Consider the following 48,525-nt stretch of genomic DNA (forward strand, 5'->3'; position numbering starts at 1 on the left):
TATTGAAGGCGGTTGAAACCGCTGCCGACTTATCCCCGTGTCTAAAGCCAGGGGCTTGCGTCTCGTTCTTCGGTCAAAACTTCACTGTCGTTGCACTGATAGTAACGATTGATATGAGCGCGAAACAGTTCCCATAGGGATAATTTGCAGCTAAACGAAATTTCATCCTGAAGATAGATACCTCATAAAATAAAACCTTTTTTCGCTACAAACACCAAGCTAGACAACACCCTCGGTTCAACATAACATCATTTACTAACGCAGAGATAGGCATATACGGTAAACCGTATATCATCCAAGTTTGAATGGGGAGATAAAGGTAGCATTAGCAACAATATTCAGTAGAGTGACATAGCCTTTGGCAAAAAAATATACTCATTAAAGAAGGTAATTCTTACCTTGAAAATGTTGATTGCCCATCCCTATAACAGAGCTAAACATCGAGCGGTGGCTTGGATTTTTTGATAACTGTCCTGTCGGTATGGCGGGACACAATATCCTATTTTGTCAAGATTATGAGATGGTGGTTTTCTCAGATACCTGCTGGGGCGCGATCGCGCGAATCACTGTCGTGGACGTGCGAATGAGCAGAGAAAGCCGATTTTTCAAGCGCTCTCCCTTGCCATCAGTTGTCGTATGTTCCTAAAAAAACCTGGTTGATGCGTCCACTATTTGAAAAAATAAGTTTCCCAATCGTGCTACAAAAGATAGAGTTTCACCGATATAAATTTAATTAGCTGCGTCAGTTTTAAATTTGTTAATAAAAGGCGATCGCATGAAAAAGTTCCCAAAAGAGACTGCCACTGCGGGGCAGAGTATATGTAGCGTTCCGCTCCAATTCCGGTCTAAGTAATTACCGTAACACAACTTCAGCAGCAAATTATCAAATGACCCTATAAAGATCAAAGGAATACTCAAGATTGAGCGGTCTATATCGTGCAAACCTTGACTCCTAAGCAGTAGCAGCAACTTCGTGGTATGTATCAAACGATTTCGCGTACAAAAAATTTCATGTTATGAAACCATCATTTTTCCTAAGTTTGCAATTGCGGATGACAATCGGTGTGCTATTGGGGGTTGTGCCGCCGATGCTTGCAGCGATATGTTGGCCAGTTTTCATGCAGCTAAAATTATGCGATCGCAAGCAAAACAAAACCTAGAATTAAAGTCAGATGCCTGACAGAAAGCATCTGCCGGTGGGAAGATATGAACGTTCGATTCTTGCACAGCATCAGTCAAGCACCCTGTACAATCAGCAGGAATGCCAGCAAACACTTGTCGCTGCTAGTTGGCATCAACCGCAGCTACAGCCACATATACCTTGCCGAAGCTGACAATTTAGAAAGGTACGTTGTCGCCCGCGGCAGCGGCACACCGGGCGATCGCATCAACCGCAGCGATCGGTATTGCTTTAAAAGTAGAGTTGCTGGCACTGAAATTACCCGCGAAGCTTTGACATATCGCTTAACTGGAAAACCCGCAGTTATTTTCTCAACACCCAGTCGGGAATTTGCTATTTTAAGTTTGGGCGATCGAGGAAATTCAGTCAGCCAATTGCAGCCGCAACTCAAACAACTTGGGTACTACAAAAACGAAATTACGGGAACTTACGGAAACCCCAACGCCGACGCCGTTGAGCAATTTCCAAAAAAATATTTAGGCTTGCCAGTTGGTGGCAGCGTCGATTTTACAACCAAGCACCTTCTCAAACTAGCAACTAATTTTAAACAACAATTTTTTCACACACATCAATTAAATTCAACTGATAAATCTGCCGACCAAGTGGGAAAAAATCAAGGAGTAGCTATTATAGGTATATTATTAAGCGACCTCGCTCGCTCGGCAAAGTCCGCCTCTAGAAAATATGCTTCGCTTTTTGGGTAGACAAAAAAGCTCAATTAATCGATCATCGCAACCCAAACTTACTTGAGCGAAAGCAACTAATAAACCTCAGCAAATATCCGGCAGTCAAAACCCTATTAGCAGGCAAAAGCGGACGAGTCTACTACTCGCAGGTACGGCGGTACGGGTTTGGGACTGGCAATCGCCCAGAAATTATGTCAGATGATGGGGGGAGATATTAGTCAGGAGAGCGAGTTGGGAAAAAGGTCAATTTTTACTGTAGAATGGTCGGCGATAGTCGCTGAAACAGCAGCTAGTTAAAGAGGATTTGCCAACCAAGAGTTGCTAGGGCTAAATCTGCGATCGCGTGGCTGATATAACTCGACCAAAGCGAACCGTAAGTCAGATAAGAGTGCGACCAAATTATCCCAGCGGCGAAGACAGCTAAGGAGCCTAAGATCACAGCCTGCCAGTCGCTGTAAGCGGCTATTACAAAAATGTGGTGGAGCGTGAAAAATAGCGAACTCAGAAATATTGCTTTTGTTCCCGGTATGAGAATCTGGCACTTGTTGCAGACAAACCACCGCCAAGTAAATTCTTCGATCAAGGAGTTAACTAGCACAAAATATGCTTCAACAATCAAGTAAATATTAGCGCTGCTAATACCTAATTGGTGCGATTTTTCTTTAGCAACTACAGGATCGATCCAGTGCTGGCCGAAAAGCCGATAGATACCCAGAATTACCGCAAACATGAATATTCCCCAAATAGCTCCAGCCAGCAATTCTTGGCGCTTGGGCAGGGATAAACTGAGCTTTTTGGGATCGACAAAAACAGACCACGCGATCGGAAAAACTAGCAACCAAAGTTGACACAAGACTGAGAGTGTTTGTCCCCAGCGTCCCGGGGCAATATACAAGGCTGCTATGATACCAATACTAGCGGCAGGGACAAGCAGTGTTAGAGCCAATAGTGCTGATTTGCGATCGCCCATGTCCAGCATTTTTCACGCTTCCTTTGAACATAGGATTGATATCAAAGGTAAAAGCTTGGCGGCGGCGCACAGGTGATACCACTTAAAAAAAATGAACTGTAGATCCGTACTCCAAACCCTTATGCAGTCACTTATTCCAAAGCTTTTAAGCTAAAATCTAAAATGGTATGAGTTTTGTAACTATTATAAAAGTGGCGCTTATTTGTTGCAACGAAAAATATGCAGTTGCACAAAATGGAAGACTCCGCCACTAAAGCAGTTTTGGTTGCAACAAAGTATTTATCCAAGCTGAATTTGAGCGTCTATTTGCATTTGGGGCTCCAAATACCATAATATGATTTAATCCCTCGTAGCTGTGTATTTTGGCTGAATGGCGATCGCAATTGATTTTGGAACTAGCAACACCGTCGTCGCTCGCTGGAATCAAGTCCTCCAGCAGCCCGAAACTTTGAAATTACCGGGATTGTCGGCAATCTCGGTTCAAAACCCACCCCTAATTCCCAGTTTACTCTACGTTGAGGACGCTGTGGCAAATAAAGTAATACTCGGTCAGCAAGTTCGCGACAGAGGCCTTGATTTGAGTGGAGATTCTCGGTTTTTCCGCAATTTTAAGCGGGGAATTGGCACTTCTGTTCAGGGTTTTGTGCCGGAACTTGACGGGCAACTTATTACTTTTGAACAAGTAGGTGAGTGGTATTTGAGCCAAATTGTGGACTCAATTCGCGAACTGCCTTTGCCGATCGATTCTTTGATTTTTACTGTACCGGTAGATAGTTTTGAAGCTTACCGCCATTGGTTGGGCAAAGTGTCACAATCTCTGCAAGTAGAACAGGTGCGGATGTTGGACGAACCTACGGCGGCTGCTTTGGGTTACGGTTTGGCCGATCGCGAAAATCTGTTAGTCATTGATTTCGGCGGCGGAACTCTCGACCTTTCTTTGGTGCGTTTGGACGCTTCCTCCGACAAAAAGCCCCTCGGTTTTATTCTGAAGTGGGGCGAAAAGCTATTAGCTGAATCTTCAGCGCAAAAAACAAAAGTTGCCCGGGTTTTGGCTAAAGCCGGACAAAATTTAGGCGGTTCTGATATTGATAATTGGCTGGTTGACTATTTTGTTCAAACAAAAGGGCTGGCAAAATCTCCGATTACAACGAGATTGGCAGAACGGTTAAAGATTCAGTTGTCTTTAGTGAATCAGGCAGTTGAGGTTTATTTTGATGACGAAAATTTTGAGAGTTACGAATTAGAATTAGGCCGAACTCGTTTTGAATCTATCCTCGCTGAACATAAGTTTTTTGACAAACTCGACGAGTGCATGAATCAAGTATTGCAGCAAGCGCGGCGTCAAGGCTTAGAAATTGGGGATATCGATGCAGTTTTGCTAGTTGGCGGTACTGTACAAATTCCCGCTGTCGGGCGTTGGGTGCAGCAATATTTCGATCCCGCAAAAATTCGCTGCGACAAACCCTTTGAGGCGATCGCCCAAGGTGCTCTGCAACTGAGTCAAGGGCTAGAAATCAAAGATTTTCTCTATCACAGTTACGGCATTCGCTACTGGAACCGCCGCGACAATTGCCACAGTTGGCACAGTTTAATTAAATCCGGCCAGTCTTATCCGATGAGCGAACCGGTAGAATTAGTCTTGGGAGCTTCTTTAGAAAATCAGCCGAGTATAGAATTAATTATCGGCGAATTGGGAGCGGAAACTGGCGGCACGGAGATATATTTTGACGGCGACAGGCTAATTACTCGCCAACTCGCGGGTCAAACATCGGTACAGCCCTTAAATGATAAAGAAGGAGCACGCAGCATCGCTCAATTGACGCCGCCTGGGTATCCGGGTAGCGATCGCATAAAAGTTTTGTTCCGCGTTGACGAACAGCGCTTTTTGCGAATTACCGTGGAAGATTTGTTGACAAATGCAACTTTGTTAGAGGATAAACCTGTGGTGCAGTTAAGTTAAGGATAGACTTTAGATAATTTGGTTGATAATTCGGAACTTGAAATCCCTGCATAGAGTCAAACTTTCGTCCGAGCAGAGGGGGACTAAGAAATTACTGGTTCCCAGGCTCTTCCTAGGAACCAGTTAGTTTTTGGAGATGTCTATTGGAGACGACAACCTATGCAGATAGTTAGGTTTATGGCTGCGTAGGATTGACAGGGGGACAATTTTCTGCTACATTTTTATTGAAAATACTCTTCAATCAGAACCGTCAGCCTTTCATTGTACTATCAAGATTTTCATTAACCCAAATCCTAGGAGATTAACAGGTATGAGTACAACTCCCGGCTTACCCCTCTGGGTGCAAGATAGAGAAGAAGTTCTGAAACAGGATGATGGAGTAGAATGGCGGGACGGAAATCGTCCAGACTATTCTCGCACTAATGCTTTCTTGGAAAAGGAAAGGAAACACAATCATGCCGAAGGGTCTTTGAATGCGATCGCCTATAATTTGGTGAGAACATTTGAAATGGAAGCATCCTTCAAAACCAATCCCCAACAATGGATATCTGTAGTTACGGATAAATTCCGTATGAGCACGAATGGAGGAAAAGAATACACAGCCCAAGAAGTTGTAGATCAGGGAACCTATAATCTCTTTCTAGAAAACTCAGAGCACTACCGCGCCTCTGATGAAACCTTTCAATCCTCCTACAACCTCTTTCACACAGCTTTTCCCGATGGCTTTCTCTGGGAATTAGTCGAAGTCGTTGCAGGGCCTCCTAACGTTGTGTTTAAGTGGAGACACTGGGGTACTTTTAAGGGATCTTACAAAGATCATCAAGCGACAGGAGAAACCATTGAAATTATTGGTCTTAGCATTGCTAAAGTCACAGAGGATTTAAAGATTGAGTCTGTAGAACATTTCTTTGACACGAATAATTTCTTAACAGGGTTAACGACAGGAGGATGTCCCGTAAGTCATTAATCAAACGAAGAGGTCATCTCGTTGCCGCTGGAATCGGAATCATAAATAATTGTTCGAGTTGCAGTGCAAGCGTCTCCGTCGCTATAAGTAGCAAAAGCGAGGGAGACGCTCGTTTTCGCTTGACGCCGGCTGGGTATCCGGGGAGCGATCGCATAAAAGTTTTATTCCGCGTTGACGAACAGCGCTTTTTGCGAATTACCGTGGAAGATTTACTGACAAATGAAACTTTGTTAGAGGATAAACCCGTGGTGCAGCTAAGTTAAGAATAGACTTTACAGGTAAGGTGCGCTTCGGCGCACCCTACTGATTGGGTTCAAAACAAATTGTTAAAAGCAGATGAACTACAAACTAGAATGTCCACTCTCTCAAGAACTAGAAAAGTATCGCGACAGAATCGAAGCTACCATTAAACCTTACATCGAAATTCAAACCCAGAATAATGATGACGTTAATTGGTGGCAGAGTAAATTTGGGGGATTTCCTTATTTACCTAAAGGCTTTGAGTATCCCAAAACTTGTGACGGTAAATATTTATTTTTGCTAGCGCAACTCAACTTTGATGAAATACCGCCTTTAGATGGTTTTCCCGATCTGGGCATCTTACAGTTCTATATAGCCGACGATGACCTATATGGTTTAGATTTCGGCAATTACGCCAATGTAGATAATCCCGCAGTCGAGCAAAAATTCAAAATAATCTATTTTCCTCAGCCAGACTTCAAAGTTGAAAACATGATTACCAATTATGATTTTTTGCCGAAACCCGAAGCTTTTCCTGTTGATGGCTGTTGCAGCTTGCAATTTACTAAAAAATATGCGCCGATTAGTACCAGTGACTACCAATTTACCGAACTTTTAGGCGAGGAATTTAAGGAGTTATTTACGAACCCTGAAATTGAGGATGAGTACCTACACATATCGCCTTCCTTTGGTCATAAAATAGGTGGTTATCCTGATTTTACACAAGCCGATGTCAGAGAATATGCTACTAACGGCGAGGGAGAAATCATGCGAAAAATTCTTTTATTCCAAATGGATATTGACAGCAATGATACAGTAAATATTATGTGGGGAGACACTGGTATAGGTAATTTTTTTATTGATGAAACAGCCCTCAGAAAATTAGATTTTAGTAAGGTGTTATACAATTGGGATTGTTATTAAAAGCAGCAGTTAAGCAAGCACGCCTAAGCAAACAAGGACTTATGCACTCCGAATAAAGAAACCGGGTTTTTTACCGAATCTGCGGGCTGTAACCTCTGTATTTCGCCAAAAAACCCGGTTTCTGACTGTCCTGCGTCCAAGACTGATAGTGTTCGACTATTCCCAATTCCCAATTCCCTAAACCTGAGATTTGTGTACCACCACTGGCGTCCCCACCGAGGCCCATTCAAATAGCCATTTAGCGTGATTGACAGCTACATTTGTGCAGCCGTGAGTAACGGGATTGCCAAACAAATTGTGCCAGTAAGCGCCGTGAATTGCCATGCCTCCGTCGTAATACATTGTATAGGGAACGTCGGGCACGTCGTAGTCCGGCCCAGTCATTCTAGTAACGCGGTGTTTGGTTTCAACGGCAAAGGTTCCCGTGCGGGTGGGAGTCGATGATTTGCCGCTGGAAATAATCACCGCGTAAACGGGTGTATTTCCTTCCCAAGCTATTAACCTTTGTCTTGACAAATCTATTTCAATCCAGCGTTCGCTGGATTGCTGCAACAACATAATTTTATTGGCAATTATGTTGTGCTGTTCGCTGGCAAATGCGGTCATTGAACCGCCGCAGAATGTAGCAAAAGTGAGGGTCCAGGCGGCACAGAAAGTTCCAGCGCGGCGGAAGTAAGTTGAGTTGATAATGCTGTTCATTTCTCACACCTCGTACTATTTTAGATTTTAGATTTTAGATTTTAGATTGGCTTGTCCTATTTTAGATTGTAGATTTGAAATGTTGAATTGGGAAACAGCGCTTAACAAGTTGTTAAGTTTTGGGTAAGATCTCGTGCAATTTGGACGATCGCGCGCCAATCGCGATTTTCCACTAAGTGTTTAGGAAATAAGTCTCCGGCTAAACCAACGGCGATCGCCCCGGCGTCAATAAATACTTTCGCATTTTCCAGCGTCACCCCGCCCGTGGGAATTAAAGGAATGTTTCCCAGGGGGCCTTGCAGGCTTTTCAGGTAAGCCGCGCCTCCCAAAGCCGATATCGGAAACACTTTAACGCAGGTAGCGCCTGCTTGCCACGCGGTCACAATTTCCGTAGGAGAAAAAGCACCGGGGACGATCGGCACTCCGGCGTCAACTGCTGTTTTAATCATAGTTAAATCAGTGTGCGGAGTAAACAGAAACTGAGCGCCGCAGTCTATTGCTTGTTGCAACTCTTCTAAGTTTAATAAAGTGCCAGTGCCAATACTAAAACTAGGGAATTCCGAGCGCAGTTCGGCAATTACTTCAGCGGCTTTGTGGGTATTCCAAGTAATTTCAATAAACTGAATTCCTCCGGCTGCTACCGCTGATGCCATCTGCCAAGCAAGTTCCTTTTCTGATGAACGGATGACTGCGATCGCACGGTGTTTTTTGAGTAGTGTCAACCAAGATTGATGATTCATGCTAACTGATTTTGCCTCCAGATAATTCAATACAGTTCATATCGGAAGACCGAGCGGTTGAAACCGCGTATATACAAGCAAAACCAACCTCCGTCGGTTTCCGAGGGGGGGTTAAAATTGCGTTATTTTCTTTACACAACAGGCGAGTGGACTGCGTTTGACTCGCTAGCGAGAGTAAGTAAAGCCTCAGCATCGCTCGGTTGTGCCATCCATATTACCGCCATTTGCATAACCTCGCTCTACCCGTTGTAATGAGCAACAACTTTAGTCACTTTTCCGGTTGAACTGACTTCCATACACTCACCTGCCTTCGTGCCTTTTTGGTTGATGTAGTAAAGGACAACACTGGAAACTCCCCACATCACATCAAGCAACTCAAACTTGAGGTCAGGATAAACTTCCAGCCCCTTTTTGAAGTAGTTTCGTAGCGCTTCTTTGCCTGTCACTGTCCCAGATGGTTCGTTTAGCAGTTGCGCTGCGACAGGCGATATCAGAATTACATCTTCTGCGTAATGGGACATGATTCGATCGAGGTTATGAGTATTCCAAGCTTCTACCCAATCAAGTGCAAGTTCACGCGCTATATCTTCAGTGACGATCATGGTTTGCTACTCCAATGCTTTTTTTCGCTGCTTCCTGTGTGCCCACAAAAAAATCGGGGCGATTCCCGACAATCCAAGAATCACCCCAATTATTGATTTCAAACTTTAGATTTAATCTAAAATCCAAAATCCAAAATCCAAAATTGACTAGGCGATCGTCGCCATTTTCACATCGCTATTAGCTAATAAATTTTGCAATTCATCAGCATCCACAGTTTCCTTTTCAACTAGCATATCTGCCAAAGCATTAAGGACGTGGCGGTTGCCGACGAGTACATCTTTAGCGCGGCGGTAAGCTTGCTCTACCAACAAACGCACTTCATCGTCGATCGTCGCTGCGGTTTCTTCGGAGAAATCGCGTTCAGCCATGATATCGCGACCCATGAACATATTGCCTTGTTGGCGACCCAGAGCTACAGGGCCTAGCCGATCGCTCATTCCGAAGCGAGTCACCATTTGGCGCGCTACTCTTGCCACTTGCTGCAAGTCGTTCGAGGCACCGGTTGTTACTTCTTCTTCGCCGAAGACAATCTCTTCAGCAATGCGGCCGCCCAAAGCTACCGCCATTTGATTTTGCAAGTAAGAGCGAGAATACAAGCCAGAATCCATCCGATCTTCGCTAGGTGTGAACCAAGTCAAACCGCCAGCGCGGCCGCGGGGGATAATGCTAATTTTCTGCACGGGGTCATAATCGGGCATCAGCGCGCCGACTAAAGCGTGACCGGCTTCATGGTAAGCTACTAAGGTTTTGCGCTTTTCGCTCATCACGCGGTCTTTCTTTTCCGGGCCAGCGAGCACGCGGTCGATCGCATCGTTGACTTCATCCATCGAGACTTCGGTCAAGTTGCGGCGGGCGGCTAAAATTGCTGCTTCGTTGAGTAGGTTGGACAAATCCGCACCGGTGAAACCGGGTGTCCGGCGGGCGATTTTTTCCAAGTCCACGTCTTTCGACAAAGTTTTGCCGCGGGCGTGAACGTTGAGAATTTCTAGGCGGCCTCCGAAGTCGGGGCGATCGACTACAACTTGGCGATCGAAGCGACCCGGACGCAGCAGCGCCGCATCGAGTACATCGGGGCGGTTCGTGGCAGCAATCAAAATGATGCCAGTATTGCCCTCAAAGCCGTCCATTTCCGTCAGCAACTGGTTCAGGGTTTGTTCCCGTTCGTCGTTACCACCGCCCAAACCAGCGCCCCGCTGGCGACCTACGGCGTCAATTTCATCGATAAATACGATGCAAGGAGCGTTAGATTTAGCTTGTTCAAACAAGTCGCGGACGCGGGAAGCACCGACACCCACGAACATTTCCACAAATTCTGAACCGGAAATCGAGAAGAACGGAACGCCTGCTTCTCCCGCCACTGCTTTTGCCAGCAGGGTTTTGCCCGTTCCGGGAGGGCCGACCAGCAGCACGCCTTTGGGGATTTTTGCTCCGACTGCGGTGAAGCGGTCTGCATTTTTGAGAAAGTCCACGACTTCTGCGAGCTCTAGCTTGGCTTGTTCGATGCCGGCCACGTCGCCGAAAGTCACCTGAGTTTGTGGCTCCATTTGGACTCTAGCTTTGGATTTGCCGAAGTTCATGGCTTGGTTGCCTGGACCGTTTTGCGCGCGCCGCACCAGGAAAAACAGTCCGACCAAAAGCAGAATCGGGAAGAACAGGCTGCTGAGGGCTTTTACCCAGAAGCCTTCGTCGCTTTGTGGCAGAACTGAAATATCTACGTTATTTTTGGTCAGGATGTTGATCAGTTCGGGGTCGTTCGGCAGGTTAACGAGTACCTTGTTGCCGTCCTGGGCTGTGACCAGGGCTTTGCTGCGATCGGAACTGATATTTATTTTGTCTACTCTCTTGCCTTCGACTTCCTGAATGAATTGACTGTACTTCCAAACTTCGCGGCTTGGGGGCTGTTTGTCAAAAAAAGCCGTTGCTAAGGCAATGACTACAATAGCCAGCAGTGCGTACAGGCCAGCGTTTCTCCACCGTTTATTCACCGAGGTCGATCCTCCTAATTTTTAGTCCCTGTGATTTGGGAATTTTTATTTATGTTCATCAATCTTAACGTAATTATAACTTGTTTTTGGGTGGTGAGGAATCCCGGCCATGCTGTGGCGGTCTGAGGTCGCGGGAACGGAACAGCCCTGGGCTGCGTCAGAAGATTCGGGTGCTGTACTCAACAGTTACATATACCAGAAATAAAAAATTGTCAAGCCTTTAGTCACAGTAATCTTGAGGGGGCTGACTCCCGATCGGATATCTGAGTCTGGGCTGCATTGGTGTAGGATGTTTCTGTTGATTGACCAGTTGTATACATAACGGTAAACCCTTGAGGAACCGTCCGAAGAGTTCAATCGTCAGCATAAAAACAGTCTAGCCGATCGCACTGCAATCACTTAGGACTATTAGAAAATTAGTTAAGTCTCAGAAATATTCGGCATTCCAATACAGGCAGTTACTTGAATAATTTTGTAAGTTTAAATAATCAAAATGAAGTGCAATATCTGTGATTGTCCAACCAACACCTTTGCGACAGCTAGGGTACTAAAAAAATATAACGTCGAGTATTTTCAATGCTCAAATTGTGGTTTTGTTCAAACAGAAGAACCCTACTGGCTTGCTCAGGCTTATTCAGAAGCCATAGCTAGCAGCGACGTGGGAATGTTATCGAGAAGTACGATGTTCTCAAACGCCGCCAATAATATTATTTTTAATTTATTTAATCACAACGCTAATTTTTTAGACTATGGGGGTGGCTACGGTGTATTTGTTCGGATGATGAGAGATTTGGGATTTAATTTTTTTTGGTATGATAAATTTTGTAAAAATATATTTTCTCAAGGATTTGAGGCAGACGAAAAAAGCAACTACAGCTACGAATTAGTGACAGCTTTTGAAGTATTTGAGCATTTTGTTAAGCCTCTGGTGGAAATCGAAAAAATCTTCAAATTTTCCCGCAATATTTTATTCAGTACCAAACTGCTGCCAGCCAACAACCCCAAGCCCAACGACTGGTGGTACTATGCCCTAGATGAAGGTCAGCACATTTCTATTTATACCAGCAAAGCCCTCTCGATAATTGCCGACAAATTTAATTTAAACTTTTACTCTAACGGCGATTCATTGCATATTTTTTCCGACAAGGAAATTAACCCTCAACTTTTTCAAAGCTTATCATCTTACAAAGAGCCGGAATTGAAAAAACCTTCATTACTCCAACAGGATTACGAGGAAGCCCTGAGAAAAATTGAAAACAGAGAGAACCACAAATCAATGACAACTCCCGCAGTCATACCTCCTGAAAAAAGTAGAAAAATTGTAATTGACGGCGTATTTTATCAGCTCAACAGCACCGGCATTGGTCGCGTCTGGAAATCGCTGCTACAAAACTGGGCAGAAAATGGTTTTGCCCAAAACATTATAGTTCTTGACAGAGCGGGAACCGCCCCCAAAGTTCCCGGCATTCAGTACCGGAAGGTAGCCCCCTACGACTACAACAAAACCGATGCAGACCGCCAAATGCTCCAACAAATCTGCGATGAAGAAAAAGCCGATTTATTTATTTCTACTTATTATACAACGCCTTTGTCAACGCCATCGGTATTCATGGCCTATGACATGATCCCAGAGTTGATGGGACAAAATATTGGTCATTCCGAGTGGAGAGAAAAGCATTGCGGTATCCGCCACGCCTCTGCTTACATCACCATTTCCGAAAACACAGCCCGCGATTTAGTAAAGGTTTTTCCGCAGATTTCTTCAAATTCTATCGCTGTAGCGCACTGTGGCATTGATGCCAATTTTTCGCCAGCCGATAGAGAAGAAGTTTCAGGCTTTAAGTCAAAATACAGCATTACCAAGCCCTATTTTCTTTTGGTAGGCGAAAGGGTAGGCTGGCATGGTTACAAGAACGGGATATTATTCTTCAAAGCCTTTTTTCAACTTGCCAACAAGTTTGACTTTGATATAGTCTGTGCAGGTGGCAAACCTGTATTAGAACCAGAGTTGAAATTGTACTGTTCTGGGAATACTGTCCACACGCTGCAACTAAGCGACACGGAACTGAGAGCTGCTTATTCTGGTGCTTCAGTGTTAGTTTATCCGTCGAAATATGAAGGCTTTGGGTTGCCAGTCCTTGAGGCAATGGCTTGCGGTTGTCCAGTCATCACCTGTCCAAACGGTTCGATTCCAGAAGTAGCAGGACAAGCAGCGGTTTATGTAAACGGGGATGATGTTATTGGGCTTGTCAATGCTTTGCAGGAAATACAGCAGCCCGCTGTCCGCAACTCATTAATTGCGGCGGGGTTAGAGCAAGCTAAGAAGTTTTCTTGGTCGAAAATGGCTGCAACTGTTAGCTCACTTTTGCTTCAAGTAGCTGAGCGCGCACATTCGGAGAATCCTTCCGTTCAACAGCCAACTGATGCAGGCTTGCAGGGGGAATTAGGGAATGGTGAGAACTCCCAGCCTGTCCCGTCGGCTTTTAAAGTATCTGCGATCGTTTCTACTTACAATTCCGAAAAATTTATCCGCGGCTGCTTGCAGGACTTGGTAGAGCAAACGCTGTACAAACAAGGTCAACTCGAAATCATAGTAATTGACAGCGGTTCCCAAGAAAATGAACAGTCTGTTGTGCGGGAATTTCAAGCGAAATATGCGAATATTGTGTACGATCGCACTTTGGACCGCGAGACATTATATGCAGCCTGGAATCGAGGCATTAAGATGTCGCGCGGAGCTTACATGACTAATGCTAATACCGATGACAGACACCGCCCCGATGCCCTAGAAATCATGGCGAAATACTTGGATGAAAACGCCGAAGTAAGTCTGGTTTATGCAGATCAATTAATCACCAGCACAGCCAACGATATCTTTGCCAAAACCCAAGCCGAACAGGGCTGGAATTGGCCAGCCTTTGACTACAGCGAACTCGAACGGCGCTGCATTATTGGCCCCCAGCCGATGTGGAAAAAATTGCTGCACGAAAAATACGGCTATTTCCGAAGCGAATTTACGGCGGCTGGCGATTACGAATTTTGGCTGCGGATTGGCAAAAGCGAAAACATTGTGCACTTGCCAGAAATTCTCGGCTTGTACTACGAAAATCAACAAGGTTTGCAACATTCATCGCCCATATCGTACCAAGAAACTCGGCAAATATGGGATGAATATGGGATCACTCGCCGAGGTGTAAAACCAGCCACTACAGTACCTGTTTCACTCTCTCCATCACAGCTAAATGCCATGCCCTACCGCACCTCCGCAGAAACACTCGTCAGCGTCATCATTCCCTGCTACAATCACGCAACTTTACTCAGAGAAGCTGTTGAAAGTGTTGTCAGTCAAACTTATCCAAACTGGGAGTGCATAATTGTCAATGATGGCAGCACTGATGATACCAGCAACTTGGGAAAATATTTAATTAAACTGTATCCTCAAAAATCGCTTCGCCTCATAGATAAACCCAACACGGGGCCCGCTGATTCGAGAAATGTTGGCGTTCAGCACTCGTCAGGAAAGTTTATTTTATTCCTAGATGCTGATGATAAACTTCATCCCAAATTTATCGAGGAGTGCGTGGAAATTTTATTAGCAAAACCGAAGGTTGGTTTTGTCTATACAGATGTGCAGCACTTCGGAGCAAACTGCGATTTAGTTGTTCACGGTGACTTTGATGCCAATCGGTTTTTGAGAGACAATCAAGCCCCTGCTACTTCCCTATTTAGAAGGGAGATTTACGAGCAAGTAGGCGGCTTGAAAAAAGTGATGAAGCTGGGATGCGAAGATTGGGAATTTTGGGTGTCTGCCTATGAAAAAGGCTGGTTAGGCGATCGATTACCTAAGCCTTATCTCTATTACAGGCAGCACGGCGACGGATCTAGCAGAACCCAAAAAATGGCTGGCGATCGCCCAAAACTAGACTTAATGAGAGCCACAATTATTCACCTCCACTCTCAACTTTACAAACCAGAAGAAGTGCGTTGGTCACAGCAGATTTGGCAGCAACACGGCAATTTAATAGCTAATGAATTAGTTGAATTTAACAAACCCGAACAATTTTTAACTTTGCTGTCCCAATATGTGGGAGAGTACCAAAAAGACCAAGCTAATGAAGTAAACCTCGCTAACATCCGCCAATCCCGGCACCAACTTGCCAATTATTGGCTGAATCTGCCCGCAGAACAACTGGCAAATGCCTATGGCGGTGATGCAGGTAAGGCGCATCAGCTATTGCTCAACAGTAACATCAAAGATGAAGCGCTGACAGATGCCGAAAAGACTGTTATCGATCGACTAGCATCGCATCTCTCCCAGGGAGTTAAAAATCCCAAAGATATTAACTACCTACTAGCAGCCGCCCTCTACCGTCGTGCAGATCAGTTACTGCTGAACTATGAAAATGCAGTTATACCTAATTGGTTTGTGAACGACTACCTCAAATTTATGTTTGCTGCGCCTACTCTCTTTCAACAAATAGGAGAGGCTGACAATTATTGCCGGTATGTGCAGGGATGGGTCAGTTATTTGCATAGCAATATCTTCAAGAACCAAAACTCACAAGTCTGGCAGGAAATCGCCTCGTTCTTCACCCAAAGCGCTAACTTTATTCCTCTGTACTTTAATAGTGAAAATCTCAAGGAGATATACACAAAGCGGGCAGATATTATTGAATATGCCATGAAAAATCGTGGCGCTGCGCTTGATTGCATTTTTCCGGCTAGACCTGCGAACAGACCGAAAATTCGCCTTGGTGTCCTGACTAAACATTTCGGGGCGATGACGGAAACTTTCGCTACCTTGCCAGCTTTTGAATATCTGAATCGAGAGCAATTTGAAATTATTTTGTACGCTCTAAATCTAGACGGGAATAAACTAGAGCAGTATTGTCAGAGTCGCGCTGACAGACTGGTTAAACTGTCTAACGACTTGCAAAGTCAAGTTCAGACAATCCGCGCTGATGACTTAGATATTCTGCTGATTGCTACCAATATTACTGCGGTTACTCATCCGATTAGTTTACTGGCGCTGCATCGATTGGCGCGGGTACAAACTACCTGTTTTAATTCTCCCGTTACCACAGGAATGCGACACATTGACTATTACATTGCTGGTAAGTTGATGGAACCTGCACCTGAAGGACAGGAGCATTATCGCGAGGAATTAGCCACTATTGACGGGGCTGGCTGCTGTTTTAGCTATACCCTCGAACCTTACACTCCTAACATTAATTTCACCAGAAATAGTATCGGCATTTCCGAGGAATCGGTGGTCTTTATTTCGAGTGCTAATTTGTATAAGCTAGTGCCGGAGTTAAGGGAAACATGGGCAAAAATTATGGCGGCTGTTCCTAATTCGGTGCTGTTTTTAATGCCCTTCGGTCCTAGCTGGACTAATCATTATCCTGGAGGGGCTTTTGTGAATAATATGAAAGCCGTTTTTGCTAAGTATGGCATTGAGAGTAATCGTTTGCGGGTGTTGAAGAGTTTTCCTAACCGTGCGGATGTTAAAGAAGTTTTGAAGTTGGGGGATGTTTATTTGGATTCCTATCCCTATGCGGGGACTACTTCCCTTGTAGATCCGTTAGAGGTGGGACTTCCAACGGTGGTTAGGGATGGCGATACTTTGCGATCGAGAATGGGGGCGGCGGTGGTACGATCGCTCTCTATGCCTGATTTAATTGCCAATAGCGAAGCATCTTACATTCAACTAGCAGTTACTCTCGGCACTAATCCTGAACTTCGGCAACGCTATCGCCAGGAAATTCAGCAAAAAATGCAAGCTAATCCGGCTTGTTTTGACAGTGTTGCATACTCGGGGGCGATCGGCAAATTATTCCAAGAACTCTTTGGTAAATGGCAAACCAGCCACCTGGAAGCATCCCGCAGCTTACAGGATAGCATTCCCAAACAGGCAGATGTGGGCGATCTTCTCTCGAATGCCATCAACCTTTACCAAAGAAACTCTTCAAACATCTCAGCAATATCCGAACTGCGTCAAATCCGCAAACAAATCGCTGATTTTTGGCTAAACGTTCCCGCCGAAAACCTCGAAACCGCCTACAGAAGCGCTTCAGGTAACAGCTATCAAATCCTGCTCAAGAGCGGTTTCCAACGTCAACCGATGATCGAAAGCGAACAAATATTTTTGCAGCAATTAACGCAGATTAGCAAAGGATTAGTGCATCCCAAAGCTGTCAACGCCTTGCTTGCCGCGATGCTGTATTTCCCGCCGGAAACCATGCGAATTCCCGACGCTCGCAACCGTTTGCCACACTGGTTAATTGAGGATTACGAACAAGTTTTTGAGACTGAAGCCGCCGTCAAGTCTGATTCAAGTTCTGACTTGCTAGCTCAATACATTCAATCGCCACAATTTGCGAATCAACTGTTAGGATGCGTCAATCTTTACCGCATCGATCCGTCGGACGAATCGGTAGTTTTGGAACTCCGCCAAATCAGAAAACAAATGGCTGATTTTTGGCTGACTGTTCCTTCAGAAAAACTCGAAAGTTTTTACCGAGGAGAAGTTCGCAAGGGATATCAAGCAATACTTAGCTGCGGCTTGCAAGCAGAATCGATGACTGAAGCCGAACAGCAGTTTTTGCAGAAATTGACTGAAATTAGCCAAGGGTTGGTGCAGCCTCAAGCAATCAATGCTCTGCTGGGTGCGATGCTGTATTTTGTTCCGGGAAAAATGCGGGTTCCCGATGCTCGCACCCGCTTGCCGCAGTGGTTGCTTGAAGATTACGAAAAGGTGTTTGAAAGCGTATTCGCGACAACAGAACCAACACTTGTCAAACAAGATTATCTGCCCCCGTTTCTCAATCAATTAACTGCTGCCGTCAATCTCTATGAAATAGACCCGACGGCTGAATTGGCAATAGCAGATCTGCGGCATATTCGCAAGCAAATGGCTGATTTGTGGCTGAGCGTTTCCGAGGAACAACTGGAACTTTTGTACCGGAGCGATTTTGGCAAGGGTTACAAAGCAATGTTGGGCAGCGGGTTTATTAACGAGCCGCTGAATGAGAGCGATCGCGAGTTTTTTAACTCGTTGGTTGTTGAGTTGAGTAAAGGGTTTGGAGCGCCTAAAGCTGTAAATAATTTGTTGGCGGCGATGCTGTATTGTCGCGCTGGACAGTTGCGGGTTCAGGATGCGAATACTTGTTTGCCTGCGTGGTTGTTGGCGGATTACGAGCAGTTTGTTGGGGGTGCGATCGAGCTTGCCGTGAAGTAAACTTATATAACCTAGGGTGGGCCGCGGCCCGCCCGACAAGATATCGAAATGGGATTCAAGAGCGATGGAGCTTGCTGTTGCTTGAAAAAGTGCGTTCGCGCCGCTGTTTGTATCGGGTTTACTGGTAAAATATCTCTAATTAATGATTAACGGTGGCAAGGGTGTAGCGACTACAGTGCGAACCAGCACTTATCGATCGAGTAATGATGTCCGTATTTATGGCGATCGCCTGCTCAAGGCAACGCTGGTAATTCTACTCCTCTGGGGTATCGTCAGTTGGCTCCACTGGCCACCCCAAATGCAATGGTTGATGGCGGGATTAACGGCACTCCTCAGCGCTCAAACAGTAAGGATGCTAATCGTAAAACATACTTTTTCAAGTATTGTATATTTTTTTTTAAGAGAGAGCTGATTTTTATACTTGTTATAATAAAATATTTTGTAAATTCATTCCCTAGAATTATGCGGATTACTGAACTAACTAGACGAAATATTATTGCAGCTCTCTTAGGAAAGAACATCTATGGTAGGCTTGAACTTTTTGATTTTTTAAACCTGACTTGGAACTTGTCAGAAATGCCCTCTACAGATAGTCGATTTGAAAATGCTGCTGGTGAGATCTGGCAACACATGGTAAATAACAATGATTGGGAGGAAGACTATTTATTCTTCAGGTGTCTTGATATTCTTCAATTACCAGATCAGCGTTTTTTACATTTCCTAGAGCAGGTAATACACCCTATTGTTCGACATTCTGAGACTCAAGCGGAGTACGCTGAGCTCATCAATTCATACTTAGTCCATGATGGATATCGACTAAATGCAACAGAGCAGATGTCTGGTTGTCCAGTTTATAAAGCTACTATGCTACAAGGAGGTGTACCTAGTCGAGTTAAGAATTTGATATTTGCTTCAAACGGGCATAAGCCAGAGATTGTCTTGGTTGATGCTGTGAATAATGATATTCAGATTACTCGAAATGAAAAAAACTGCTTAGTTTATGAAGAATCAGTACCATCATCAGGTTTATCCTGGTCTAATTTAGTCCAATGGTGGGCAGCGCTCACTAACACAGATCCTATTAGTAGTGAAACGAAGAAAGCTTTATATGAGCGATTATGTGACTCACTTGAGTCTGAGCCTGAACGTTTATTGTTTAATAGCTATTTTCAAAGAATCTATCCATTGATGCAGGACCCACCAGCTTTAATCCCTCAAATTTATTTGCACTATGACCCCTACACAGTTAGTGAGCGCAATGGGCAGAAAGTGCTACCCCGACAGCGTATGGATTTTCTCTTACTATTACCTAGCTCACAGCGCGTGGTTATTGAAGTTGATGGTAAGCAGCATTATGCCAATAAGGACACAGCAAGTCCTCGCCTCTATGCTGAGATGGTTGCAGCCGATCGTGAATTAAAGTTGAGCGGATATGAAGTGTATCGTTTTGGTGGTTTCGAGCTACAAGGAGATTCCGGGAAGCAAGTTGTAGAAGATTTTTTTCGCAAACTTTTTGTGCGACATGGATTACTTTAGGACTTACGCAAGTAACACAATAGAGGTTGAGAGTATCAAATAATAAGCGATCGCCCTCCTTATGCGAAACCCCACAAACACGAAGTATTATACTGTATAGCTGCACTACAACCCTAACCAACCTCGAAGAGATTGCTCAAGTCGCTCAGCATCAGAATCCGCTAACTTGCCAATTGTCGTTAGAACCAAGCTTTCCTGCACTGTATACAAACCTCGCTTGACTGCTGTAGCCACATTTAACCCTGCTGTTGACCATTCAGCAAGTACGAACTCACCCTCCAGTAAGGATGCAGTTTTGCTTGTCAATGGCACAATCATAATGTCTTGAGATACGTGCGGCGCACTCACAACAATTGCTGGTCTTACCTTAGAACTAGACAAGTCTGAAAAGGGATATCTAACCAAAATTATGTCATTTTTAGAGTAGCTGGGCATAGACATCATCCTCAGTATTATCCCAAACTGTATCTAGTGATGTTTGACTGGCTTGAAGCCAAAACTCACCTTCTTCATCAGGTAAAACTGTTACTAATACTTTTGCCCCTTCGGGTAATTCTGATAACTCCAGCAGTTCAATTTTCCCTTGTCGAACAGTAGCCCAAAGTGTTTTTAGCATATCCACCTCATAAACTGTGCTTTATGCAATTTGCAGATTTCTGGTAGGTTGTCGCACTGAGCGACTAATTACAACCTAACACACATATATCGAGGCAGTATTTAAGCCGGATTTAGGATCAATTTAACACAAGTTCTGGATGTTGTGGCTCAAATAAGGGGCGAGTTACCTGACGCAGCAGCACTGTTTCTAAACTGCCTTCTACTACATTTTCTGCTTCTATTTCTAACTCGCCCCACAATAGCCGATCGCCTTGATTGGGCATTTTACCCAAAGTGTGGATCGCGAATCCGGCGATTGTTTGGTAAGCTTGGTCAGTCGGCAGGTTTAACCCGAGTTTTTCGTTAACTGCTGTCACTTCCCAATTGCCAGAAATTAGTGCCGAATGAGCATCTTTTTGAACGAAAGTGGCCTGGGAAGGTGACAGCAGCGGTTGAGACTGTTTACTGGTAATCCAACCAGTCAGCAGCCGCACGGTACCGTTGAGAATTGCTAACAGCGGCCACAGTAATTTTGAGCAGATTTCGAGGGCCGGCATCAGTAGCAAAGCGGTGCGTTCAGGGGCGTGGTTTGCTAATACTTTGGGAATGAGTTCTCCTAAGACTATTTCTACGTAAGTTACTAAGATAAAAGCTGCGGGAACTGCGATCGAATGAGCCGTCAGCACAGCCGGCAAATGACCGATCGGCAATTTGTCGATCCACGGTTCGATCCAGTGTACAGTCGCTCCCTCACCCAACCAACCCAACAGCAAACTCCCTGCTGTTGTGCCAGTTTGAGTCACAGACAGGTAATGCGGTATGTTGTTTTGAGCTTGGTGGACGAGTTCGGCGGTTTTAGCGGTTGGGCGATCGTCCAAGTGGGCGAGTTGGCGGATTTGATGGCGATCGGCTGATACTAATGCTAGTTCTGCCGCCACAAAAAAGGCGATTAAAAGTGTTAAGCCCAGCAACATTGCTAATCTCAGCATTGTTTGAGCGACTTCTATTTCCAGGCAAGTAAGGTTGTTCAAGATAGATATCTAATATGATAGATGTTTTAGGTTAATTCTTTTATTTTAGCTTGGAATTCAGATAGGTTTATTCCCAGAGATTTCGGATATCCCCACTACCCTTATTCCTAGGTGCGCCTTACCCGTAGAACTTGTAAACTCTTTCTCTTCTCTTCCTTCGCGCCCTTGGCGTCTTCGCGGTTCGTTTTAACTGAGATATTGCACCATTCTCAATTACTGGTTTAGGAACAGGCAAGATGCCTGTTCCACAAAAGATGAATTTTATTGTGGAACAGGCATCTTGCCTGTTCTTAACAATGATGCAAGATGTGAGTTAAAAAAAATCTAATTCACAACACCGGAACTCATTGCTGTATCAACTCTCCCTTACTCCCCGGAGCGAGTTAATTTCCGTAAAAGTCTGCACCGGATCGGACTTCAACCCGCCTTGAATGTAATTCAACTTCACTTCTTCTAACAAATCCGACACCAGCGACTGCAATTCCCCGAGAGTTTTCTCATCTTGCAATTCCCGCCGCAAACTTTGATTAAATTCTTGGCTGAAATTATCTAGAATTTTTCGACCTTTATCGTCTTCATAAGTATTAGCTACCACATCCACAGCAGTTTGAGCCAAATAATTCGCTACCTGTTCCGTCATCTCCGTCGGCAAAATGTTAATCGGAGAGAAATTTTGCAGGATTTGATAAAAATCCGACTGTTTGATGGTTGTTTCCAAATTGTGGTGCAGCAATTCTTCCAAATCCGGTTGCACCTGCGGCAAAACTTTGTAAATTGTCAGATCCAAAATCCGCTTGGTAATTTGTTCGATCGTATTTTCCTGATTGACATGAAGGTAGGGCTGCTGCGCCAGCAACATCTGCGCCGCGTCGCCCTGTTTGATCGAATTTTTAGCTTGATTGATAAACCGCACCATCATGTATTCCGAGATCGTATTGGCTAAATAAGCCACCGGTTCGTAGGTAACTTGAGCAACTGCGCGATCGAGATTCACCAAACCCGACTTGTGAAGGCGCACCAATACTGGCAGAATCCGCCACCCCTGCCAAATCGGTATCACCAGAAACACCTCGTACCAGCGCCTGAGCACAAAATCAAACCAAGTTACCCCCGGTTTACGGCGGGTGTGGAACAGACTTTTAATCAAAAATTCCGCCCCAAAAAAAACGATAAAATACGTATCAATTCGCCAAAACTGGTCAGCGCTTTTCAAATATTCGGGATTAGCTAAACTCGAATCAATGCCTTTTATCGGGTCATAAATTTTAACTAAACCCGGAAAATAGCTCTGATAAACAGGGCGCAACTGAAGGTAATTGAAATGGAAAAGCACCAGCAAGAAATTGACTACCGCTACTAATGCGCTCAGTTTTGCCCAAGAAATTGTTTTTTTGGACGATTTTACATCGGTCTTGTTAACAGTTGTGTGGGAATCTGACATAAAAGTAATCTTCCGAATTTGCTAATTGATAAATCTATCTTGTGGCCGAGGCTAAAAAACTCTTAACCTATTACAATCCCTGGGACGATAAGTATAAGGAAACCAAAGACCGTGAACTTAAAAACAGTCATATCGCTGCTCAAACAAACTTTTACTGAATGGCAAGAAGATAAAGCGCCAACCTTAGCCGCCGCCCTAGCCTATTACACAGTCTTCTCCCTCGCCCCGCTGCTAATTATCGTAATTGCGATCGTCGGTGTAGTCTTTGGTCCAGAGGCAGCCCAAGGTCAAATCGTTGCCCAACTCCAAAGTTTAATCGGCAAAGATGGCGCCCAAACTGTCCAAGAACTCATCCTCAAAGCCTCCGAACCAAAGTCAGGAATGATTGCTACTTTAGTCGGCATCGCTACACTTTTGTGGGGCGCTTCCAACGTGTTTACTAATCTCAAAGAAGCCCTCAATACAATTTGGAATGTTTCACCGCCTCCCGGACAAGGCATCTGGGGATTCCTGAAAGACCGCATATTGTCTTTTGCAATGATTTTAGGCATAGGCTTTTTACTGCTAGTATCTTTAGTAATTAGCGCCGTTTTAGCCGCCGTCAGCTATTGGTTGAACAACTGGCTGCAATTACCAGTCGGCATTTGGCAGATTGTGGACTTTGCTATCTCCTTTGGCGTAGTTACGCTGCTTTTTGCCTTAATTTACAAACTTTTGCCCGATGTCCATCTTGCCTGGAATGATGTTTGGATCGGCGCCGCCATCACCTCAGTGCTGTTTACGATCGGCAAATCCCTAATTGGAGTTTACCTCGGAGGTAGCGGTATCGCCTCTACCTACGGTGCTGCGGGCTCGTTCGTGATTATCCTGCTTTGGATTAATTATTCCGCTCAAATTCTGTTCTTAGGTGCCGAGTTTACCCAAGTTTGGGCTAACAGATACGGTTCCCGAATGCAAGGTTCGCGAAACAATATCCTCAACAGCGAAAACGGAGAATCCTCCGCACGCAAACACCGGAAGAAATCTTAACATTACACAAACGGGAAATTTGAGGTTAAACAAGAATTCCTAGTTTGAGATAAGAAGTAAGAAGCAGAACGCAGAAGGAAGAGGGAAAAAGGCAGAAGGCCGAAGGCGGAAAGAAAGAAAAATTTTCAATGCAATAATTTTGCTTTTTTTTTCTCTGACCCTGTAACATTCTGTCTTCGGGGCCACCTACTTCTGCTTTCTCCAAATCCCTACCAATTTATCCAGAGAAGTAAAAATTATACCTTCGACTGACCTCGCATCTCGAACACCAAGCTGAAAGCAGGTTCGAGTTTTACACCGACCAGAATCCGGCAAATTCCCTTCACCCTCATTAATTTCTATTTAGATTATCTAGAGTTTGAGCTGCTGCACGTCTCTGTCAGCAGAAGGAAGTCGTTTGTCAATTTTTCTCTGCAACTTATCCCTTCAGGATGATTTCCCGATCCCGCATTTTCACTTTAATACAAATTAGCTAGAAGATTCCAGTCCCGGCGCAGCAGCCACAATTGCACTTTCAATCTTCTCCTGAAATATTTTTAATTTTTGGTAAAAAATCATGATTTCATTAACTAAAAAACGCATCGCCCTCATCTCGGTACACGGCGATCCCTCTGTGGAAATTGGCAAACAAGAAGCGGGCGGGCAAAATGTTTACGTGCGTCAAGTAGGGGAATCTCTGGCGAAACAGGGGTGGCAAGTTGATATGTTCACCCGCTCATCCGATCGCCAACAAGCAAGAATTGTACAGCACAGTCCGAATTGCCGAACAATTCGGCTAGTAGCAGGGCCACAAGAATTTATTCCCCGCGATGAACTCTACGGATATTTACCAATCTTTGTTCAAGAATTTCAGAAGTTTCAGTTAGAGTCATATCATTTCCGGTTACACCGGAATGATGTTGACTGTTGACGGTTGACTGTTGACGCCGTGAACAGTCAACAGTCAACCGTCAACAGTCAACTCGAATTTACTATTCCGATGCTAACGGATTTGATATCAGGCGTTCAATATCCGTTAGTTCACACAAATTACTGGCTGTCTTCTTGGGTGGGAATGGAGTTGAAAAAATCGCAACCCCTGCAGCAAGTTCACACTTACCATTCTTTGGCAGCAATTAAATACAAGTCGGTTTCGACAATTCCGATGATTGCCAAAACCAGGCTGCAAGTCGAAAAAACACTTTTGGAAACAGCCGATCGCGTAGTGGCTACCAGTCCCCAAGAAAAAGAACACATGAGGTCTCTGGTTTCCTCAAAAGGCAATATTGACATCATTTCCTGCGGTACCGACACTGAACGGTTCGGCTCGATCGCCCGAGCGACCGCCCGCCGCCACTTGGGAATAGCCCCCGAAACCAAAGTCGTGTTGTACGTCGGCCGTTTCGACCGCCGCAAGGGCATCGAAACCTTAGTCCGCGCCGTCAGTCGGTCAGCGGTGCCCAAAGCCGATTTAAAACTCATAATTGGTGGCGGGTGGCGTGCGGGGGAAAGCGATGGCAAAGAGCGCGATCGTATCGGCAGCATCGTTGAAGAACTCGGGCTGAGCGACATTACCAGTTTTCCCGGCGCCTTGAACAGAGACATTCTCCCCGCCTACTACGCCGCCGCCGATGTGTGCGTCGTTCCCAGCCACTACGAACCCTTCGGTTTAGTAGCAATTGAAGCGATGGCCTGCGGCACGCCCGTAATCGCCTCCGACGTGGGAGGGCTCAAATATACTGTAGTGCCCGAAGAAACAGGTTTGCTCGCGCCGCCGAAAAATGAAGCTGTCTTTGCGGATGCGATCGATCGCTTGTTAGCGGACTCAGTATGGCGCCAGCAACTCGGACACACAGGCCGCCAGCGCGTCGAAACCCATTTCAGTTGGAACGGTATCGCCTCCCAACTGGGTCAACTTTACACTCAACTGCTCGAACAATCTGCCCTTGAGCTTGACCCCGTGAGCGCTTAGTAGTATCACTTAGTATAGTTGAAGCCAGTTTCCCTTGATCCCTGTTTCACTCATCCGTTCTAACTGGGAACCTGCAACTATAAGTGATATCAGGAGGTACTCTTGTACGCGCCAGAACATCTGGGAAGCCATCTGCAACCCATTTCAGACATCGAGCTAATTCGCCTGTGGGTGGAGGGCAAATCCCCCCGCAGCAAGCGCTTTAGCTGGCAGGCGGCCCACCGTTTTCGGCTGTTTGTAGAAAAACCGCTGGCAGAAGTGACTCTGACAGATGTCGAGACTTTCGCTGCCGCAATGAGAGCTCGAAAACTTGCACCCGGTTTCTACAACCAAACCTTGCTAGCGCTGAAATCGCTGTTCGCCTTCGGCCAGCAAACGGGAATCTTGCCCGCAGCCCTCCCTCTGCACGGGTGGCCTGTGCGGCAGCGCAGGCAACTTTCCAAACGCCTTCGTTTTCAACTCTCTTGGGGTTTCTTAATCTGTTTCTGCTTTTTCTTAGGTCGAATGACGCCGAGGCTGCTGTGGGGACAATCGGTCTCGGCAGAAAGCTCGCCCGCCCCGAAACGCCTGCTGGAAGTTGCGGTCCTCGATTCACCAGACAAAGGAGAGAATAAGATCGAGCGCGATCGGGAACCCGAAACTGCAACCCTCAATTCACCAGAGTCCATACAGGATAACAGACTCGATAGCATCGGCCCGGAACGTCGAGTGAAAGCCTTTCTCGACACAATTGCCGCCGCCGAAGGAACCGCTAGCGCCGACGGCTACCGCACCCAGTACACCGGCACGAAATTTGTCAGCTTTCAAGATCATCCGAGGGAAATGAGGTGCGGCCGCCGCTACGGCAAAAAACTCTGTTCCGACGCAGCGGGGCGATATCAGTTTCTCAGCACCACTTGGGACAGATTTGCCAAAAAATTTAGCCTCAGCGATTTCAGCCCCCAAAATCAAGACCTTGTAGCTGTAGAGTTAATCCGAGAAAAAGGTGCATTAGAAGATATAGAAGCGGGTCGGTTGGAGCCAGCAGTCAGAAAACTTGCTTACATCTGGCCTTCTTTTCGGCGTTATGGCGGTTCCGTGGAATCGTCGATGCCCAAACTCGAAGCAATGTACCTGGAAAATTTGGGGATTTACCGGCAAGGATTAGTTGTTAGCAATTAGTGAATAGTCCCAGGACGAGTTTAGATTGGGGTTTGACCATTTTGGATTAAATTTTGACATCCCAAATTGAAAATGAGGGAGTTATGGGTGATGTCTCTTCTTCGGAAATTTAAAAATTAGGCTAATTTTCCATCTTCCATGTGAACGATGCGATCGGCAATATCCAAAATTCGGTTATCGTGGGTTACTAACAAAATAGTACAACCCTGTTCTTTGGCAAGTTGCTGCATCAAATTCACCACTTCGCGACCGGATTTGCTGTCCAGGGCGGCTGTTGGTTCGTCAGCTAGAACAATTTGCGGTTGACTGACCAAAGCGCGGGCGATCGCAACTCTTTGTTTCTGCCCCCCTGACAAGTCATCTGGATAATAGTTAATCCGCTGTTCCAGTCCTACTAACTCTAGCATTTTTGCAGAGCGATCGCGCATTTGGGAACGCGACAAATTCCCGTGAACTTCCAAACCCATTTGCACGTTTTGCAGCGCCGTCAAACTGCGGTGCAAGTTGTGCGCCTGAAAAATATAGCCAATTTTGCGCCGCGCCTTTACCAATTGGTCTGAACTCGCTTTGCACATCTCTTGACCGAGAATTTTGAGACTTCCCGATTGACCGGATCTCAGTCCGCCAATCAAAGTTAAAAGCGTGGTTTTTCCAGAACCGGAAGGCCCCGTCATCAGCACGATTTCACCTGCATTAATTTCGAGATTAATGCCAAAAAGTACCTGTTTTCGCAGTTGACCTTGACCGAAGTAGTGGTCGAGTTGGTGCGCGGAAACTACAGGTGCAGGAATCTGTAATGGGTTGGTTGTTGGGTAGAGAGTAGTAGAGTTCATAACTTTTTGGTTTGAGGTTTTAGATTAAAGAATAAATCGCTTTCGTCGCCGACAAGGCAGAGATAAAACAAGAGAATGATTACAAAAAATATGTCTGTAATCAGGACTTTATAGCAATCCTCAATCATTTGTAAATTTCTTACTCCCTCCCCTTGATAAGGGGAGGGCTGGGGTGGGGGAAAAAATTTACGACTCATTTATGATTGCTATATACAAAATCTGCCTTTAATACCCCCTTTATTCTTTAGTCTGGGGAGGCGGAATTCGTTTGTGTACAAAGGTTTCAACCGCCGAGTCTTATAAACTGATTCATTTTCCCTTAAAACATATCTGCCGGGTCGGCTGCTTGCAGTTTGCGAGTGGCAATTGCTCCAGAAATAGTGCACATAATTACGTTCAAAAGTAATACTATAAATGCTCTAAGCAGCGTCATATAAAGGGGTAAATTTGTAGCTTTGCGAGTTAAAGAGTAGAGTCCGAAAGAGACTCCTACTCCGGGCAAAAAACCGAGGACGGAAAGAATTAGAGCTTCTTCAAAAACGATGCCGAGTAAATAAACATTGCGGTAGCCCATCGCTTTGAAAGTAGCGTATTCTCCCATGTGGTCGCTGACATCGGTTGAGAGAACTTGGTAAACGATAATTACTCCTACTACAAAACCCATCGCGACGCCTAAATTAAAAACAAAGCCGATCGCAGTATTCTTAGCCCAATAGTTTTTCTCAAAATCGATAAATTCTTGTTTGGTTAGGACCTTGACATCCGGCGGTAAGTATGCTTTCAAAACTTGTTGAACTTCCACGGGGTCAGCACCCGGTTGCAGTTGAATTAACCCGGCATTAACACTCGCGGCGTTTTGTCTGGGAAACAGGCGCAGATAATTTTGATCGCTAGTCATCAAAATACCGTCGGCGGCAAAAGATGCTCCAACTGTGAATAAACCGCTGACGTTAATCGTGCGTCGCTCGACCTCAGCTTTAACGGCTTTTCCTCGATCGATTTGCGCGATCGTCCCTTGGTAGTCTCCCCTAGAAGCTCGATCGAACAACACGGTATCCGGCAATTTAATCGCGCTCAAATTTTGGTTAACTTCTGGAAGCGCAAACGCGGGGCGATCGGGATTGAAACCCACCACCATCAGCGACGTTTCGCGCCGAGTTTCGGGATTTTTCCAGTTAGCAATTTTCACGTAAAGCGGCTCGGCTGATTTGACGCCCGGTACGTTCATTGCTTGATACAATCTGCGTCTGGGGAAGGAAGACAAATTAATCAAGTTTCGCGCTTGAGGGTGAATCAAAACTAAGTCTGTTTGCAAGGCTTGATGCAGCCGCGTATTGCTGGTGTAAAGGGCATTTTGAAAGCCTAGCTGCATGAACATCAAAACGTCAGCAAAGGCAATTCCTGCTACTGCAACGGCCATTCGCCCTTTGTCGTGACTCAGTTGCAGCCATCCGAGGGAAGTTCTGCGTCTTAATTGTTGTAAGGGTTTTATGAGTCCAAGCATAGGATTTTTGATTTGGGATTTGGGATTGAAGAGATAGGGCTGATGGTTTACTCTCTTCGTACTGAAAGAATATGTGATTATTGAACCGCGAAGACGCGAAGGACACGAAGGAAGAGAGAGGAAGAAGTAGAGAGTTTTTTACCGGGGAGAAAGTAACATTTTTTACTTAATCTTTAATTTCGCCGATCGCCACTTTGACTTGCAAATTGGTTAATCCCGCTACTTTCTGGCTGGAAGCTGCATCCAAACGCACTTTTACTTCCACAATTCGACCATCAATATTCGCAGAAGGATCGGTGTTAACAATGTTTTGCCGCTGTACTTGCAAACCAATATATTCGACAGTTCCGCGCAATTCGCCGGTCAAAGCATCGCTAGTAATTTTGGCGGTTTGTCCGAGGCGTACTTTGTCCACATCGCTTTCGTAGATTTCCGCAACAGCTAGCATCTCGCTAGTTTGTCCCAATTCGACAATGCCGTCGTTTCCCACCCTTTCCCCCGGATGCGTGTGAATTTTCAGGACTTGGGCGTCTCTGGGAGCACGGATGTAAGCTAGATCCAGATTGGCTTTGGCGCCTTTGGCTGCTGAAGCGGCGGAACTGACTTCGGCGGCGGCTGCTGCTATGTCAACGGGACGCACTTCGGCGATGCGATCGAGATTTGCCGCGGCTTCATTAATCTGCTGTTGTCGAGATTCCTGAATTTGGCTGAGTTTGGCTTGGGCTTCGTTAATTTGCTGTTGGCGCGATTGCTGAATTTGGTTGAGTTTGGCTTGGGCTTCGTTAATCTGCTGTTGGCGGGATTCCTGAATTTGATTCAGTTTTGCCTTTCCTTCGTTGAGTTGCTGTTGAGTTGTTTCGGCGGCGAGGCTTTTGCTGTCGCTAGTTGAGGCGGAAATTGCTCCCTGTTCATAGAGTTGGGAGTAGCGCCGATCCTCGCTTTGGGCGTTGCGGAGTTCGGCTTGTAGGCGGGCAATTGCGGCTTTTTGGGTTTGAATTTCCCCTTGCTGTTCGGCCCTGATGCGGGCAATTGTGGCTTGTTGCGCTGCTATTTCGGTGCTGCGATCGACTTCTAGGCGGCTGACGATCGCCTGTTGCGCTGCGAGCTCGTTGCTGCGATCGGCTAATAAACGGCTAATAGTCGCTTTTTGGGCTTGGATTTCGCCGTTTTTGGCTCCGGCTTTCACTTTTGCTAGATTTGCCTCGGCGACGCGCACTTGTTCTTGAGCTTGGTCGAGGGCGGCTTGCAGGCGATCGCGACTGTCCAAAATTGCGATCGCTTGACCTGTTTTCACTGTGTCTCCCTCTTTCACCAAAAGTCGATCGATCCGGTTTCCTTCCGCGGCACCGGAGGCGGAGACTTTAATTACTTCTCCTCTGGGTTCGAGTCGTCCCAAGGCTGTAACGGTGGTTAATTGGGATGCTGCGACGGCTGCTGCTGCTGCTACTGCGTTGGGATCGGGTATGCGCGATCGCCAGATCGTGTAGCCTGTGGTTCCCCCTGCAGCCAGGGTTGCTACTGCTGCCACAACTAGGAGTTGTTTAACTAGGGATGGAGTTGAGGATAAGCCGTCGGCTGTTGGTTGGTGTACCATGACACACCTCATCATTTAGGTTGGTAAAACTAAACGGTTTAGTTCTAAATTAAATACTAAACCGTTCAGTATAATGATGTCAAGACCCGAAGCAAGAATTACAAAGACAAGCGATGGCCAGGACAAAACCCAGCGAACCAGACAGCGCCGCAGCAAGTGACAAAACCGAGCAAATCCTGCAAGGTGCGATGCAAGAATTTTTAACCCACGGCTACGCCGGCACGAGTATGGACAAGGTAGCGAAGACGGGGGGAGTTTCCAAAGCCACGGTTTACAGCTATTTTGCAGATAAAGAAGGATTATTCGTAGCCTTGGTACAGCGGCTGGCGCGAGAAAAAGTCCATTTTACAGTTCTGGATGAAGAACCGGCCGTAGCGCTGCGATCCGTTGCCACCACTCTATTAGAGCAGGTGACGCAGGAACCTGAATTCCTCAATTTTGTGAGGTTAGTGATTGCGGAGTCGGGGCGTTTTCCCCAGCTAGCGCAGACTTTTGTGAAAAACTTAGCTAAACCGGGAATTGAGCGGCTTACTCAATATTTCGCATCGCATCCAGAGTTAAAATTGCCAGATCCGGAGGCAACGGCGCGGATTTTTATTGGATCGCTGGTATATTTCCAATTAACGCAGCATATGATGCACGGCAAAGATATTATCCCAATGGAGCGCGATCGACTGATCGACGGTCTGCTGCACTTGATTTTATCCGCGCAGTCCAATTCCTAAGTGCGATCGGCAAAATTTAGGAATTTTATTTGAGAACGATCGCAGCCATAAAGAGCGAGATCCCTTTATGGCTGCGATCGCAGGTTTTAATCAGGTGTTTTTCCTAACCTGTCCCTCAATTCCTGAGCCGATAACTGTGGCAGTTGTTCTACAAACAAGGTCAATTCTGCCACAGGCAATGCCAATAAATTAGTAACGGCTGTAGGCAGAAGATCGCCCAATTCAGGCGATCGGATTTGCAACGCACTTTCAGCTAACAATTTAACCGCTGCTTCCCGCCCAGCTTCATCAACTGTCAGCATCGAGATTGCCAGCAACAGCACTGTAAATTCCGCCGCCGCCAACTTGGATATTGGAGATAGAAAAACTGTCATTTTTGGACTTAATTCTCCAAATCTGACTTGCAGAAAGTTTTCTAAAATTAAGCGCTGTTGTTCTTGTCGGCCTCGTTCTAGTCCTTCTTCTAGTCCCTGTTCTAGTCCTTCTTCTCTAGCTTGTTGCTGTGCTGCTTGTATTTGTTGTTGAAAAAGTGGTGCAATGGCCATAATTAACTCCCGCTCTTCTGGCTCTAATTTTTGTGGCGCATCGGTTACTAAATTTGACTGTAACCGATACAGCAATTCTAGCGCGATAATCCGCAACGGATCGTCGGCCGCTAAAGCGCTTAATTGGGAAATAGCCCTTTGCTGCACTCCCCCTTTGCCCAAAATCCTCAACCACAGAGTTTCTGGAGTTTCTGGCAACTGGTGAATCGCCACAATTGCAGTTCGCAAAGATTCACCCAAAAAATAAATTCCCTGCATCCAATTCTCTGTGTCTGGTATCGCATTAAAGCTATCTACCAATGCTTTCGATGCTGTGGGCATCAAAATCCACAGTTTGGGTAACTGAGCCTCATCATAGCGAGTATTTTCTCTCCTAAATTTTCGCTCCAATTCACCTCGCACATCCAATAACTTGCCCAGACAGCTACAAATTTCGCTGACGTTGGCAGGATTGCGAAACGGTTCAAAAATTGCAGTTGTGTTAGCCATTTTTCCCAACAATCCCAGGGTTTCTGAGTATTCGGGAATTGCGGTTCTGGGAGTAAAATAAACATCTATTTCTCGGACTTCGGAAGTCACATCGCGGCCGATATTAACCGTTCCCAGCGGCGAAAGCAATTCCTCCAGGTATTCTTTAGCAAAGAGATCGTGAATAAATCGCGTCATAGAAATTATTTCAAACACTAAATAGATTTTTTAACCGTTTTCTCACCCATTCTACAGGATTTTCCTCCTCTTCTGCTGCATCTACTAATTCCATTTCTCGCAATAATTGCTGTCTTTCGCTTAGTTCTTCTTTGTGTTTGACTATTTCTTTAATAATCTGTTCATATAAATCAGGTCGTTCAGTTAAAACTTTTTGGAAACCTTCTTTATTGATAGCAAACAAAATTGTTTCTTCCAAAGCTCTGACTGAAGCAGTTCTGGGGATTCCCAACATCAAAGAAAGTTCCCCAAAAAACTGACCCGTACCCAGGTTATTCAGGTGTTTGTCAATAGCTTCTACAAAAACTTCTACTGAACCTGAAAGAATCATGTAAAAAGCATCTCCTGGGTCGTTTTCATGAAACAAATATTCTTGCGGTCGCAGCCGTTTGCGGTATCCAACTTCAATCAATTGCCGCAATTCAAGATCCGTCAGATTTTCAAAGTATTCCACCTTTCGCAGCAAACAGCTAAGGGACGATAGCTTTTTCATTTCCTCTCCCAAAATAGGCATTTTTTGCTTTTTTTCAGAGGAAGTCTTCCTGATGTCAATTGCAGTTTCTTTTTGGTTGAACATTGACAACAAAACTTCGGGATTTTTCAAATAAATTTCTCTATTATTGAAGGGGAAGTCGATTTTATGCTGGCGGAAATTGTATTCAATGGCAAAATTCAAAGAACTTTTAATTACTTCTCTTTCAATCGGCCTATCCGTCCAAACTAAAAGTTCAAATTTAAAACTATCATCACCAAACTCGACAAACAATACTTTCGGATTCGGTTCGTATAAAACTCCCGCTTCCGCGTAAGCAATATTTAACAGAGTTTCTGTCACTAACAGCGGGTTACTATTCTCCGCTACTTCTACGGGAACTCGCAGACAGAGTAGGGAGTTTTCGTAACTCCAGTTAACAATTTTGTTGCTAATCATGTTGCTGTTGGGAACTATGACGCTGGAGTCCTCGGTGGTTTGGAGGATGGTCGATCGAATCGAGATTTTTTTGACGATTCCCATTAATCCTTCTAATTCCACGAAGTCTCCGACTTTCACAGGTCTGTCTAACAGCAGCGTTAAGCCGCTGACAAAATTAGTTGTTAAATCTTGGATGCCAAAGCCAATTCCGACTCCCAGCCCCCCCGCAACTACTGCAAAAGAAGCGAGGTTGAAGCCGATGCTTTGGATGGCGACTATCACCCCCAAAGCTACTATTAAATACCCAATAATAACTGCGATAGCTTCCCGGTTCCCCTCGTCAATTCCCAGTTTGACAAGCAAGTTTTCCTTAAGAAAGTTCGTAAAAGAGCGTGCTATGACAAGGATAGCCATGAACAATACAATCAGTTCCACAAGTGACTGCAGCGATACAGGGTTTTCACCTATTTTAAATAGGGTCGCTGTAAAAACTTGGGTAATTTTAAGCAAGATTTCTTCAGGTATTGTATTCAAGTTAAATTCAGAAAGTAATGTTTTTTTAAGTTGTTAAGCAGATTGGAGTAAGGAATAAAATTTTTACTTGTTCGTATAAAAACTAATGCAGACAGTCGTTATTACGAAAAATTAATGTGTTTTTACGATCGTAAAAAACTTAATTTCTTACATAAATATGTCGTTATTCAGACTAAGCCGTTATCCGTATTGCCAATTTCTCGGATATTCGGATATATTGTCTTCCCCTGCCTGCGGTTAGTGTGCCACTTTTTCGCACTAAGCTGTAGCGCATTTAAATTGTATATTGAGGGCGGGCGGGACGCCCACCCCACAAGACTTTAATTTTTTTTGACATACAATTTAAAGGCCCAACAGCTTAGCGGAATCATCTATTATTCAGGCGAACCCTCTACTAACTTTAGTCAACGTTAACACTCTGGGATTTTATCATACTTTCCGCTGATTTGTTGTTGAGGTTCCGTTATAAACTTAAGCAGGAATTATTCAATGACTATTTAAGTGGACAACTCAAATATCCTAGTATTACAATGAGTTTAACTGGTAGGAGAGATCTTGCTATCACTGTGCCAGTTGCGTCTCTATTCTGTATATCTAAGAATATCTAAGTGAAAATTTAACGGATATAGCTAAAATTGAGAACGTTCCCATAATACTTGGCATTCTAGCGACATTGCAGATAAATTAAAACTTAATTGCATTTGTCAATCAGTAAAATTACTGAAAATACTGCTTGTTGAGGAGTGGAAAACTTAGATTTAGGGGTGACTGGGCATAAATAGGGCGCGCGCCGTGATTCGTCGATCGCCCAAATCTAAGTTCTCTACCCAAAACCTGAGTAAATGCTGAGCATAATTGCTTATTGACAAACGCTTCCCTAGCTTATGTTGTCACCAATGTTCTACCAATAGGATTGATTAGGAATAGAATTGATGAGCAATAGAACTGCTTGGCGATACATCCGAAGAATTAACGGAAATATTGTCGCAAGGGATACATATATCGCCGATTGAAAACCGAATGGTCGCCCTACTGAACGTTTTATTAAGTGCCCAAATAGGAGAAAACGAAAACCTTGCGCTCGCACAATTGGAAAGAAGTTCTAGAATTATAGCTGAAATGCACGATCGAACATGAGCAAATTCCCACCAGAGAACACCCAACCGCCACAGCAAGAGAGCGCAACAGCACAGGCATTGCGGCAGGCTCACTTCGACGCTTTTTTTGCAGGTGCCAACGCCGGAATGGTGATTTTTGACCGCCAACTCCGGTATGTCCAAATAAACGAAGTTCTGGCAGAGATCGATGGCATTTGTGTGGCAGACTATATTGGTCGGTCGCTGCCTGAAATGCTGCCAGAATTGGCTCCGACTCTGGAACCGATGCTGCAAGGCATTCTGGATACGGGCAAGCCGATGCTTGACTGTGAATTAGTCGGTGAAACGCCAAAAGAACCGGGCATCGTGCGCTACTGGCAAGCATCTTACTATCCTTTGCGGGATGAAAATGGCATCATTTTTGGTATTGGTGGGATTGTAATTGAAATTAGCGATCGCAAGCGGGCAGAACAAAAGCAGGCACGACTGACGGCAATTTTGGAAGCAACTTCCGACTTAGTAGGAGTTGTGGATGTGACTGGGCATAGCGTCTATCTCAACAAAGCCGGACAGGAAATGCTGGGGATGTCCCCAGAGGAAGCACGATCGCCGTTTACTATAGATTCTGTATTAGCTCCCTCGGCAAAAGCAAAGTTCCACAACGAAATAATTCCCACCGCCTTGCGAGATGGTAGGTGGGCTGGTGAAATCCTCTTTTTGTCAGGCGATGGGGAAGAAGTTCCAGTCTCCCAGGTTTTGATCGTCCACAAAACCGAAGCGGGTGAAGTCGAGTTTATTTCCACTATTGCGCGGGATATTCGCGATCGCAAAAAAGCAGAGGAAGAACGGCAATTGCTTGCTACCACGATCGAGAACAGCCGTGACTTTATTGGGGTTGCCTCAATGGATGGTCGCCCTATACTCGTGAATCAGGCTGGTTTGGATTTGGTGGGACTCAGTAGTTTGCAGGAAGCCAGAACCAAACACATTACCGACTTCTTCATGTCAGAAGATCTGGACTTCGTACAGCAGTCTATTATGCCTGCAGTAATGCAAGAGGGAAGTTGCCGGAGTGATTTCCGCTTCAGACATTTCGTGACAGGTCAACCCATCGCGGTAGATTACACCCTATTTCTGATTAAACATCCAGAGACTAATGAACCCGTAGGAATAGCCACTATTACGCGGGATATTCGCGATCGCAAAACCGCAGAAGATGTCCTCAAACAAAGTGAAGAACGATTTCGTTCTTGGATGGAAGCTAGCGCTCAAATTATTTGGAATACCAATGCTGAAGGCGAACTCGTTAGCGAACAACTCGCTTGGACTGCATTTACAGGACAGACATTTGATGATTACAAGGGATGGGGCTGGCTAGACACGTTCCACTCAGACGATCGCGCTCATGTTGCTAGCGTCTGGTCGGCTGCCTTGGCCAATCGATCGCTCTATGAAGTGGAATTCCGTATGCGTCGCTATGACGGGGAATATCGCTACATGAGTTGTCGTGGTGTACCAATTCTGAACGGGGATGGTTCAATTCGAGAATGGGTTGGGGCTATTACAGATATTACCGATCGCAAACAAGCTGAAGAAGCTCTGCGCGAACAGCAAGCTGCGCTGCGCGATCGCAACGTCTTGCTGAGCTCTATTTTGGAAAGTACGCCAGACATAATAGTTGTTAAAGACCGGGAAGGCCGATATGTTGCCATTAATTCCTTTGTGGCAAACTTCTTCTTTGACGGTAAACCCATAGAGGAGATTGTGGGTAAAGATGATTCGGAACTGATGCCCCCAGAGGCCGCCGTTCCAATAATGGCAAAAGACCGCGAGATTATGGAAGCAGGCACTACTGAAACCTACGAAGAAGAAATTTATAATGGTGAGACCAGCAATTATTTCTTAACCACAAAAGCCGCTTGGCGAGATGGTCAAGGCAATATTATCGGCCTGATCGCCATAGCACGAAACATTAACGATCGCAAACAAGTCGAAGCGGATCTGCGCGATCGCAATGCACTGCTAAACTCTATTTTGGAAAGTACACCAGACTTCATTCTCGTTAAAGACCGGGAAGGGCGTTATGTGGCTCTTAACTCCAATTTGGCAAACTTCTTTGGCAAGCCAATTAAAGAAGTCATCGGCAAAAATGATTTGGAAATACTGCCGCCTGACATTGGCCGTGAAGTTATGGCAAAAGATCGCCACATCATGGCAGCCGGAATCATTGACACTTACGAGGAAGATATCTCTTCTCATTCTGAAACCACTAGGACCTTTTTCACTACCAAGGCTCCTTGGCGGGATAATCAGGGCAATATTTTGGGCATCATCGGCATAACACGAGATATTACCGATCGTAAAAAAGTCGAGCAAACACTCCGCCAAACCCTAGAAATACTCGACTTAGCCAGCGATAGTATCATTATTCGGGACATGGATGACCGCATTATCTACTGGAACCAAGGTGCAGAAAAGCTCTATGGTTGGACAAAAGCGGAAGTAGTCGGGCAGTACATTCACACATTCTTAGAAACCGTCTTCCCTCAACCGTTAGAAACCGTAACGGCAGAGTTTTTTCAGCAGGCAAGTTGGGAAGGAGAACTGCAGCACACCACCAGTGATGGTCGGCATATTATTGTGGCAAGTCGCTGGACATTGCAGCGCGACGGGGAAGGAAAGCCTTGTGCCCAACTCGAAATTAATAATGACATTAGCGATCGCAAACAAGCCGAAGATGCTATCAAACAAAGCGAAGAACGCTATCGTTCGCTAATCGCTGCTACGTCCCAACTTGTCTGGACAGCGGATGCTGAAGGAAGATGCGTGGATCAACCGGGTTGGAGAGCTTACACCGGACAACCCCAAGGTGAGATGGCTGATGGTTTTGGCTGGTTAGATGCAATTCACCCGGACGATCGCGAACGAACGGCTCAGGTGTGGATGGAAGCAGTGCAAACGAAAAGCCTGTATGACGTACAATATCGAATCCGGGGAGCGGATGGGAACTATCGTTATTTTCAACTTAGAGGGGTACCAATTCTGGATGAAGATGGCAGCCTCCAGGAGTGGATTGGCACTTGTAGCGATATCCACGATCGCAAACAAGCCGAAGATGCTATCAAACAAAGCGAAGAACGCTATCGTTCGCTAATCGCTGCTACGTCCCAAATTGTCTGGGTATCGGATGCTGAAGGAAGATGCCCGGATCTACCGAGTTGGAGAGCTTACACCGGACAAACCGAAGCTGAGGTGGTTGGTTTTGGCTGGTTAGATGTCATTCACCCAGACGATCGCGAACGAACGAGTCAGGTTTGGATGGAAGCAGCGCAAACGAGAAGCCTGTATGAAATACAGTATCGAATGCGCGCAGCGGATGGAAACTATCGTTATTTTCAAGTTAGAGGGGTGCCAATTCTGAATGAAGATGGCAGCATCCGGGAGTGGGTTGGTACTTGCACTGATATCCACGATCGCAAACAAGCCGAAGATGCTATCAAACAAAGTGAAGAACGCTATCGATCGCTAATAGTTGCCACATCCCAAATTGTCTGGACAGCGGATGCTGAAGGGCAATGCCCCGATCTACCAACTATGAGAGCTTACACCGGACAAACCGTAGCTGAGGTGCTTGGTTTGGGCTGGTTAGATACAATTCACCCGGACGATCGCGAACGAACGAATCAGGTGTGGATGGAAGCAGTGCAAACGAAAACCCTGTATGACATAGAATATCGAATCCGAGGGGCGGATGGAAACTATCGCTATTTCCAAGGTAGAGGGGTGCCAATTCTGAATGAAGATGGCAGCATCCGGGAGTGGGTTGGTACTTGCACTGATATCCACGATCGCAAACAAGCCGAAGATGCTATCAAACAAAGCGAAGAACGCTATCGATCGCTAATAGTTGCCACATCCCAAATTGCCTGGACAGCGGATGCTGAAGGAAGATGCCCGGATCTACCGAGTTGGAGAGCTTACACCGGACAAACCGAAGCTGAGGTAGTTGGTTTGGGCTGGTTAGATGCAATTCACCCGGACGATCGCGAACGAACGAATCAGGTGTGGATAGAAGCAGTGCAAACGAGAAGCCTGTATGACATAGAATATCGAATCCGCTCTGCGGATGGAAACTATCGTTATTTTCAAGTTAGAGGCGTACCCATTGTGAATGAAGATGGCAGCGTCCGGGAGTGGGTTGGCACTTGCAGCGATATCCACGATCGCAAACAAGCCGAAGATACTATAAAACAAAGCGAAGAACGCTATCGTTCGCTAATCCTTGCCATTTCCCAAATAGTCTGGACAACGGATGCTGAAGGAAGATGCCAGGATACACCGAGTATGAGAGCTTATACCGGACAAACCGAAGCTGAGGTGGTTGGTTTTGGCTGGTTAGATACAATCCACTCGGACGATCGCGAACCAACAGTTCAGGTGTGGATGGAAGCAGTGCAAACGAGAAGCCTGTTTGAGATGGAATATCGAATGCGCGGAGCGGATGGAAACTATCGTTATTTCCAAGCTAGAGCGGTGCCAATTCTGAATGAAGATGGCAGCATCCGGGAGTGGGTTGGCACTTGCATCGATATCCACGATCGCAAACAAGCAGAATTCGTAATGGCAAAAGCCAAGGAAGCCGCAGAAGCAGCTAGTCGGGCTAAAAGTGAATTTCTTGCCAACATGAGCCATGAATTGCGGACTCCGCTGAATGGCATTATGGGCTACGCGCAGATTCTTCAGCGTTCCAAAGTCTTGAATCAAGAAGAGCGATCGCGCATTGATGTCATTTATCAGTGCGGTTCCCATTTACTGACCTTAATCAATGATATTCTCGATTTGTCGAAGATTGAAGCACAGAAAGTGGAACTAATGCCCACGGATTTTCATTTCCCGGCGTTCCTGCAAGGTGTAGCAGAAATGTGTCGCATCCGAGCGGAACTTAAGGGAATTCAGTTTCATTTTCCATCAAGCACCGAACTCCCGATCGGTATTCGTGCGGATGAAAAACGCTTGCGACAAGTGTTATTTAATCTTTTGAGCAACGCTATTAAATTTACGGATCAGGGCAGTGTTACTTTTATAGTCAGTTTTGCAACAGAAGGAAAAATTCGCTTTGAAGTACGCGATACAGGTACCGGCATTGCCCAAGAGCAACTCCAAGCTATCTTTCAGCCCTTCGAGCAGGTTGGAGATCGCAAACGGCAGACTGAGGGCACCGGGCTAGGATTGGCAATTAGCCAAAGGATTGTAGAACTAATGGGCAGTACCATTCAGGTTCAAAGTGAGATGAATGTTGGCAGTATTTTCTGGTTTGATGTTAGTCTGCCTCAAGCCGATGAATGGGTGAAAACGTCTCAAATCGACCATCACGGGCAGATTATCGGCATCAAAGACCGCCAACCTAAGATTGTGGTTATTGATGACAAATGGGCTAACCGTTCGGTAATTAACAATTTGCTCAGTCCGATCGGCTTTGAGGTGTTTGAAGCGAACGATGGGCTTGAAGGCTGGGAAAAAATTATAGAGGTGCAGCCAGATTTAATTGTTACCGACCTATTAATGCCAGAACTAGATGGCTTCGAGGTGATTAAGCGGGTTCGAGAATCGGAAAATTTCAAAGACACCGTTATTATTGTCTCTTCTGCCAGCGTATTTGAAACCGATCAATACAGAAGTTTAGAAGCAGGAGGCAACACTTTTATTCCCAAACCTATTCAGGCAACAGAGCTCCTGCAAAAATTGCAACAGTATCTTGATTTGGAATGGATTTACGAAGCCAATGAAGCTCCACTGGCGATCGCCCCAGACACCAACGAGCTAATTGCCCCGCCTGCTACAGAAATGGAAATTCTATATGAGCTGGCTATGAAAGGAAATTTCCTAGAAATAGTTAAGCAGGCGGTATTACTGGAAGAAATAGATCCCAAATACATTCCTTTTGCTAACAGATTAAATCAGATGGCAAAGGACTTTCAAGACGAAGAGATTTTAACGTTTATTCAGTCCTACAAGTAAGGTTTATGAATTTAGAAATTCAACCAAATGGTACGATTCTTATAGTTGATGACAATTCAGCTAACTTAGGTGTATTATCTGATGCCTTAAGCCAAGAAGGATTTGAAGTTCGGGTTGCCAAATCTGGCAAAATGGCACTAGAGCGAGTCAAATATGCTCTCCCCGATCTAATCTTGCTAGATGTCATGATGCCAGAAATTGATGGATTTGAAACCTGTCGTCGATTACAGGCTAACCCAGAAACTAAACACATTCCCATTATATTTATGACTGCGCTCTCGGATACGGCTAATAAAGTTGAGGGGTTTAAGCTTGGGGCTGTAGATTATATTACCAAACCCTTCCAACAAGAGGAAGTATTAGCTCGCGTCAAGCTGCATTTAAAGCTTCATGTTCTCGCAGAGAAATTAGAGGAGAAAAATACCTTATTGGAGCAAAAAGTTAGAGAAGTCAGCCACGCCTATGATGATTTACAACAAATGCAACTTAAGTTAATTCAAAGCGAGAAAATGTCCGGGTTAGGGCAAATGGCGGCTGGGATTGCTCATGAAATAAACAACCCTATAAATTTCATCTCTGGCAATCTGGGTTATGCCCAAGAGTACGCTCATAACTTACTAAAAATTATACACCTCTATCAAGAAGATTATGTAAATCCCACCCCTCGGATTCAAGCAGCAATGGATGAAATAGAACTGGAATTTGTGGAGGAAGATTTTATAAAAGTTCTTAACTCAATCAACTTAGGAACGCAGCGCATCCAGGAGATTGTCAAGTCTATGCGAATCTTTTCTCGCCTAGATGAGGCAGAGGTGAAAGCTGTAAATATTCACGAAGGAATTGATAGTACACTCACCATCCTGCATCATCGTTTAAAAGCAAAACCCGAGCATCCTGAGATTGAAATAATAAAAAAGTACAGTCAGCTTCCCCCAGTAGAATGCCATGCCGGACAATTAAATCAAGTGTTCATGAATATTATTTCCAATGCCATTGATGCTTTAGATGAATCTAATCAGCACCGTTCCTTTGCAGAAATCAAACAACACCCGAACCGCATTCAAATTTCTACAAAAGTAATTGACGACAATTGGGTGGCTATTCATATTAGTGACAACGGTCGAGGAGTTGTTGAAACTTTACAACCGAAAATATTTGACCCTTTTTTTACCACCAAACCGATCGGTAAAGGAACAGGGTTGGGGTTATCTATCAGTTACCAAATTATCGTTGAAAAGCATGGGGGCCGATTATACTGCCAGCCGGGATTAGGAAAGGGAATAGAATTCGTCATTGAAATTCCTATTCGGCAGCAAGCTTGTAAAGCTGCTTAGTTTCCCGGTGTAATATCTCTTACGAACTTTGGTTAATTTCTCGCTGACAGCGGGGACGACAAGGTGTTCCTGTGCAAATAAAGCCTGCAGGCATATTTTTAAAGACGCTGCTGCGAGCTCCGATTAAAGCGTTAGCACCGATTTCTACACCAGGGCCAATGAAGCAGTCGGCGGCAATCCAAACGCCGTTATTAATGATTACAGGTGCTGTGATTAAGCGAAAGGCAGGGTCTTGAGGGTCATGAGTGCCGGTGCAGAGGTAGCTTTTTTGAGAAATGACGCAGTGTTTGCCGATCGCAATTCGATCGAGACTGTACAATACAACATCATCTCCGATCCAACTGTAATCGCCGATTGCAATTTTCCAAGGATAGGTAAAACGAGCCGTGGGGCGAATGATCGCACCCCGACCTATTTTCGCTCCAAATAACCGCAGCAAGCCGCTTCTGATGCCGTTAAAAGGGTGTGGAGTGAGAGGAAATGCGATCGCCTGGACGAACCACCAAAGCAAAATTACCCAACTAGGCTTTCCTCGATCGAACTTTGATTGATCGTAGCGGCGCAAATCGACTAAAGATTCGCCTGTCAAAGTATTTGCGTGATTGTCGCTAATTGGACGATCGTTTATTTGACAATTTGGGGAATTTGCGATCGAATTTTCCGGATCTTGGTTCGGATTTGGTATATAATCGGTCATTGATAGTTAATTTAATGTTTAATTTAAAATCGAGTTTAACCTTAAGGACTGCTGCATGACATTTCTAGTTAGGGACAATTTTGACTCTGAAAACGCCAAGGATATCGCACAATGCGAGAATATAAATCCCAGAATTGGCAAAGTGCGACTTTTACAAACAGCATTGGTACTGCTTAGCAGCTTTTTTATAGCAGAGTTAATCGCCGCACTTAATTCTCATAGTTTGTCCCTATTAGCAGATGCGGGTCACGTTTTTTCAGATGTAGCAGCTTTAGCAATAACTTTGACAGCCACTTGGTACTCCTCAGTCAAACGCAAAAGTAAATCCGTAGATTGTACGATCGCACAATCGCCAATCCCTGAACGAGGAGAAATCATTGCTGCTTTAATTAATAGTATCAGTTTAGTAGCGATCGCCCTGTGGATAGCGGCAGAGTCGATCGCCCGTTTGCAGTCCCCAACTCCCGAAGTAGAAGGGCTCCCGATGTTAATTACCGCCATAGTCGGTTTAAGCATCAACTCGATTAATGCTTGTTGCTTGCATTCCTGCTGTCACGGCGACTTGAATCTCAAAAGCGCCTTTCTGCACGCAGTCGCCGACATTTTTTCGTCGGTTGGAGTAATTTTAGCTGCGATCGCCGTGGCGTGGCTACACTGGAATTGGGCTGACGGCTTGATTAGCTTGCTGGTATCAGCATCAATAATTTTATTAACTCTACCGCTGCTAATAGAAAGCATCCAATTGCTGCTGGGAAAAGTATCAGCAATATCCGCAAGTCAACAGCCTTGTGATTGCGAAAAAGTGAGCGCAGAAAAATTGCTGTTCCCATCCCTCGAAGAACTCATCAAATGATCTCTCTTCATCTGCGTCCATCTGCGTATATCTGCCACCATCTGCGGTAAAAATCAAAGTTTTGTGAAGTGAGCTGGAGAAGCTTACCCTAATTATGATAAGATAAATATTGGTGTTATTGACAACTCCTCACAATAAAATAAAACCGCGCTCAAGCCTATCTGCCATTAATTCACACCCTGCTGAATTGCCTCAACTGTGAAGAAACCCAGATTTGACAGGCAACTCAGAACTGCTGAATTGGGGGTTTCTGCAAAGTAGCACTAGAGAACTTACTTGACAGCGAAGATGATGAGCTGTCCTGCTTAGCTTGTTAGCTATGACGATTATATACGAGGGGTGCGTCCTTTGAATTTTGACGATCTACTGTCACGAGCAGATGAAGAAACCCTACAAACTCTATTGGGTAGTTCAGCTTTCCGTTTAGTGAAGCTTCTAGATAGTCGCCTAGCAACTCCCACTAATCTGCGTGAAGTTTTGGTGAGTATTTATTCTCGTGAAAGCTTGCTTTTATCAAAAGACACTCGCACTATCCTATTTGAATTATTACGACCCAAACAAGCGGAAATTCTCGCTACAATTTTGTCAGCTTCAGACAATGAAGATGTCTTTCAAGCGCTAAAAGAAGTCAAAATACGTCGCGGATCGGAACGCGAACGTGCGCTTTTCGACTTTTTTGAATTGGTTGTACCATCAACTGAGGAATCTGAAGAAACACCCTCATCGGATTTGGCTAAGCCTCAATACGCTTTGTTTGTTCATCAGCGTAGTGCAGCAGCCAAAGTCAAACAGTACCTCCAAAAAGAACCTCGGCGTGTTCTGCTTCATATGCCCACCGGATCGGGAAAAACACGCACGGCAATGCACATTATCGCCGATCGCCTGCGAGCGCAAGAGCCTACTTTAGTCGTATGGTTGGCATACAGTGAAGAACTTTGCGAACAAGCCGCCGCCGAGTTTCAACGCGCCTGGAGATATTTAGGCGATCGAGATTTATCCATCTATCGTTTCTGGGGAAACCACGAACTCGATCTCCATCAGGTGCGGGATGGCATAGTAGTTGCAGGCCTTTCCAAGCTTTACAGTCGTGCTAAACGTAGCATCCAATTCATTAACAAATTAGGTTATCGTTCCTCTCTTGTCATTATTGATGAAGCCCATCAAGCAATTGCAGAAACTTACAAGCTAGTCCTCGATTCTCTCGTTTTACCATACGAACACACAGCACTGCTTGGGTTAACAGCTACACCAGGCCGCACTTGGGCCGACATTAGTGCGGACAAAGAATTAGCGGAATTCTTTGCACAGCGCAAGGTTACTTTGGAGGTTTCTGGCTACGATAATCCAGTAGATTACCTAGTGTCAGAGCAATACTTGGCACGAGTAAAATACCGACCTTTGCTACACCAGAGTGGATTGAATTTATCTAATAACGACTTGAAGCGTATTGAAGAAGAGTTAGAGTTACCAAAAAATATCCTGACTCGGCTAGCTGAAAACGAACAGCGCAATCTCCGCATTATTTTGGAAATTGAAGATTTAGCTAAGAATCACAAGCGTATTTTGGTGTTTGCCATATCTGTAGAACACTCAAAACTTCTAGCCGCTGTGCTGAAAGCTAGAAATTGGCAAGCATCCGCTGTAACTGCCAAAACTCCTGCTTCAGAAAGAGAGCGAATCATTGCCAGGTTTAAAGATGAAAATCCCCCAACTAAAATTATCTGTAATTATGGCGTTCTTACAACAGGATTTGATGCCCCGCGAACCAGTGCCGCCGTGATTGCTCGTCCCACCAAGTCGCTTGTTTTATACAGCCAGATGGTGGGACGTGCTATTCGCGGACTTAAAGCAGGTGGCAATGAGCAAGCTGAGATTGTTACTGTAGTAGACACAGACTTACCGGGCTTTGGCAGTGTTGCCGATGCTTTTAACAATTGGGAAGACATTTGGAGATTAAAATGACGAAACAACATGATATCGTTCCGGTACATTTAGTTGTTCAGGCAATGCGTGACAACGGTTATAAAAACGCTGCCTATGCACTAGCCGAACTCATAGATAATTCCATTCAAGCGGGAGCTACTGAGGTAGAACTTCTCTGTGCTGAGAAAGAAACTCAGCTAGAACAGCGCCGTCGTTCTCGCATTCATCAAATCGCTGTTTTAGATAATGGCAGTGGAATGGATAATACTGTCTTACGAATGGCTTTACAGTTCGGCAACGGAACTTATCTAGCAGAAGACAAACATACAGGAATAGGGCGGTTTGGTATGGGGTTGCCATGCTCTTCTCTTTCCCAGTGTCAGCGGGTGGAGGTTTGGACTTGGCAGAGTGGTGTAGAAAATGCAATTTACACTTACCTAGATTTGAATGAAATAAAAAATAAAAATCTTACTGAAGTTCCTGAACCTAAGAAACGCAAGATTCCTGAGATTTGGGAAAAAGTCACAACAGGTTTTGGACAGACGGGAACATTAGTTGTCTGGTCAGATATCGATCGCTGTATGTGGAAGACTGGTAAGACAATCATCGAAAATTCAGAGTTCGTGATTGGACGAATGTATCGAATATTTTTAGATACTGAAGAAGTAGTCATTCGTATGGCAACTTTTGATATTAATGAACCTACCACAATCATGGTAGAAAAATTTGCACAGCCGAACGATCCTGGTTATCTCATGGCAGAGACTTCTTGCCCTCCTCCCTTCGATAAAAAGCCAATGTTTCAAGCCTGGGATGGAGAATATAGCTATGAATACCCCTTTTTCATTGACTTTCGTGGCCAGAAACATGAGGGAAAAATTCGCTTTTCTTATGCTAAGGAAGAAGCACGTCCTGGTAATAACCCAGGCAGCCTTCCTCATGGACAGCACGCTAAAAAAAATGTTGGCGTTTCAGTGGTTCGTGCAAGGCGTGAATTGGAACTAGACCAGTCTTGGTCACAGAAGAAACCTACAGAGCGATGGTGGGGGGTCGAGATAGAATTTCCCCCGGCACTGGACGACTTGTTTGGGGTTACTAACAATAAGCAATCAGCCCGTAACTTTTCAGAAATGGCGAACCTAGATATCGAATCTATGCTAAAAGATGGAAAAACAATCAGTCAGCTCAAAGAAGAACTAACCCAAGATGAAGACCCTAGAGGGCCATTAATAGAAATTGCTCACAAGATTAATACTCAACTGAAAATTATGCGTAACTGGCTGGAAGCACAAACCAAAGGCTCTCGAAGTACCCCGAAACGGCACAATGTTTCCTCTGCTGAGAAAGTTGCCACTGAGGTGACAGAGGAGCGCAAGAAGGAAGGACACTACGGGCAAAGTGACGAAAATGAATCACTCGCTTTGGAGGAGCGAAAGGAAATCATTGAAACCACCTTAATAGATAAAGGTGTTATGCAAATTACCGCTGAAGAGCTGGCGGCTAAAACGGTTTCCGATGGATTAAAGTATGTTTTTGCTAACGCATCTTTAGGAGACAAATCTGCTTTCTTTTCTGTCGATCCTAAACCGGGTACAATTATTATAACTTTAAACACAATCCATCCTGCCTACAAAAACCTTGTTGAAATTTTAGAAGAGGAAGTAGAAGGCGTAGATCCTGAAACACTTCGATCTCGCCTAACAAATTCTCTAGAAGGTTTGAAATTATTACTGATGGCTTGGGCGCGGTACGAGGATGAGCAACCTCATGGTCCTCGACGCAATAAGGCACAGGATGCTCGTGTTGATTGGGGACGGGTGGCTCGACAATTTCTTGAGGGTGACGAATAACTGAAGGCTTTATCGTTGTTTAACTAGGGGGTAAGGGGTCAACATTAGTGACGGATATTGTGCCACTCTGTTGACCCACTTTCCAAAGTCAACCAGTTCATCATATTTTGCAGGAACCGGAAGAAGTGCGATGCCTACGGCAAGCTTCCCTAACGAATCCTCCCGAACTACAATAAAACTCAACTAGAGAGATTGATAACTAATGTCATACAGTGATTTTACTTTAAATCGAGTCACTAAAGACTTTAATTTAACGATTTCCGAGCGCTCTAATATTTTCACAGAAATTCCAGAATTAACACCAAGCGATTTTCTCCAAGAAACCCTGCGCGATAATCTACCTTTAGCCCTTGGTAGCAATACGGAAAAAGCGCGATCGGAATTAATTAGGGCTTGCTGAATAATCGAGTGCATATTGCGTCGCGAAAGGTTTCGAGCGCGCGAGCGAGAATAAAGTGCA

The 48,525-nt window shown here is 45.1% G+C and carries 32 protein-coding genes and 2 pseudogenes; 19 read left to right on the forward strand and 15 right to left on the reverse strand.

Annotated elements, in window-relative coordinates; all coding sequences use genetic code 11:
- Positions 1–1,206 precede the first annotated feature (1,206 nt).
- Positions 1,207–1,884, forward strand: a complete 678-nt coding sequence (locus QUB14_RS20220; RefSeq protein WP_333218766.1) for a peptidoglycan-binding domain-containing protein — start codon at positions 1,207–1,209, stop codon at positions 1,882–1,884.
- A 105-nt stretch (positions 1,885–1,989) separates the two neighbouring features.
- Positions 1,990–2,163: pseudogene (locus QUB14_RS20225) on the forward strand (ATP-binding protein); the annotation flags it as partial.
- Here QUB14_RS20225 and QUB14_RS20230 read toward each other — a convergent pair.
- The gene (locus tag QUB14_RS20230) at positions 2,156–2,845 is read right to left on the reverse strand and encodes a CPBP family intramembrane glutamic endopeptidase (protein WP_333218765.1); all 690 of its coding nucleotides are present in this window, start codon (positions 2,843–2,845) and stop codon (positions 2,156–2,158) included. The pseudogene QUB14_RS20225 and the gene QUB14_RS20230 overlap by 8 nt on opposite strands.
- Positions 2,846–3,206: 361 nt before the next feature.
- Here QUB14_RS20230 and QUB14_RS20235 point away from each other — a divergent pair, with 361 nt between their 5' ends.
- The 4 genes from QUB14_RS20235 (at position 3,207) to QUB14_RS20250 (ending at position 6,927) form a co-directional block, all read left to right on the forward strand.
- The gene (locus QUB14_RS20235) at positions 3,207–4,796 is read left to right on the forward strand and encodes an Hsp70 family protein (protein WP_333218764.1); all 1,590 of its coding nucleotides are present in this window, start codon (positions 3,207–3,209) and stop codon (positions 4,794–4,796) included.
- 310 nt (positions 4,797–5,106) lie between these two features.
- A complete protein-coding gene (locus tag QUB14_RS20240) occupies positions 5,107–5,763 on the forward strand; it encodes an ester cyclase (RefSeq protein WP_333218763.1) in 657 nt (218 codons plus the stop codon).
- On the forward strand, positions 5,745–6,026 hold the full coding sequence (locus QUB14_RS20245) for a hypothetical protein (RefSeq protein ID WP_333218762.1): 282 nt from the start codon (positions 5,745–5,747) through the stop codon (positions 6,024–6,026). Before QUB14_RS20240 ends, QUB14_RS20245 begins: the two co-directional genes overlap by 19 nt.
- A gap of 73 nt (positions 6,027–6,099) precedes the next feature.
- On the forward strand, positions 6,100–6,927 hold the full coding sequence (locus QUB14_RS20250) for a DUF1963 domain-containing protein (RefSeq protein ID WP_333218761.1): 828 nt from the start codon (positions 6,100–6,102) through the stop codon (positions 6,925–6,927).
- Positions 6,928–7,104: 177 nt separating this feature from the next.
- Here QUB14_RS20250 and QUB14_RS20255 read toward each other — a convergent pair whose 3' ends face one another.
- From QUB14_RS20255 to ftsH3, 4 genes are all read right to left on the reverse strand, one after another.
- Positions 7,105–7,626 carry a L,D-transpeptidase gene (locus QUB14_RS20255; RefSeq protein ID WP_333218760.1) on the reverse strand — a complete coding sequence of 174 codons (522 nt, stop codon included), beginning with the start codon at positions 7,624–7,626 and terminating at the stop codon, positions 7,105–7,107.
- A gap of 101 nt (positions 7,627–7,727) precedes the next feature.
- A complete protein-coding gene (locus QUB14_RS20260) occupies positions 7,728–8,366 on the reverse strand; it encodes a bifunctional 4-hydroxy-2-oxoglutarate aldolase/2-dehydro-3-deoxy-phosphogluconate aldolase (RefSeq protein ID WP_333218759.1) in 639 nt (212 codons plus the stop codon).
- A gap of 239 nt (positions 8,367–8,605) precedes the next feature.
- On the reverse strand, positions 8,606–8,968 hold the full coding sequence (locus tag QUB14_RS20265; RefSeq protein ID WP_333218758.1) for a nuclear transport factor 2 family protein: 363 nt from the start codon (positions 8,966–8,968) through the stop codon (positions 8,606–8,608).
- Between the two features lie 147 nt (positions 8,969–9,115).
- Positions 9,116–10,954 (reverse strand): ATP-dependent zinc metalloprotease FtsH3, encoded by a 1,839-nt coding sequence (gene ftsH3 / locus QUB14_RS20270; protein WP_006633639.1) that lies wholly within the window; start codon positions 10,952–10,954, stop codon positions 9,116–9,118.
- A gap of 682 nt (positions 10,955–11,636) precedes the next feature.
- Here ftsH3 and QUB14_RS20275 point away from each other — a divergent pair.
- Positions 11,637–18,194: a glycosyltransferase gene (locus tag QUB14_RS20275; RefSeq protein WP_333218757.1), complete on the forward strand. Its 6,558-nt coding sequence runs from the start codon at positions 11,637–11,639 to the stop codon at positions 18,192–18,194.
- Positions 18,195–18,470: 276 nt separating this feature from the next.
- Positions 18,471–19,730: an AbiJ-related protein gene (locus tag QUB14_RS20280; RefSeq protein ID WP_333218756.1), complete on the forward strand. Its 1,260-nt coding sequence runs from the start codon at positions 18,471–18,473 to the stop codon at positions 19,728–19,730.
- A 105-nt stretch (positions 19,731–19,835) separates the two neighbouring features.
- On the opposite strand, the gene QUB14_RS20285 is transcribed toward QUB14_RS20280, so the two are convergent.
- The 4 genes from QUB14_RS20285 to QUB14_RS20300 form a co-directional block, all read right to left on the reverse strand.
- Positions 19,836–20,165, reverse strand: coding sequence for a type II toxin-antitoxin system PemK/MazF family toxin (locus tag QUB14_RS20285; RefSeq protein WP_333218755.1), 330 nt, complete (start codon positions 20,163–20,165; stop codon positions 19,836–19,838).
- Positions 20,149–20,346: a hypothetical protein gene (locus tag QUB14_RS20290; RefSeq protein ID WP_333218754.1), complete on the reverse strand. Its 198-nt coding sequence runs from the start codon at positions 20,344–20,346 to the stop codon at positions 20,149–20,151. The genes QUB14_RS20285 and QUB14_RS20290 overlap by 17 nt, the downstream gene beginning before the upstream one ends.
- A gap of 118 nt (positions 20,347–20,464) precedes the next feature.
- A complete protein-coding gene (locus tag QUB14_RS20295; RefSeq protein WP_333218753.1) occupies positions 20,465–21,358 on the reverse strand; it encodes a CNNM domain-containing protein in 894 nt (297 codons plus the stop codon).
- 355 nt (positions 21,359–21,713) lie between these two features.
- A complete protein-coding gene (locus QUB14_RS20300; protein ID WP_333218752.1) occupies positions 21,714–22,799 on the reverse strand; it encodes a hypothetical protein in 1,086 nt (361 codons plus the stop codon).
- 111 nt (positions 22,800–22,910) lie between these two features.
- On the opposite strand from QUB14_RS20300, the gene QUB14_RS20305 reads away from it, so the two are divergent.
- The 4 genes and pseudogenes from QUB14_RS20305 to QUB14_RS20320 all read left to right on the forward strand — a co-directional run bounded on the left by QUB14_RS20305 (position 22,911) and on the right by QUB14_RS20320 (position 26,940).
- Positions 22,911–23,828 (forward strand): YihY/virulence factor BrkB family protein, encoded by a 918-nt coding sequence (locus QUB14_RS20305; RefSeq protein WP_333218751.1) that lies wholly within the window; start codon positions 22,911–22,913, stop codon positions 23,826–23,828.
- Positions 23,829–24,384: 556 nt separating this feature from the next.
- Positions 24,385–24,696: pseudogene (locus QUB14_RS20310) on the forward strand (glycosyltransferase); the annotation flags it as partial.
- 105 nt (positions 24,697–24,801) lie between these two features.
- On the forward strand, positions 24,802–25,779 hold the full coding sequence (locus QUB14_RS20315; RefSeq protein ID WP_333218767.1) for a glycosyltransferase: 978 nt from the start codon (positions 24,802–24,804) through the stop codon (positions 25,777–25,779).
- A gap of 102 nt (positions 25,780–25,881) precedes the next feature.
- Positions 25,882–26,940: a glycoside hydrolase family 104 protein gene (locus QUB14_RS20320; protein ID WP_333218750.1), complete on the forward strand. Its 1,059-nt coding sequence runs from the start codon at positions 25,882–25,884 to the stop codon at positions 26,938–26,940.
- A gap of 116 nt (positions 26,941–27,056) precedes the next feature.
- Here QUB14_RS20320 and QUB14_RS20325 read toward each other — a convergent pair whose 3' ends face one another.
- The 3 genes from QUB14_RS20325 to QUB14_RS20335 all read right to left on the reverse strand — a co-directional run bounded on the left by QUB14_RS20325 (position 27,057) and on the right by QUB14_RS20335 (position 30,871).
- On the reverse strand, positions 27,057–27,773 hold the full coding sequence (locus tag QUB14_RS20325; RefSeq protein ID WP_333218749.1) for a DevA family ABC transporter ATP-binding protein: 717 nt from the start codon (positions 27,771–27,773) through the stop codon (positions 27,057–27,059).
- Between the two features lie 319 nt (positions 27,774–28,092).
- Positions 28,093–29,277, reverse strand: a complete 1,185-nt coding sequence (devC, locus tag QUB14_RS20330; RefSeq protein WP_333218748.1) for an ABC transporter permease DevC — start codon at positions 29,275–29,277, stop codon at positions 28,093–28,095.
- 166 nt (positions 29,278–29,443) lie between these two features.
- On the reverse strand, positions 29,444–30,871 hold the full coding sequence (locus tag QUB14_RS20335) for an HlyD family efflux transporter periplasmic adaptor subunit (protein ID WP_333218747.1): 1,428 nt from the start codon (positions 30,869–30,871) through the stop codon (positions 29,444–29,446).
- Between the two features lie 113 nt (positions 30,872–30,984).
- Between QUB14_RS20335 and QUB14_RS20340 the strand changes: the two genes are divergently transcribed.
- Positions 30,985–31,596, forward strand: coding sequence for a TetR/AcrR family transcriptional regulator (locus QUB14_RS20340; RefSeq protein WP_333218746.1), 612 nt, complete (start codon positions 30,985–30,987; stop codon positions 31,594–31,596).
- A gap of 86 nt (positions 31,597–31,682) precedes the next feature.
- Here the strand turns inward: QUB14_RS20340 and QUB14_RS20345 are convergent, their stop codons facing one another.
- Together QUB14_RS20345 and QUB14_RS20350 are read right to left on the reverse strand one after the other, a co-directional pair.
- The gene (locus QUB14_RS20345; RefSeq protein ID WP_333218745.1) at positions 31,683–32,807 is read right to left on the reverse strand and encodes a flagellar assembly protein H; all 1,125 of its coding nucleotides are present in this window, start codon (positions 32,805–32,807) and stop codon (positions 31,683–31,685) included.
- Positions 32,808–32,817: 10 nt separating this feature from the next.
- Positions 32,818–34,194, reverse strand: coding sequence for a mechanosensitive ion channel domain-containing protein (locus tag QUB14_RS20350; RefSeq protein ID WP_333218744.1), 1,377 nt, complete (start codon positions 34,192–34,194; stop codon positions 32,818–32,820).
- A 1,232-nt stretch (positions 34,195–35,426) separates the two neighbouring features.
- Here QUB14_RS20350 and QUB14_RS20355 point away from each other — a divergent pair.
- Both QUB14_RS20355 and QUB14_RS20360 read left to right on the forward strand, forming a co-directional pair.
- Positions 35,427–41,408: a PAS domain S-box protein gene (locus tag QUB14_RS20355; RefSeq protein ID WP_333218743.1), complete on the forward strand. Its 5,982-nt coding sequence runs from the start codon at positions 35,427–35,429 to the stop codon at positions 41,406–41,408.
- 5 nt (positions 41,409–41,413) lie between these two features.
- A complete protein-coding gene (locus tag QUB14_RS20360) occupies positions 41,414–42,742 on the forward strand; it encodes a response regulator (RefSeq protein WP_333218742.1) in 1,329 nt (442 codons plus the stop codon).
- Positions 42,743–42,761: 19 nt separating this feature from the next.
- On the opposite strand, the gene hpsU is transcribed toward QUB14_RS20360, so the two are convergent.
- A complete protein-coding gene (hpsU, locus tag QUB14_RS20365) occupies positions 42,762–43,439 on the reverse strand; it encodes a hormogonium polysaccharide biosynthesis acetyltransferase HpsU (RefSeq protein ID WP_333218741.1) in 678 nt (225 codons plus the stop codon).
- A 55-nt stretch (positions 43,440–43,494) separates the two neighbouring features.
- Here hpsU and QUB14_RS20370 point away from each other — a divergent pair, with 55 nt between their 5' ends.
- The 4 genes from QUB14_RS20370 to QUB14_RS20385 all read left to right on the forward strand — a co-directional run bounded on the left by QUB14_RS20370 (position 43,495) and on the right by QUB14_RS20385 (position 48,465).
- Positions 43,495–44,292, forward strand: coding sequence for a cation diffusion facilitator family transporter (locus QUB14_RS20370; protein WP_333218740.1), 798 nt, complete (start codon positions 43,495–43,497; stop codon positions 44,290–44,292).
- A gap of 348 nt (positions 44,293–44,640) precedes the next feature.
- Complete coding sequence (locus QUB14_RS20375) at positions 44,641–46,254, forward strand: DEAD/DEAH box helicase (protein ID WP_333218739.1); 1,614 nt, start codon at positions 44,641–44,643, stop codon at positions 46,252–46,254.
- Complete coding sequence (locus QUB14_RS20380) at positions 46,251–48,065, forward strand: ATP-binding protein (protein WP_333218738.1); 1,815 nt, start codon at positions 46,251–46,253, stop codon at positions 48,063–48,065. Before QUB14_RS20375 ends, QUB14_RS20380 begins: the two co-directional genes overlap by 4 nt.
- 202 nt (positions 48,066–48,267) lie before the next feature.
- Positions 48,268–48,465, forward strand: coding sequence for a hypothetical protein (locus QUB14_RS20385; protein WP_333218737.1), 198 nt, complete (start codon positions 48,268–48,270; stop codon positions 48,463–48,465).
- Positions 48,466–48,525 lie beyond the last annotated feature (60 nt).

The organism is Microcoleus sp. B3-D2 (assembly GCF_036705345.1).
Taxonomy (GTDB): Bacteria; Cyanobacteriota; Cyanobacteriia; order Cyanobacteriales; family Microcoleaceae; genus Microcoleus.

Excerpts from the sequence above, each read along its gene's own strand:
- QUB14_RS20230 (WP_333218765.1), bottom strand. The coding sequence starts at position 2,845 with ATGCTGGACATGGGCGATCGCAAATCAGCACTATTGGCTCTAACACTG.
- QUB14_RS20380 (WP_333218738.1), top strand. The coding sequence starts at position 46,251 with ATGACGAAACAACATGATATCGTTCCGGTACATTTAGTTGTTCAGGCA.
- QUB14_RS20370 (WP_333218740.1), top strand. The coding sequence starts at position 43,495 with ATGACATTTCTAGTTAGGGACAATTTTGACTCTGAAAACGCCAAGGAT.
- QUB14_RS20300 (WP_333218752.1), bottom strand. The coding sequence starts at position 22,799 with ATGTCAGATTCCCACACAACTGTTAACAAGACCGATGTAAAATCGTCC.
- QUB14_RS20290 (WP_333218754.1), bottom strand. The coding sequence starts at position 20,346 with ATGCTAAAAACACTTTGGGCTACTGTTCGACAAGGGAAAATTGAACTG.
- QUB14_RS20325 (WP_333218749.1), bottom strand. The coding sequence starts at position 27,773 with ATGAACTCTACTACTCTCTACCCAACAACCAACCCATTACAGATTCCT.
- QUB14_RS20245 (WP_333218762.1), top strand. The coding sequence starts at position 5,745 with ATGTCCCGTAAGTCATTAATCAAACGAAGAGGTCATCTCGTTGCCGCT.
- QUB14_RS20275 (WP_333218757.1), top strand. The coding sequence starts at position 11,637 with ATGTTCTCAAACGCCGCCAATAATATTATTTTTAATTTATTTAATCAC.
- QUB14_RS20335 (WP_333218747.1), bottom strand. The coding sequence starts at position 30,871 with ATGGTACACCAACCAACAGCCGACGGCTTATCCTCAACTCCATCCCTA.
- hpsU (WP_333218741.1), bottom strand. The coding sequence starts at position 43,439 with ATGACCGATTATATACCAAATCCGAACCAAGATCCGGAAAATTCGATC.
- QUB14_RS20285 (WP_333218755.1), bottom strand. The coding sequence starts at position 20,165 with ATGCCCAGCTACTCTAAAAATGACATAATTTTGGTTAGATATCCCTTT.
- QUB14_RS20240 (WP_333218763.1), top strand. The coding sequence starts at position 5,107 with ATGAGTACAACTCCCGGCTTACCCCTCTGGGTGCAAGATAGAGAAGAA.
- QUB14_RS20385 (WP_333218737.1), top strand. The coding sequence starts at position 48,268 with ATGTCATACAGTGATTTTACTTTAAATCGAGTCACTAAAGACTTTAAT.
- QUB14_RS20265 (WP_333218758.1), bottom strand. The coding sequence starts at position 8,968 with ATGATCGTCACTGAAGATATAGCGCGTGAACTTGCACTTGATTGGGTA.
- QUB14_RS20355 (WP_333218743.1), top strand. The coding sequence starts at position 35,427 with ATGAGCAAATTCCCACCAGAGAACACCCAACCGCCACAGCAAGAGAGC.
- QUB14_RS20255 (WP_333218760.1), bottom strand. The coding sequence starts at position 7,626 with ATGAACAGCATTATCAACTCAACTTACTTCCGCCGCGCTGGAACTTTC.
- QUB14_RS20220 (WP_333218766.1), top strand. The coding sequence starts at position 1,207 with ATGAACGTTCGATTCTTGCACAGCATCAGTCAAGCACCCTGTACAATC.
- QUB14_RS20235 (WP_333218764.1), top strand. The coding sequence starts at position 3,207 with ATGGCGATCGCAATTGATTTTGGAACTAGCAACACCGTCGTCGCTCGC.
- QUB14_RS20340 (WP_333218746.1), top strand. The coding sequence starts at position 30,985 with ATGGCCAGGACAAAACCCAGCGAACCAGACAGCGCCGCAGCAAGTGAC.
- QUB14_RS20250 (WP_333218761.1), top strand. The coding sequence starts at position 6,100 with ATGAACTACAAACTAGAATGTCCACTCTCTCAAGAACTAGAAAAGTAT.
- devC (WP_333218748.1), bottom strand. The coding sequence starts at position 29,277 with ATGCTTGGACTCATAAAACCCTTACAACAATTAAGACGCAGAACTTCC.
- QUB14_RS20260 (WP_333218759.1), bottom strand. The coding sequence starts at position 8,366 with ATGAATCATCAATCTTGGTTGACACTACTCAAAAAACACCGTGCGATC.
- QUB14_RS20360 (WP_333218742.1), top strand. The coding sequence starts at position 41,414 with ATGAATTTAGAAATTCAACCAAATGGTACGATTCTTATAGTTGATGAC.
- QUB14_RS20345 (WP_333218745.1), bottom strand. The coding sequence starts at position 32,807 with ATGACGCGATTTATTCACGATCTCTTTGCTAAAGAATACCTGGAGGAA.